Source organism: Fictibacillus nanhaiensis, assembly GCF_042686385.1.
Classification (GTDB): domain Bacteria; phylum Bacillota; class Bacilli; order Bacillales; family Fictibacillaceae; genus Fictibacillus; species Fictibacillus nanhaiensis.
Genome location: NZ_JBHUPF010000006.1, coordinates 865,069 through 922,739, shown reverse-complemented (window position 1 = coordinate 922,739; position 57,671 = coordinate 865,069). Strand labels below are relative to the sequence as shown.

The following is a 57,671-nucleotide window of genomic DNA, read 5'->3' as shown; positions in this document are numbered from 1 at the left end:
GTGGAAACATTAGAAAGATTAAACCTTCTAAAAGAAGTTGAACAGAAAATCGTTTATGCCAAAGACGTTCGTCAAGTGCTTACATATGTAGAAACGGGTAATGTCGATGCAGGTATCATCTATAAAACGGATGCAATGGTTTCTTCTAAAGTGAAAGTCGCCTCCGTTGCTAAAGAAGATACTCATTCACCTATCATCTATCCAGTCGGAATAATAAAAAATACTTCTCATAAGAAAGAAGCAAAGCAGTTCTATAACTATTTGAAAAAGGAAGAAACCTTAAAAACGTTTGAGAAGTTTGGATTTCAAAAGATAAAAAAATAGCTATACCACAAAAAAAGCCTTGGTGTATGTTAACACCAAGGCTTTTCTTTATTAACCGATTGAACCTTCCATCTCAAACTTGATCAGACGGTTCATCTCTACTGCATATTCCATTGGAAGTTCTTTCGTAAATGGCTCGATGAAGCCCATTACGATCATTTCCGTTGCTTCTTGTTCAGAAACACCACGGCTCATGAGGTAGAACAACTGATCTTCAGAAACCTTCGATACAGTCGCTTCATGCTCTAGTGTGATGTTGTTGTTAAGAATCTCATTGTACGGAATTGTATCTGAAGTGGATTGGTTATCCATGATCAGTGTATCACACTTGATGTTGGATTTAGATCCATCAGATTTACGTCCGAAGTGAGCGATACCACGGTATGTTACTTTACCGCCGTGCTTAGAGATCGACTTCGAAACGATTGTAGAAGAACAGTCTGGTGCTAAGTGCAATACTTTTGCTCCTGCATCCTGATGCTGCCCTTTACCTGCGATCGCGATAGAAAGGATCGTACCTTTCGCACCGCGGCCTTTCATGATAACAGCCGGATATTTCATCGTTAGACGAGATCCGATGTTTCCATCTACCCATTCCATCGTTGCGTTCTCTTCAGCAACTGCACGCTTTGTAACTAAGTTATAGATGTTGTTTGCCCAGTTTTGGATCGTTGTATAACGGCAGTAAGCGTTTTTCTTAACGATGATCTCAACAACCGCACTATGAAGTGAGTTTGTAGAATAAACTGGTGCTGTACATCCTTCTACGTAGTGTACAGAGCTATCTTCGTCAGCAATGATCAACGTACGCTCGAACTGACCCATGTTTTCTGAGTTGATTCGGAAGTATGCTTGAAGTGGAGTATCACATTTAACACCTTTTGGTACGTAAATGAAAGATCCACCAGACCATACAGCAGAGTTAAGTGCTGAGAACTTGTTATCAGATGGCGGAATGATCGTTCCAAAATGCTCACGGAAGATCTCTTCGTGCTCTTTTAAAGCTGTGTCTGTATCTGTGAAAAGAATACCTAAGTCAGAAAGGTCTTCTTTCATGTTGTGATAAACAACCTCTGATTCATACTGTGCAGATACACCTGCAAGGTACTTCTGTTCTGCTTCTGGAATTCCTAGCTTGTCAAAAGTCGCTTTGATTTCAGCAGGAACTTCATCCCAAGACTTCTCAGATTTCTCAGATGGCTTAACATAATACGTAATATCATCAAAGTTTAAGTCCTTCATGTCTCCGCCCCATTGTGGCATTGGCATCTTATAGAACTGCTCTAATGACTTCAAACGGAATTCTAACATCCATTCAGGCTCGTTCTTCATGCGTGAGATCTCTTCAACGATCTCTTTTGTTAACCCACGCTTCGATCTGAAAATGGAAACGTCTTTATCTCTAAAACCATATTTATATTCGCCGATATCCGGCATTTTCTTAGCCATTACAGAATCCCTCCTTACTGGATTGGCACTCTATTACTCATTATCAAAAGGAACTTATTCTTCCTCTTCCTCATCTTTTCCTACTCCTTGCTCCATCGCCTTCCACGCAAGAGTGGCACACTTGATGCGAGCAGGGAATTTAGAAACGCCAGAAAGAGCTTCGATGTCACCTAGATCATAGGATTCATCATCATAGTCGTTCCCTAACATCATATCATAAAAAATCTTTGCAAGCTTTACAGCATCTTCGACAGGAAGGCCTTTAACAGCCTGTGTCATCATAGAAGCTGATGCTAAACTGATCGAACACCCTTCACCGTCAAACTTAGCCGATTCGATCTTTCCATCTTCTACTTTTAAGGTAAGCTGGATGCGATCGCCGCATGTTGGGTTATTCATATTGATCGTCAGAGCATTATCCTCAATAACCCCTTTATTGCGTGGGTTTTTGTAATGATCCATGATGACCTGACGATATAGCTGATCTAAATTAGAAGACATGACCGAAATACTCCTTTGCTGTTGTTAAGCCTTTAAGAAAAGCATCGATGTCATCTTCAGTGTTATACAAGTAGAAGCTAGCACGTGCTGTTGCTGTAACATCTAACCATTTCATGAGCGGCTGTGCACAGTGATGGCCTGCACGAACAGCAATTCCCTCAGAATCTAAAACGGTTGCTACATCATGCGGATGAACATCATCTAAGTTGAACGTTACAAGTCCTGCTCGTTCTTTCGGACCAAAGATCGTAACACCCTCTAACTCTGAAAGGCGCTCCATCGCATATTCAGCAAGTACATGTTCATGTTTTAACACATTATCAAGACCGATTTCTTCTAAGAAATCAATCGCAGCACCTAGACCAATCGCTCCAGCGATGATCGGTGTACCACCCTCAAACTTCCAAGGCAGTTCTTTCCACGTTGATTCTTGAAGTCCTACAAAATCAATCATTTCTCCACCGAACTCTACTGGATCCATCTTGTTGAGAAGTGCTTTTTTTCCGTAAAGCACGCCAATACCAGTAGGTCCACACATTTTATGTGCTGAAAAGGCAAAGAAATCACAATCTAGATCTTGAACGTTTACTTTCATGTGAGGGGCACTCTGAGCGCCATCCACAACCATTACAGCTCCGTTCTTGTGCGCGATTGCTGCGATCTCTTTGATCGGATTGATCGTTCCTAACACGTTCGATACCTGCATAACTGAGACGATCTTAGTATGCGCTGTAACTGTATTTTCAACATCCACTAGATCGATCGTGCCATCAGGCTGTAAAGGAATGTACTTAAGTGTTGCACCAGTGGTTTTCGCCACTTGTTGCCATGGAATGATGTTGCTGTGATGCTCCATAGGAGTGATCACAATCTCATCACCTTCAGAAAGGTTAGCCATACCATAGCTTCTTGCTACCGTATTGATCGCTGTTGTTGTACCACGTGTAAAGATAATTTCCTGTGTAGACTTAGCTCCGATGAAGCGGCGTACCTTTTCACGTGCTCCTTCATAACCATCTGTAGCACGAGTTCCAAGTGTATGAACACCTCGGTGAACATTCGAGTTGTACTCTTTGTAATATTTATCTAAAGCTTCGATTACTTGTATTGGTTTTTGTGAAGTCGCTGCACTGTCAAGGTAAACGAGAGGTTTGCCGTTAACTTCCTGATCTAGGATAGGAAACAGCTTTCTCCATTCGTTTGCACTCATTAGCGCACTTTCCTTTCGATAACCTCGACTAAACGATTTTTAACAGATTCTAAAGGCATCTGACTAACGACAGGTGCTAAGAATCCATGAATGATCAAGCGCTCCGCTTCAGCTTTTGGAATACCTCGGCTCATCAGATAAAACATTTGAAGAGGATCGATTCTTCCAACTGATGCAGCATGACCTGCTGTAACATCATCTTCGTCGATCAAGAGGATCGGGTTCGCATCACCACGTGCTTTTTCACTTAACATAAGTACACGTTCCGTTTGCTCACCATGAGACTTTGTAGCACCGTGCTCAATTTTTGTAATACCGTTAAAAATAGAGCTCGCGTTATCTTTCATTACCCCATGAGTAAGGATATAACCTTCAGAATGTTTACCGTGGTTAAAGATTTGCGCTACGAAGTTTTGCTTTTGATCACCGCGACCGATTGTTACCGTCTTTGTATCTGTGAAAGATCCATCACCAATCAAGTGAGTCGTGTTATCAGATACCGTATTTCCGTCATTAAACTGACCCAACGCCCACTCGATGCGAGCATCTTTCTCAGCACGACCTCTGCGGTTCACGTATGTTGTCATTCCTTTTGCAAGGTTATCCACAGCACCGTAAACGACTTTTGCACCGCTGCCTGCGTATACTTCTGACACGATGTTAGCAACAGATTCTGATGATTCATTCGTTGATAAGTAGTTTTCTACATACGTTACAGAGCTGTTGTCTTCTGCAGCAACGATAACATGGTTGAAGATCGCTGCTTCATCATCTTGGTAGTAGACCGCTTGAATCGGAGCAGAAAGTTCAACGTTTTTTGGAACGTATAAAAATGCTCCATTCACGAATAGTGCTGCATGAAGTGCTGGAAGGCGATTTTCATCAACCGCTACAGCTTTCATGAAGTACTTCTTCACTAGCTCTTCATGCTCTTTTGCAGCTGTTAGTAGATCTGTATAAATAACACCTTGATCCTTTACGGACTCTTCAAGTGCAAAATAGACAGGTGTTCCATTATGGATAACAAGAACATTTTTCGCTTCTTCTTCAGAACCGATCAACGCCTTAACATCTTCTGGAAGTTCATTGAACGCAACAGGAGTGCCAGTTGCTTCATGTTTGAATTCTGTAAAGTTCCATTTATCGATCTTAGTTTTGTCCGGTTTAGGCATCGGAAGCTCTTGAGCTAATTCCAATGCTTGCAAACGAAGTTCCTGCAGCCAAGCGGGTTCCTGTCTGCTGCTTGAAAAACCGGTTACGTAGTCCTTATCAAATCTTAGGCTCGTATCAACTGACATGTATAGTCCCCCTTAATGCTTACGCTTCTTGACCAACAGTTTCGTCTTTAATTCCTAGCTCTTCTTTAATCCAGTCGTATCCTTCAGCTTCAAGACGTTGAGCTAATTCAGGTCCACCAGATTTCACAATACGCCCTTGCATCATAACGTGTACTTTATCAGGAGTGATGTAGTTCAATAGGCGTTGGTAGTGAGTGATGATCAAGCAACCGAAATCAGGGCTGCGCATTTCGTTAACACCTTTAGCCACTACTTTAAGAGCATCGATATCAAGTCCTGAATCGATCTCATCAAGGATTGCTAATTTAGGCTCAAGCATCATCATTTGAAGAATCTCGTTACGCTTCTTTTCTCCACCAGAGAATCCTTCGTTTAAGTAACGGTGAGCAAACGCGTTGTCCATCTCAAGGTGATCCATCTTTTTGTCTAGCTCACGGATAAATTTCATTAAAGAAATTTCGTCGCCTTCTTCACGCTTTGCATTGATAGCAGAACGTAGGAAATCAGCGTTCGTAATACCGCTTACTTCTGATGGGTATTGCATAGCTAAGAAAAGACCAGCTTGTGCACGCTCATCAACTTCCATATCTAAAAGGTCTTCTCCGTTGAACGTAACTTTACCAGAAGTCACTTCATATTTAGGGTGTCCCATTAACGCTGCAGAAAGAGTAGACTTTCCTGTTCCGTTAGGTCCCATGATCGCGTGGATTTCTCCACCATTTATTTCGAGATCTAACCCTTTAATAATCTCTTTATCTTCAATAGATACACGAAGATCTTCAATCTTTAAATTAGGTGCTGACATAATACAACCTCCATTAAGAAATCATTCTCAAGATTTTGATAAAAGGCACAAAATAGCCATTCTCAATTTATTCTCATTCTAATCTTATAACAAATGAAATGTATGTTCAAGGGAACGAGCTGTTTACTTTTCCATTGTTGTCATAATATCTGTTCATCAGTCTTCATATTTGAAAAAAGGCTGACCCATGAGGCAGTAAACCACCTGATGAATCAGCCTTTTGAAATTTTAAGTTCATATGTTACGGCGTATGGTATCTATTTGCATCTGCCGCTATTTCTAATCCTTTTTTGTATTCCTTATCTCGGACCTTCTCAACGTCTAACCTTTTTTCCAAATCCCTCTCATACTCTGCAAAACCACAGCCATGTGACTGGTGCATTGCTTTTTCCATCTCGGACGTATGTTTTACTTTAATGGGGTGGATAATGAATCAATCCTTTCAAAGTTAAAGTTATTTACTAATGTTAGCGTATCAGCAACACTCGTTTCACTCAAACTGTTATCCATGTAAAATCACCCCGCATAAGCGTGCATAATGATTCCTATTGAAAACAGATGGGACGTTCTGTGTAATCCTGCTAAATGCGCTACATTACTTCCATTACCTTCTTAGGATGATTTCAAAACATGAAAAGTGTGGAAATTAGACATTCCATTAATGACGAGGTTTATTTAATTCCTTAATGCACTCTTGAACGAGGGTCACACCTTGGCTCATAGCGGCTCCCCCACCAAATGCAGCAGAAACTCCCACAGCTTCAAGGATTTCATTTTCTGAACACCCTTGATCTAAACATCCTTTTGTGTGGTAGATGATACAATACTCATCTTGCGAATAGATACTGATCCCTAAAGCGATCAACTGCTTATACTTCTCTGAAATCTCACCCTCTTTAAAGCAATGGCGTGTAAATTCATTATAAGCATGTGTAAGTTCAGGCATGTTCTCATTATATTTTCCTAAGCCTTCTTTATAGCGGATCAGGTGATATTGTGTTGAATTCGATCCCGGTAGTGGCTGCTCTTCTTGTTTCATTTCATTCACTCCTGTCAAAATAGTAAACAGGTTTAGTATGAGTTATTCATAAGCCGGTTATGTAATAAACATTCGTAAGTTTTTTTCCGAAAAGCCTATAAATGATGTTTGGAGGACTATAAAAGTATTTGAGGGACCATAAATAAAGTTCAATGGCTTATAAAATACTTTAAAGGACTAAGATGTTGTAGGTTCATTTTTACTCACAAAAAAAGAACTGACTTTAACAAATAAGTCAGTTCTTTCTCAATCACTATTCTGTTACTGGCACTACTGCACCTTCATATTTCTTTTTAATGAAGTCTTGGATCTCTTTAGAACGCAGTACTTCCACTAAAGCTTTAACAGACTTCTTATCTTTATCTCCTTCACGAACGGCAATGATATTCACGAACGGAGAATCAGACCCTTCTAAGGCGATCGCATCTTTCTGAGGATTCAATCCTGCATCGATCGCGTAGTTTGTGTTGATTAGAACCGCATCGCCTTCACCGTTCTTATATGCTTTTGGAAGCATTCCTGCATCAACGTCTGCTTTAAATTTAAGCTTCTTAGGATTTTCAACAACATCTTTAATCTGTGCCTCTGCTCCGGCACCTTCTTTCACTTTAATCAAGCCTTCTTTTTCAAGTAAGCCAAGCATACGGCCATGATCAGCTACAGAGTTAGACATGATAATTGTTGCGCCTTCAGGCAGTTCATCCAGTGATTTGTATTTTTTGGAATAGACACCGATCGGCTCAAGGTGGATCCCACCCGCGTTCTCGAATTTGTAACCATGGTCTTTCATTTGAGACTCTAGATAAGGAACGTGCTGAAAGTAGTTCGCACCGATTTCTTTTTCATCTAAAGATTTGTTCGGCAACACATAATCTTGGAACGTTTTGATCTCAAGTTCGATACCCTTTTCTTTTAAAAGAGGCTTTGCTTCTTCTAGAATTTCAGCATGCGGTACGTTTGATGCACCTACTACAATCTTCTCGTCGCTGATTCCACCTTCTGTTTTGTTCCCACAAGCAGCAAGTGCCGCAACAAGAACGGTTAATACAAGAACAGATAATACTTTTTTCATATGAAATTCCTCCTTGTTGTCAAAAAAACAATTATCTCTTATCTAACGCTGTTGTAATTCGATCTCCAATCCACTGGATAACGAAGACAATGACCAAGATCAGTGCTGTTGAAATTAACGTAACATCTGCGTTGTCTCTTTGGTAACCTTCCATGTAAGCCAAGTTTCCTAAGCCGCCAGCACCAACAACTCCAGCCATTGCCGTATAACTTACGAGCGCGATCGCAGTAACAGTGATTCCTGAAACAAGAGCCGGTGTGCTTTCTGGAATAAGAACTTTAAATATGATCTGAGCGTTTGTAGCACCCATCGATTTGGCCGCTTCGATAACCCCTTTATTAATCTCTCTCAAAGCGATCTCAACCATACGTGCATAAAATGGTGCAGCACCTACGATTAGAGCTGGAAGCGCAGCTTCAGCGCCTAACATCGTTCCTACAATCAAGCGTGTGAATGGAATCAATAAGATGATTAAGATAATAAACGGAATCGATCGAAAGACGTTAACGATTATGGCAATGATGCTATTTAAAAACTTATTTCCCCACAAGTTTCCTGGAGAAGTTAAGAATAACGCTAATCCGAGAGCGAGCCCTAAGAAAAATGTAATGACAACTGAGATAGCCGACATATATAACGTTTCTTTTGTAGCTTCTAATAGAACGTCCCATTGAACATTTGGGAACCATGTACTAAGCATTATGAATCACCTCTACTTCAACCTGCACACTATTTAAAAACTCCATTGCACGAGCTAGTGCAGGTTCTGTACCTTTTATCTGAATAAACAACGTCCCATAAGGTCCATTCTGAGTCTGAGTAATCTTCCCTTGAAGAATATTAACATCCACTTCATACTTACGAATCAATTCTGTGATTAAAGGCTGTCCCGCTCGTCCACCGATGAAAGTCAGCTGAACGATTCGACCTTCAGGAAATTCAGAAATGAACTGTTTAATCGTATCTACCGTTTCTTCAGGTTCTGTTACTTGTTTCACAAAATCCTTCGTAATAGGTTCTGTCGGATTTTTAAAGACGTTTAAAACATCGCCTTCTTCTACCACTCTACCTTGCTCCATAACAGCTACACGGTGACAGATTTTTCTGATGACATGCATCTCATGAGTGATAAGAACAATTGTCAGATCTAACTTTTTATTGATCTCAACAAGTAGATCCAGAATGCTGTCTGTTGTTTTAGGATCGAGTGCTGAAGTGGCTTCATCACATAAAAGAACTTTCGGCTCATTAGCAAGAGCACGCGCAATACCTACACGCTGCTTTTGCCCCCCACTTAGTTGTGATGGATAGGAACCACCACGACCTTCTAATCCTACAAGATCGATCAACTCATCAACACGCTGTTTGATTTTAGCTTTTGGATAACCCGCAATTTCAAGAGGAAAAGCGATGTTTTCTCTTACTGTGCGAGACCATAACAAGTTAAAATGCTGAAAGATCATAGAGATTTCTTGTCTGGCTTCTCTAAGTTTTTTCGATGACAACTCAGACATGTTTTTGCCACCGATCGTAACTGTACCGCTAGTCGGACGCTCCAACATGTTAAGGATTCGGATCAATGTACTCTTACCCGCGCCACTGTAACCAATAATTCCGTATATTTCTCCTTGCTTTATGTTTAAATCTACCGTATCAACTGCCTTTACTTCACCATCTTTGGTTTGAAAGACTTTACGGACTGACTGTAAATTAATCAAGATTCTTACCTCATTTCTTATCTAAAATATTGCTATCTTCAGCATACAATGTTGCTTTTGAACGTGGTTGATCTCCATTTCAGGATGCTCGCTTTCCGCGGGGCGACCGGTGAGCCCCTTGCCGCTTTGCGCCCTTAAGGGTCTCACCTGACCGCTCGTCCCACAGGAGTCTCGCACCTTCCACTCCAATCAACTACTCAGTGATGTCTTAACTAAACATCAACTTGTAATCACTTTAGGATAAACAACAAAAAATGCCTCTCTGCTTCAATATGAGCAGAAAGGCATATTATATTCTATGCACGTTCTCCTCATCTCCCAAGACTACTTAAAGCCTTGCAGGAATTGGCACCTTTCTAGTTCACCATTCATAAGAATGCAATGATCTAGCGGTTGCCGGGTTTCATAGGGCCAGTCCCTCCACCTCTCGTGATAAGTAAAAAAGTGTTACTTTATTAAGTTAAAGCGATGCATTTATGAATCACTGTGAAGAATATTATCATCCTTGTCGATTCGTGTCAAATATTTTTAGCAGTTCGAACTAATACCCCAGCAGAGATTTCTTCCCAATGGGAACTCAAGTAAAAAATCGCTTCCCATTTTAAGCGTTGTCTCAGTGTACCTTGGAACTCAATCATCTCTTGTCTCAATAATGTGCTAAGCTTCATTTTCCCTTCAAGTAACAACGATAGATACTTCGGATTTCCTGTAAACGTGACTGTTCTGTTCCGCTCTCCTTCTCTGTATTCAATTTTCAGTGTGGTGTCATCCTTACATTTAAAACTGGGCTTTACCGGAATATTATAAAGAGAAAGATATGGACTTTTTGCGATTTGACTTTCAAAGTAGCGAATATCCAACATTAAAAATCCCCCCGAATTGGTTGTTACTTCACCGATTCTAGAGGAATATTCATATACCTTTATAAACCCTTCGACAGCCAGAAGGAATCGTAATTGGTTTTACGACACGTTATCTCATAATTAGTGTTTATGTTTCTTTTCTTGCTTATCATTTTCATGTCTTTGATCATCTTTTTTAGTTTCGTTTCTATTATTTTGCTTGTTGTAGTTCTTATCCTGCTGTTTGTTTTCTTTTCTTTGTTCTTTTGGTTGTTTAAAGTTCTTACCGTTTTTTTGGGACCTCGCAGGATCCTTCATCATTTTAGGTTCTACTTTTTTCTCTTGTTGCTTAAGACCATTTTTGTTATTAGACTTGATGTTTTTGTTGCGTTCTTCATCATTTCGTTTTTCGTTCGTAACCTTTTGAGGTTTAACAAGGTTTTCTTTAGACTCTTTAACCGAATGTTGTTTAGCTTCTTTTTTCATACGTTCATCAGAAGACTTTCCTTTGACTTCATGTGGTGCAGCCTTAATTTTACGTGGATGGGGAACAGATTTAATATCTTTAGAAGAAGTGGCATTTACCTTAAGTTCTTGAAACTTCACTTCTTTAATCTTTTCTTCTTTAAGTTGTTTGTCGTTCTTCGTTGCTTCTTGAAAAGCTGTGTATTTACCAGAAGATACGCCTAGTTGTTTTGCTTTTTTTCGAACTTCATGGTTCGTTTCAGAAACAGTAATGGCTACAGGATACTGAACGACGGCTTTCTTCACAATAGCGTTCAGCGCCTGATCTAATTCCTGCTTGGTTTTCTTATCACTCGATTTATCAGATACTGTAGTGATCAACATGGATTGATTTTCTTCCATATAGCCTTCTGATTGATAAGCTTTAATGAGTTGATCCGCAAATACTTCAAACGGCAAACGATCGTCAGTAGAAAAATTGTATTTCTTAACGATCTGTTTAGCTTCATCGTTAAAAGCATCCATTTCAACAACTCTCATTTCGTCGTCAACGCCAACCTCGAGGCTTGGATTGATATCAAAGCTAACATATGCAGCCGCAGCGGAATGGCTGCTATTCGGCATGAGACCCGAAAGAAAAAGAAAGGCGATCAAAGCTGCGACTGAAAACGAAATGGACGGCAACACAAAAAGACTTCTTTTTTTGTTTGAAAAATAAGAAGCCTGGTATTCATTACCTACAAGAGGTCTTTTTCCTGCTGGTACTCTTACTGTCACGAAGGTTCCGTCCTTCATAAGAAGAGTTGCTTTTTTATTCTGAACTTCAATAACGATGCCGCTGCCGTTCTTCAATGATATCCCTCCCGCATGTAGCAGGATCAGTATAAATTTACAGGCAAGAGAACATCGCATTCCCTTGCCGGTAACCTTATTTACCTCACCTTATGGCTGAATGTATGATTTCAGCGCTTGAAAATCGCCTAAATATATAAGTGAAACTGCTATTATATACTTTCGATTTCTCTCTATGGTTTTACGACTACAGGATACCATATTTAATAAATCTTTTATTGGTAATTGCTTTTTTTCTTTTAAAAACGCGGCAAGTTCTTCGTTCTCAGCTAAAAGACGTGCGATTTCTTTTGCATTTTCACGTGCATCCACATGTTTCGGACAATGCTTACTTAGTACTTTAAAGTTCAGTCCGAACGTTTTTAATAGCTTTTGGTACTCTTCAATTTCATAAACCCGATTCTCTACTTGAATCTGGTCTTCGAAATGATCCATCGCAGCTTTTTGTTCAGCATAACTTTCTTCTAAACGACCTTCTTCGTCTTCCTCATCGGGTTGCAAAAAGATCAATCGGTTCTGGCGGACTTCTTTACGGATATAATCAATGACTCTGCGACGAATAACCATATCAGCAAAAGACAAGAAACGGCTTCCTTGACCTTCTTGGTATTGATCTATCGCTTCGTTGAAGGCAAAAAGACCTACACTAAACTCGTCCATCGTACGATCTATATATTGACTGCATACTTTTGATGTTACTTTTTTAATGAATGGTTGGTAATCACCAATCAGTTCATTTCTAAGTTTTTCATCGTCTCTTGCTTGGATCGTTAGAACTTTATCTTCTATGCTCGTTAATTTATTACTCGATAATTTATTTTTCCCCATCGGGAATACTGCATTTAAATTTAAAGATGCCATGATTATCAATCACCTCAGTTAAAAAATTGCTTTGCCTTTTGTTTCGTTTATTAGTGAATCGTATATTTTTATTTTAAAAATAAAATCATTCTTATTTACCACAATAAGCTAGGGAGCAAACATGCAAACAAGCTCTCCTATTCATTTATACCATGACTTTTGACATTTGTAGGATACAGTTCTATAACAATATTACAACGTCCGTAACATTTGTGACGTTATCGTTAAAGTACTGAATTGACAAAACAAACTGATAATTTCTCTATAACGCTTGAAAACCCCTCTATTAGAGTTATTAACGTTATTTTAAAATAAAAAAACACATCCTTAATTGTTACAAAAGGATGTGTTCACGACATTAAATTCCCATATATTTCTTAAGATTTAACCCCCGAAAAACATAGTTTTTTGTAGAATTAGGCGATGAATTAAAAAATGTGGGGTGTATCCCACATTTTGTCCATCCTTAATCTTCCTTTTCCACTAGTTTTAACATGGATTTATAAATATTCCCCGCAGATTGAAGCGCATAAATTCGATCAATAGCAATTCCTCTAGACAGAATGAGTAAACAGGGCACGCTAGTTACTCCATATTTGGCAGCAAGCTCAGGCATCTCATTAATATTACTAACACCTACGGCTATATTTTCGTCTTTTTGAACACGTATCGTTTCCACAGCAACCTCAAACATCTTCTTCCCCATTTTACAAGTCCCACAAAGCGGAGTCTCCAGATACAAAAAATATGGATGTTGCAGCGATTGTTCAATAACGGTTTCCCAATTTTTTCGAGTGATTTCCTTCATGGTATTACTCCATTACTTTTTCTAGTGATACAGTTAGCAACACATCGTCATCGCTTGATGGCTGCCCTCTTCCATCTTTGTTGTTCGTTACAACAAACATTTTGTTATCTTCAATAAGGATATCACGAATCCGTCCTTCATTGGAAACAATTGAGGTTATCTTTTTAGATGAGATGCTAACCTTCTTTACGCTTTCTCCTCTTAGAGCTGCCACATACAGATACCCGTTTTTATAGTCGATGCCAGAAGGTGCCCATGTATCATTACTAGAGTGAATCCAAGGTGGTTCTAAGCCATCCCTTTTCTCATCCCCTCGAACGAGCGGCCATCCGTAATTTTTACCTGGCTTAATTTTATTGATCTCATCATAATTGGATGATCCATGCTCCGCAGCAAACATGGTACCTTTATCATCCCATGTCATTCCTTGTGGATTACGATGACCATATGAATAGATTGGAGAAGGGTAGAAAGGATTATCTTCTGGAAAAGAACCATCCTTATTTATTCTTAGAATTTTCCCAGCCAGGCTTTCTAAGCTTTGAGAGAGATCTTCTTCTCCGGTATCCCCCGTTGTTATGTACAACTTTTGATCTGGTCCCCATTCCATTCTTCCACCGTTATGTGTGTATCCACCCGGAATATCATCAAGAAGGATTCTGCTTTCTTTCCATTCATCATTCTCAAAGCGCATCTCAACCACTCGATTTACTAAACCACCTGATTTTTCATACGTATAATAGCCATAAGCTATTTTATTGGTTTCGAAATCTCGATCTAAAAGAAAGCCAAGAAAACCTCCTTCCCCGCCATCAGCCAAAGCTTCTGAAAATATAGGGGAATAAGAGGTCTTTTTTTGATTTGGCCCTAATAAAACAAGCCCCCCAGTTCGTTCACTGATCCACATTTGTTTTGGGGTACTGTTTATTTGCCAAGGGATATTTAACTTTGTGCTCACAACATCTTTGGAAGACGGACTTCCTTCATCTTTATTTAAAGGACTACAACCACTAATCAAGCAAAAGGCAGTTAGAAGACTGTACCAATTTTTTTTCATAGCCTAGCCTAAACAATTCTTTTGAATATTAAAATGTGCACCTACCAATACCTTTGCAAGGTACATCAGAGGTGTTTTTGCAACTTCTCTGTACATCTTATTAATATATAAATGCTCCGCATTCGGTAATTCACGTTGCAGTTGCTTTCTTAGTTTATGACCTGCATCATCAGCATCGACCAGAATATAAACATCTCGATCTTCAATGGCTAATGCCAGCTCTTCTAATTTATCCAAACCTAACGTTCCATTCGTACAAATAATTTCAACCGGTTCATCCAGGATTGCGGCTAACTTATCCTTATCTGATTTACCTTCGACAATAATTACTTTGTTTTTGATTTCATTCATTACTCATCTCTCCTATACTTTGAAGACTATAAAATGAATGCATCGCTTAGATTATATATTTGCTTTATTTTATTAAAATCCTGCAAGAGATGTTCTTTATTACTATACCCCTTTTTCCTATTTTCCTACCTATTTGTATTTGATGTATGCGTTTTGTACTAATTCTTCTCAATCGCGTTTGACAACCTGTTACTTAAGGGAATTTAGGTGTCATAAAACGAATATTGGAGGAGTCATCACATGGCAAAAACAGAACCAAAAATGAGCCGAGCTGATGCAGGCAGATTAGGTGGAGAGAAAACATCCAAATCACGCGGAAAAGAATTCTATCAACAGATTGGAAAAAAAGGCGGTACCTCCACATCAAAAAAGCATAGCACGACTTTTTTCCAGGAAATCGGAAGAAAAGGCGGCAGCTCTACCTCTAACACACACAATAAAACGTTTTATCAGGAAATCGGAAAAAAAGGTGGTACCGCTACTTCCCAAAAACAAGATAAAAGTTTCTATCAGAAGATCGGATCAAAAGGCGGTAGTGCTGAACGAAACAAACTAAATTAAATGGAAAAAGAGGATGACTGCCAAGGTAACACGTTGACATCATCCTCTGAGTGCTGAAATTAGCACCAACCTTTATCACATTCATCCACATATTTTGATGGATTTGGTAATTCTACAGGCTTTTCACGTTTATAAATCTTATCAGCATCAAATTCAAAACCCTCAGCCATCTCATACATGTTTCCCTGATTTGTAAAGCGAATCTGACCAATCTCATCCTTATCTAAGTAAAGAGACATCGATCCGCCTTTCATTTTTCCAAAAACTCGTGATGTAACATCTCGTCTATCTTGGTTCATAAAAAAATCCCTCCAAAAAAGAATAGCAGTATGTCTATTCTTTCCTGAAGAGATTGATTTCATTAATCTTCTTTGATTAATTCTTCGTACTGTTCAGCAGTCATTAACTTTTCAACCTCAGAAGCATCTGAAAGTTCTACAACAACCATCCAAGCTTTTTCATATGGAGACTCGTTAACAAGTTCAGGGCTATCATCAAGGTCTGCATTTACTTCTACAACTTTTCCAGAGACAGGCGCATATAATTCAGAAACAGTCTTAACAGATTCTACGCTTCCGAAAGGCTCGTCCGCAGTAAGTTCGTCCCCAACTTCAGGAAGTTCAACGAATACGATATCTCCTAGTTCGTCTTGTGCAAATGCTGTGATACCGATACGAACTTTATTGCCTTCTTCTGTTTTTGTCCACTCGTGCTCTTCTGAATAGCGTAATTCTTTTGGAAATTCCATGTGTAATCCCTCCAGCTTTTCTTGGTTTTATAATAACTACAATAAATGGTTTATCATAGTCAGTAACAATGTTATTTACTCCAAGTGTTTTCGTACTGCTCTTCTTTAAATCCCACTGTAACCTCTTTGCCGTCTGTTGCGATCGGCCTTTTAATTAGCATTCCATCACTTGCTAAGATTTCAAGCAGCTCTTCTTCAGAAGCTGTATTCATCTTCTCTTTCATACCCAACTCACGATACTTCATTCCGCTCGTATTAAAGAATTTCTTGATCTCTAAACCACTCAGGTCGATCAGTTTCTTCAGTTCATCAGCAGAAGGCGGGTTTTCCACGATATGTATAGGTTCAAAGGCTACGTCGTTTTCTTTTAGCCATTTTTTTGCTTTTTGGCAAGTTGAGCATTTTGGATATTCATACACTTTCAGTAGCATTATATCACCCCTTCTCATAGTACCACAAACTAGTGTTACCAATAAAACAAGAAATTCTGCACGTTGTTAATTTGTTTTATTAGATGTTGAAAACGAGATCCCGTTTTCGGTTACTCCCTTTTTATGGACAGAGGGTATAATCAGAGTTGGCAATTGTCGAAGATTGTAGACTCGCGGATAAACTGCCAAAACTTTTGGAGTGGGAGCCGAAATTCGTGGATAAACTGCTTAAATTTGTGGATTGAAGGTGTTTATTTATGGATTCAATTTTCGGAATACCCCTACATACCCCTTTAGGTATCATCCTAAATCCGTTTTCGCACATGAAACTGCACCTTATAAAGGTATTTTTCGATGTCTGCGATCAAAAATCGATGTGTTAGTTTCTTTTTTCACGATTTTTACTTCCGAACCACTTAAAAACCAAACAAAAAAGGCCCTCCTACAAATGCAGGAGGGAAAGATAAGATATTTTGAAGGTTAGCGTAAATTCAAATCAATTAAACGATATAGCGTTCTTCTTCAAGAAGCTGAACCGCTAGTTCACGCTTCTTCTTAATCACGTTAATAGGTGTGTGGCGCGTCAGTTTCTTTAACGCGGACAACATCATGCGGAGCATGTCGCCTTCTTCAACAGCAATGATGGACTCTTTTGCATGAGCTTCAATGCGGTTGAACGCTTCTTGGCAATACACTTCTGTGTATAGCAGTTTTTGTTTTGCCTTTTCAGCTCCAGATCTTTCGATTGCTTTTTCTGTACGTAAGAGAACAGATTCCATGTTGTACACTTCACTAATGATATCGGCTAAGTTTGATAATACTTCTTGCTCTTGCTCTAACTTAGGTCCAAACTTTTGAACGGTTAATCCAGCAGTCATCAAGAAAATCTTCTTTGCCATAGACACAAGATATTTTTCTTGATCTAAACTTTCAGTACCTACTTCAACAGGCATTAACATCATAAGCTCTTGTTGAAGCTGAGTTGCTTTTTGAATAAGTGGCAGTTCGTTTTTCATCGCTTTTTTCACAAGCGTTCCTGGTACTAACAAACGGTTGATCTCGTTCGTTCCCTCAAAGATTCGGTTGATACGAGAATCGCGGTATGCACCTTCGATCTCATATTCAGACATGAAGCCGTATCCACCATGGATCTGAACGCCTTCGTCTACTACATAGTCCAAAACTTCTGAAGCTGACACTTTGTTCAGTGAACATTCGATCGCATACTCTGCGATCGCTTTTGCTAATTCACGACCATCTTTTTGCTTTTCTTCAGATAGCGCGCCTAAACGGTTTTCAAAAAGACCTACTGTTCGATACACAGAACTTTCAGCTGCATACGTTTGAACAGCCATGTTCGCAAGCTTTTCTTGAATGAGGCTAAAAGAACTGATCTTACGCTTGAACTGCTGACGCTCGTTCGCGTATTTTACAGATACTTCAAAAGCACGTTTCGCTGCTCCTACACATCCTAATGCCAGCTTGTAACGGCCGATGTTCAGAATGTTAAAGGCGATCAAATGCCCTTTTCCTGCTTCCCATAATAGGTTTTCCTTAGGAACTTCTACATCTTCTAGGATTAGAGTTCTTGTTGAAGAGCTCTTGATTCCCATCTTCTTCTCTTCTGGTCCTGTGGAAACGCCTTTATAATCTCTTTCAACGATGAACGCTGTAAACTGTTCGCCATCGATTTTTGCATATACTACGAAAACGTCAGCGAATGCAGAGTTTGTGATCCACTGCTTCTCACCGTTTAATACATAGTGAGTACCTTCAGCGTTAAGCTTTGCTGTTGTTCTTGCACCAAGTGCATCAGATCCAGAACCCGGCTCAGTTAAAGCATAAGCTGCGATTTTTTCACCTGTTGCGAGTTCAGGTAAGTATTTTTTCTTTTGTTCTTCGTTTCCAAAAAGAACGATAGGAAGTGAGCCGATTCCTACGTGAGCTCCATAACTGATCGAGAAACCGCGTCCGCGTGCGAACTTTTCAGTAATGAGTGAAGAGGAAATCTTATCAAGACCTAAGCCGCCATATCCTTCAGGTACATCTGCTCCTAAAAGTCCCAGTTCTCCCGCTTTTGTTAATAACTTTCTGGAAACGGTAAAATCGTGATCTTCCATCTTTTCAAGTTGAGGTACAACTTCTTTCACAACAAAATCTTCCGTTGTTTTTGCAATCATTAAATGTTCTTCTGAAAAATCCTCAGGTGTATAAATATCTGCTGCTGGAATGTCTTCTATTAAAAAACTTCCACCAATAATTTGTTTTTCTGCTGTATTCGACATGTTTTCTCCTCCTCGTTATCCTACTAGTTCAAATACGCCTGCTGCTCCCATTCCACCACCGATACACATCGTTACTACTCCGAACTGTTCATTACGACGCTTCATCTCGTGTAAGAGAGTTAATGTTAACTTTGTTCCAGAACATCCTAGCGGGTGGCCCAGTGCAATCGCACCACCATTTACGTTTACCTTATCTTCTGGAAGGTTCAGTTCACGAATGACTTGAACGCTTTGGGAAGCAAATGCCTCATTCAACTCGAACAAGCCGATGTCCGAAATTTCTAATCCTGCCATTTTTAATGCTTTCGGAATAGCTGCTACAGGACCTACTCCCATAATGTCTGGAGCTACCCCAGCTACTGCAAAAGAACGGAATTTCAACAATGGTGTTAAACCTTCTGCTTCTGCTTTTTCCCTGTTCATAACAAGAACCGTTGCAGCGCCATCACTTGTTTGTGAGGAGTTCCCTGCTGTTACAGAACCCGTTGGTGTGAATGCCGGACGAAGCTTACCCAGTACATCAACGGTTGTTCCCGGACGAACTCCTTCATCGATGGATACAGCAATCTCTTTTTCCACTAGCTTCGACTGTTCATCTAACCACCGTTTCATCACATGTACAGGAACGATTTCGTCGTTAAACTTGCCTTCTTTAATCGCTGCTGCTGCTTTTTGATGACTTCTTACAGCAAATTCGTCTTGATCTTGTCTTGAGATGCCGAAGCGTCTCGCTACTTCTTCTGCTGTATGACCCATACCCATGTAATATTGCGGCACCGTTTCAACTAAGTAAGGGTTAGGCTTTACAACATGACCTACTACAGGAACAAGACTCATAGATTCAGCTCCACCTGCAAGAATGGCTTCCGCTGCACCAAGCATGATTTTTTCTGCACCATACGCGATACTTTGCAACCCAGATGAACAAAAACGGTTGATCGTAATGGCTGGTACAGTTTCAGGCAATCCAGCTCTAGCACCGATCAGACGAGCCATATTCATCCCTTGTTCTGCTTCAGGAACAGCACATCCGATGATCAAATCATCAATCTCTCCGTTATAATCACCTGCACGTTTCAACGTTTCTTTAATGGTTACCGCTGCTAGTTCGTCTGGTCTCATATGTGCAAAAGATCCTTTTTTCGCTTTACCAACCGCTGTTCTAGCACCTGCTACTATTACTGCCTCTTTTAACATTGAGTTCTTCCCCCCTTAGTTTCTTAGCGGCTTGCCTTTAACAAGCATGTGCTGCATTCTTGCCTGGCTCTTCGGTTCTCCAGCTAGACTTAGGAATGCTTCTCTCTCCAAATCTAGTAAGTATTGTTCGTCTACCAATGTTCCCTCTGGCACTCTTCCTCCAGCTAAAACAAAGGCTAGTTTCTTTGCGATCTTTAGATCGTGCTCTGAAATGTATTGGCTGAAGTGCATCGTCTGTGCTCCTAAAGCAAGCGTTGCATATCCTGCTTCACCAACCACTGGAATCTTCTTTCTAACAGGCGGTGTATAGCCAAGGCTTTCTAACGCAAGCACTTGTGTCTTCGCATCATGTAAGAGATGATCGCCGTTTACAGAGATACTATCTTCTTTTCGTAAGAATCCTAACTTACGTGCTTCTTGAGCAGAAGTAGACACTTTCGCCATCGCAATCGTTTCAAATGCTTGGTTCGCTACTTTTTGCAGATCTCCCTTCGCCCCTTCTGGCAGTTGCTCTAATAAGCGAAGATAAAGTTCTTTGTTTCCGCCTCCACCAGGAATCAAGCCGACTCCCGTTTCAACAAGTCCCATATACGTTTCAGATGACATTTGAAGTCTTGCTGCAGGAAGCGATACTTCAACTCCCCCGCCGAGTGTCATACCGAAGTTAGCTGCTACTACAGGTTTTGCACTATAGCGAACTCTTGCCATCGCTTGTTGGAATTGACGAACCATCATATCGAGTTCAAAGAAATTGTCGTCTTGTGCTTCCATAAGGATAAGCATCAAGTTGGCACCAACGCAGAAGTTCTTGCCCTGGTTTCCGATGACTAACCCTTTGTAGTTCTTTTCTACTTCGTCGATCGCCTGATGAAGCATCATAATGATTTCAGGTCCGATCGCATTATTCGGAGAATTGAACTCAAGGCCCGCAACATCATCACCAAGATCAATTAATGTTGCTCCACCATTCTTTGTGATCACATTGCCTTTTTCTTTTAAACGGCTTAAATGAACAACTTTTTTATTCTCTTCCACAGGAAGATAGCTTCCGTGGTGGTAGTAAGAGCGATCACCATTCGTTTTTGTATAGAACGAATTCTTTTCAGAGTGAAGAAGTTCTTCTACCCAGCCAGGAACTGTCTCTCCTTCAGCTTTCATTCGTTCTACTGATTGTGGTAAGCCGATCGCATCCCAAATTTCAAACGGACCATGCTCCCATCCGAATCCCCATTTCATCGCTTGGTCGATCGCTACAAGATCATCAGCGATTTCATAACACTTTTCTGCAGAATATAATAGAACCGGTTTAATGATGTCCCATAGAAGTTTACCTGCACGATCATCACTATATAAAAGCGCTTTCACTTTTTGGTTAGTTGTTTTCATTTGTTTTGCAGCTTCTAGTGTTGCTGTCTTCATTTTGGAACGTGGTTTATATTCTAACGTAGCAGGATCTAGCTCCAAGATTTCACTACCTGCTTTGCTTTTTTGTTTCAGATAGAAGCCTTGACCTGTCTTGCTTCCCGTCCAGCCCTTGTCTACCATCTCATTCAAGAAGTCAGGAATCTCAAACACTTCTTTTTCTTTCCCGTCAACTTGCTCATACACATTTTTCGCAACATGAAGGAACGTATCTAACCCAACAACATCAAGCGTTCTAAACGTTGCAGATTTAGGACGACCAATCAAAGGTCCTGTAACCGAATCAACTTCACCTACACTATATCCTTGTTTCATCATCTCTTGCATCGTGATCATCAATCCATATGTTCCGATACGGTTCGCGATAAAGTTAGGTGTATCTTTCGCTTCAACTACTCCTTTTCCAAGTACGTTCTCACCAAAGCTACGCATGAATTGAACAACTTCTGGTTGCGTATCTTCTGTCGGAATGATTTCAAGAAGCTTTAAGTATCGTGGCGGATTGAAAAAATGTGTTCCTAAGAAATTGGCTTTAAAATCTTCAGACCGTCCTTCAGCCATAGCCGAAATCGAGATTCCTGATGTATTTGAAGTGATGATACTTCCAGGTTTTCTATATTGATCTACTTTTTCAAAAAGTTTTTGTTTCACATCTAGGCGTTCAACAACTACCTCAATGATCCAGTCTACATCTTTTAATTTCTCAAGATCATCGGTAAGGTTACCGATCGAAATTAATTCGAGATTTTCTTTAACCGCAAGTGGAGCAGGTTTTTGTTTTAATAATTTTTGCGTGGCAGATAGAGTGAATTTGTTGCGGAATGCAGGGTGATCTTCCGTAATCCCTTTTGCTTTTTCCTCTTCACTTAAAGAAGGCGGTACAATATCCAATAGTAATGTTGGTATTCCGACGTTTGCTAGGTGAGCGGCTATGCCTGATCCCATTACACCAGAACCCAGTACGGCAGCTTTTCGGATTTCACGAGACAAGATGGTCTTCCTCCTTTATTGAATGAATGCTCATTCATTTTTTATCCATAAAAAAATTAATTACCCTACATCCAATATAAAATATATTCTGAATTTTAGCAATAGTTGAGGGTTTTTTCTTTTGTAAACTTTCCTTTCCATCTTATGCAGGTGTGATGCCTATGGTTTATTTAAAGGATTATCGATAAAGTTCTTCGTTTTAAAAGGCTGTTTTCGTATTCATTGTTGCTATTGAAAGTAGTTGATTTTCGATCTTTAAATAAAAGAGGAGTCTGTGTTTAACACAGACTCCTCTTGCATACTATTTATTTTCCGAATACACCTTTTAGTACGAACACAACGTTTGCCGGCCGTTCAGCAAGACGTCTCATGAAATACCCGTACCAGTCGTTTCCGTACGGTACATAAATTCGCATTTTGTAGCCTTCTTGCATCAGTTGATCCTGACGCTCTACACGAATGCCATACAACATCTGGAACTCGAATTGATCATAAGGAATTTTGTGTTTTTCAACTAGATCTTTTGTATATTGAATGATCTCATCATCGTGTGTTGCAATCGCTGTATAGTTCCCGTTCAAAAGATGAGTTTCGATCAGCTTTTTAAAGTTATTATCTACATCGCTCTTTTCCGGATATGCGACAGTTTGCGGTTCTTTATAAGCACCTTTCACTAATCGCAGGTTCGGATGATATTCATCTAATGTTTGAACATCTTCTAATGAGCGGTACAAATAAGCTTGGATAACCGTTGAAATGTTATCGTATTCACTTTTTAGCATCTTAAAGATTTCTAGCGTTTTTTCACAACGTGAATAGTCTTCCATATCGATCGTGATGAAAACATTATGTTTGGTTGCTGCATCCATAATCTTTCTCATGTTGCTCAAAACAAGTTCATCACTAATGTCTAGTCCCATGGAAGTCATTTTTAAAGATAGCTGCGAATCCAACTTCTCTTTACTGATGGCTTTAATCGCATCTATACAATGCTGCGTCATTTCGGCGGCTTCGCGTTCATTATCGACAAACTCACCAAGATGATCAATCGTAACTGGCATTCCCTTTTCATTTAAACGTTTGATAGCCGTAATGGAACTTTCAAGTGTTGCACCTGCCACAAAACGACCTGCCCCGAAACGTAGACCGTATCTTTTAGCAAGGTTGGTTAACGATTTATTTTTAGCAAGAAATAAGAAAAAATTGCGCATAAGTTGTTCCAATCCAATTACCCCCTAATACCCTCAAAATATAAAATAAGATTGGTTAAATTCTCTCTATGATGTAACCGCTTTAAATATATCATTTTTTTTGCGAATATTGTCGATTTTGCAATATTAAAAATATTTTTCATGAGAAAAAGTTTTAAATCATGTTTTACTGAGACAGTTAAACTGATTTTTACGGTACGTGTTATTATATTTCTTACACGTTCACCGGTAAATGACCTAGTTTCACCTATACTAGAGCTAGTTTCACGGCTAACACGTCCTGTTTCACCTGAATACGTCTTCTCACCACCTTTAATCACCTTCCTATCACCGAAAGTAGCAGAAAAGGAGGTGATTACGATAAAAAAGACAGTCTTTATGACTGCCTCATGGTTATATCTTATTTATTTCTGTTCGTTTCGGTGCTTTTCATTCAATTCTTTTATCTCATGAACAAGGTTTTTCATTGCTTCCTTAGCATCTGGATACTCTTCGTTCCAATGCTTTACTAATGGCGGCATACTCTTAGCGATGAACGAATAAAGAGCGTACGTTTTTACCATCTCTACATGCTTTGGATCTGAGTTTCCTAGAAGAAGTTCAGCAAATTTTTCTATTAAACCATCTAGCTGAAGTTTTAATTGATCATCCACGGTTAACTACCCCCTAGATTATTTAGATTTTAAAGTGATACAGAAGATATGATGGCTAGATAAGTAGCGCTCGCTGCTAGGATAGAAGCGACTATTGCAAGTACTATACTTTTGTTTTGCTTAACCGTGGCAACAACAGATAAGACAAGTACGACAGCACCCGCTAGCCAAACAAGACTCATCACTGAGAAGTCAAAGGAAAGCATAGGATTATCCCCAGGAACGATTCCCGAGAATAGAGTAAACAGTCTAGAAGGTTCTTCCATCTTTAATGTATCCGCTACATCATGTGGTGGTGTTTGCTGTGTCATCACCGCTGTTGTTACAAAAGCTAAAAACAAGAAGATTCCTTCGGCTTTTATCCATTTGTTAAGTGCTAATCCAGTCGTACCCTCTTTTAACCTCTTTTTAAGCCATATTCCGTTGATCAGGCTATAGAGCACGATAATCAACAAAAGAATGTGTTTGATCAACAGTGCTTGTCCATAGTCTAACAAATAACTGTTCACATATTGAGGGACGATATAGTTCATTAACCACAAGCCCGCACCAATTACAGTGACTAAGCAGCCCACAGCTAAAGGTGTGAACCATTTATAGAATGACAGACTTGGCCCTTCGCCTTTGCTAAAATACCCACTTACGAGAAGTACCCCCGACCACGTGATCACAGCTATAAAATGCAACGAGTGAGCTAAGAATCCTAACGATTCTAGGCTTGCTGCATGACTCGCATAACCGACGGAGATTCCCATGCCCGTTGTCAAAAAGACGGCTAATCCGGCAAAGAATCGATCTTCTTTTATATCATTAAATAAAACCATAAAGAACAAAAGAACAGAAATTCCGGTTAAGAAAAGCCAACCCTTTCCTACTTCAAAACTAAAAACGATATTCTGGAACGTCATCCAATATCCGAAATCTTCTCCAAGATGCATGGTAAGTCTAATAAGCTCCCCAATTCCAAACAATGGGGTGAAAGCTATTAAAAGTAAGATAAACTTTTTCGAAATAAAAATACTCGGACGGCTTTCTCGTGGAACTGAATATAAGATAAACGCACCCATTAACAAGGTAAAACAAACATATAACATGGCTTTAGCGACAATAAACATGAAATAAGCTCCTTCATAACGATCTAAGCTTTATTGTATCAGTGATTTGGAAAGTAATAAAAGTTTAAGAATGACAATAAAATGAAATCTTAAATAAAAAAAACTAACAGAACAGCGTCTTTCTCGCCTCTGTTAGCTTTCTCATATTATTATCGGTTTCCTCTTTGCACGACTTTGGATAAGAATTTTACTCCATCACCATAGCTAAATTTCCTTGCGGCACGTCTAAACTCTTTCAACCCTTTACGAGTAACGTTAAAATACGGATCAATGAGTCCTTCTTCTTTTAATTGATTCGCTGTTTCAATCGTGATAGAGTGCTGAATTTCTCTCATCTTGTGATTAAATTGCTCTAAACTCGCATTTAATACAAACTCTTTGCCTAACAACTGGACGATATCTTTCGCGTTTCCAGTTTGAGCCGTTTCTTCATCTATGTATTCTTCTTCAACATATTCTTGTTCGAACTCTTCTATATCTTCTTGTACTTGTCCTTCTAAAGGTTCTAATAATGTTGTAATTCGGATAATCTCTTGTTTTGCTAACATGATCTCTTTTTCTTTTTGCAGCAAATAATCTATGTAATCTTTCTTATCTTCTTCATGAAGGTCTTCCGTTACTAAGCGGTTTTTCACTTCATTCTGAACTTGTTTCATACGTTTAATCTGCTCTTCTTGAGATAACAATTCTCGTACAAGCTCTTCTTCTTCAGATTCTGTTAATGTAACTTCATCGTTTTCATCTTGTATGTAAACTTCTTCTACTCTTTGTTCTTGTGTTTCTGGCTCTAACTTACTTTTATTAGCCATTGGCATAACAGACTTTCCAGCCGAAACAAAAGCCATGAGTGCTTCATTTACTTTCACATAAAACATACTGCAAATCCCGATGGCAAAAATAGCTACAAGAAATGCGAGCAAGTCTGAAAAATGAAACGTAAATTCTGTAATCACTAATTTGTACAAGAATACTAGCGATATTAGACTGATTAGAATAATTTTGAACCAATGATTACGAATTTTAATTTTCTCATCTGTTGTTTTCAAATCAATTGCCCCCTTTAAATCGTTATCCCTATAAAGGAATAACCATATAAACATTCGCGATGGTTTTCTTTTTTTGTCCGCAGAAATACAAAAAAACAGCGACCCAAACTACGGAACGCTGTTTATTTACACTATTCAATAACTCCTGTTTCAACTACATCTACTTCAGTTGTTAAATGTATTTTTATTGAAGGATATTGTTTTTGAAATACTTTATAATCCCAACCTTTTTCTCTCCTTCTCACTTGATCACCTAGTCCAAGAGGATCTACTTGTAATTCTTGAAACTTCTTCACGATCCCCTGTGCTTCATCTTGTAATTGTTTTCTTAGCGTTTTTTTAATAAGAGCGATGTTTTCCGGCTGCTCTAGGTTCAACCAATGCGGATACTCATGAATCTCTCCGAGTATCTTCATTTTCACATTAAACTGAGGAACTCCGTTCACCTTTTTTATATCGTAGGTTGTCGTTCCTTTAATATTTCGAATTACAGCATGGCCCTTTCTCTTATCTTTCTTGATTTCTACCTCATAGTTACCTGATTTAGAGCCGTCAAGAAGCACTTTAAAAGCAAAAGATTGTCTATGATTTAGCTTACCAACATACTTATCTCTTTTAAACAAAGCGACTCCCTCAAGCTGAATCGATTTTTTATGTGTTTTTACGATCGGTAAGAAAGGGTCCATCCCTTCTCCATAATAGCTGTATAGAAACACGTGCAGATTTGTTTTTGGCAGATTCTCACTCTTAATATTCTGATCGAGTAGATCGGCCAAATACATGGATGGGAGAGCAGATGCGGTATATTTCTTTGTTAACAGTTCCTTCGTATTCCCATCTACAACAGTCAGAAAAAGACGATTTCCTACGTTAGGATCTCGGTATAGGGAATTTACGATCTCTAGAATCCCTTTTTCAGCAAATCGATCATTGAACAATACCACACGAAGCTGACCTGTCGTCAGGGTCTTAGGAGACTGTGTATTCAGTTTGGACCGGATAAATCGACTCGTGTGAGATACGGCTGATAAAGTTTCAACCCTAACATTTCCATCCATATTAAACACCGGATACGTAATCGTACCTTGAGTATTTTCATCCGGCTTTTTATCAAAACCGATGGCATGTATGAGCTGGACTTCATCAATGATCTCTTTTGGTACACATCCTGCGAGAATAAAGATTAGAAAAAGAATACAAACCCTATAATTATTTTTCATTCGTCAATGTCCTTTTTCTTTCTCATTTCTTTCACTTTATCTTTAGATGGCAGCGTAGTTCCTAATGAGATCGGACGCTTCAATAGTCTGTTATAGGGCAGTCGAAAAATCGTATCCGTCATATCTAACAAACGAGGCGGATAGATTGGCTGTAAATATGGTCTGCCTAATGATTCTAGACGGAGAAGATGGACTAGGATAAATGACATTGCGATTACAATCCCCACCCCGCCCCAAAGTGCTGCAAAAAAGATGAATGGGAAACGGAGGATCCGAATCGTATTCGCCATTTTATAGATGGGTGTCGTAAACGATGCTAGAGCAGATAAAGAAACAATGATCAAAAGAATATTACTCGTTAATCCCGCTTCAACAGAAGCCTGTCCGATTACGATACCTCCTACAATCCCGAGTGTTTGACCAACTTTCGTAGGAAGACGTGCACCTGCTTCCCGCAACAGCTCAATCGTCAATTCTAAAAACAGAACTTCTAATATAGGCGGAAATGGAATGTTCACGCGTGACGAGATTAAAGGTGCTAATAGATCTTTAGGGATCATCTGATAGTGGTAAGTTAGTACGGCTACATAAAGCGGTGTTGCAAAAGTTGAAAAAATAACAGAAATAAATCGGATGAATCGGAACAATGATCCCAAGAGCCATGATAAATAATAATCTTCTGGTGATGCAAAATATTCCGAGATGCCCGTTGGCCCCAGTAGAGCCTGAGGTGAACCTTCTGAGAGAATCGCAATTTGACCATAATTCAACATGGCTACAACCCTGTCTGGTCGTTCGGTTGTGACGAGCTGAGGAAACACCGATTTCGTATTATCCGATATAATCTGCTCTAAGTAGGAACTATCCGGAATGACTTCTAGCTCAATATCCTTTATTCGTTGCATGACGGTGTTTAAGTTCTCTTTTTCAGCAACACCTTCTAAATAAGCGATAATAACACGTGTTTTAGAAAATTTTCCGATTACTACTTCTTTAAATCGAAGTTCAGGAACTGGCAATCGTCTTCGAATTAAATATAGATTGCTGTCTAAATTCTCAATGAAGGCTTCTTTCGGTCCAATAACAGAAAACTCAATTTCAGAAACAGATACGGGTCGGTTTGTAGCAAAGTTTTCTGCCCGAATCACGGCACATTCTTCGTCGTATTCACCGAGTTGAACCACGATAAAGCCTCGTAACAGCTTATTTTGAATCTCTTTTATATCATTAGTAATCGTAACGCTCTCAATCGGTAAGATATCTTTTAAATCTTTGATGTGTCTAAAATCTTTGCTATGGATTAAATACGGAAGCAGGTCTCGGTGGAGCAGTTCTCCATCAATCATCGCTTTATAATAAGAAATATAAATATGATGATGTACCGTCTTTTGAGGATAATGGATAAAATCAGCAGACTCCTTCGCATTATCTACTAGCTCTCTAATATCGCTATACGTATTATCCGATAGATCGATCGTATGACTCTGCTCTTTCGGCTTCTTTTTTAACCATTTCATCATGACGTCTCACACCTCTTTTCTACTTCTTAATATGAGATGAGGTGTATAGAAATATACAAAAAAGCATCCCAATCCATGACCGGAATACTTTTTAATAATCATGTATGAAATTTGATTAAAGTACCTACCACACTAGAAGCTTTTTTGCAATCATACAACAGAAATTTTATAACGTTACTTTTAGACGAAGCAGGAAGGTACTCTAGTAGAATCAGGCCAGTGAACATTTGTCTTGGGCATAGAACTACTAGTTGTGGTGGTTTTTATTTTAAACTTCTTGATAAGTTGATTCGAGTGAAAGATGCAAGACTCCTACGGGACGAGCGGTCAGTCTGAAAAGTGAAAGTGGCTCGTTCAGCCCCGTCTAGCAAAAGTTGAATGGGTATGAAGGCGTACTTTGCCTTCTTGACCGTTTAACTTTTGACCTCGAGGGGCTAGCCACTGCATCTAGACAGGTGGAGACTCCTAACGGCGCGTAGCGTGCCAGCCACTCTGCAAATTCTTCTCGTAAGGCATGCGACGAGGAAGCTCGCTTCGGTAGGATTTTCTTGTAGACGCAGGAGCACACATACTTCTTCGAACACCGTGCGCCCCGTGGAAAGCGAGCATCTGAAACGGAAATCAACTACTTTCAAGCACCAGTGAATACTCTAAAAACAGCCTTTAAAAACGTATTTATACGAGAGCTGTTTCTATATTGTGACTGATGAACGTCCCTACATCTTCACCATTACAGATCTTAAGAAACGATCCTTCTTGGTTAAAATCAAAGAGGTGAATCGGCAATCCATGATCACGAGCTAAAATAAGAGCAGATTGATCCATCACTTTTAAATTATTTCTGATCGCTTCGTCATAATGCAAAGTTGCATATTTTCTTGCTTGTTTGAAACGATTAGGATCACTATCATACACACCATCCACACCTTGCTTTGCGCATAGAATCGCATCACAGTTCATCTCTAGCGCTCTTTGAACCGCTGGATAGTCAGTAGTAACATAGGGTTGACCATTACCTCCAGCAAAAATGACGACATATCCTTTGTTCAAATGATGTACCGCTCTTAAGCGAATATATGGTTCCGCTACGGCACTGATGGGAACAGAACTCATCACTCTTACTTCTTGGTCTATTTTACTCTTCAAAACCCCTCTAAGCATCAAGCTATTGATGACCGTTCCAAGCGTTCCGATCTGATCAGCTTCTACTCTTTCAATGCCCCAATACTCTGCTAAATTTCCTCTGAAAATATTCCCTCCACCCACAACGATGGCCACTTCAATCCCTTTTTCAAGAACAGATAATACTTCTTTTGCAATATGGTTTAAAGAAAGATGATCAAAACCTGATCCTTGTTGCCCTGCAAGTGCCCCACCACTTAATTTAATCAGTACTCTTTTGTAACGCATCTGCTTTTCCTCCTTCTTCATACACATAGAGAAAACGGGATACAAAAAAAGAACAAACGACAATAAATATGTCATCTGTCCTTTCGAATAAGATGGATTGTAAGGAAATGAGTACTTTTATATCGAGTTCCCTTCATTACAATCCCTCCTCTTTTCTTCTTTCCAATCATTATATACAAAAATTTGAATTTGGGTGAAATTTTACTGATTTTTTTTAAAAAACCCTTCCTATAATCACCAAAACTCGTAAAACGAAAAAAATAAGTTTTAAAACTTCTATATATAGACAAGTGTCATATGCACTTTCGAAACTTGTTACATATAATGCATGGACAAGAAATAGTCAATACCATTACCAGGAGGCAATATTTTGAATTGTAAAAACAAACTCTCACCTCGAGAGCTTGCCAATTTATTATGTAAGCATGTAACAGTCAGAGCAGGGGAAGATGTAGAAGAATCCGGCAAATTAGTCTGTGTTGGAAGAGACTTTATAGCAATCAAGACAGATGACAGAGAGGTTCTTTACTTTCCTTTAAATAATGTAAGATCCGTTTCAGTAGCAACAGACAGAAACTGTTGCAACAAGGACCGTAAGAAAGTTTGTAATGATACGTTCCAAAGCATCTTACGAAAACTAATCAATTGTAAAGTAAGAGTGAATGACGGAAGTGACGATGATGGCGAAGTTGAAGGCGTTCTAACTCGTGTTAACCGTACATCCATTCAAGTCGTAGAAGACGACGAACTCGTAATCATCGCGATCGGCTCTATCAACTTTATTACGCAAGCAGGCGAAATTGGTGACGACGAAAGCAGCAATTGTAGAATCTTATGCTGTAGAAAAGAAAAGCCTTGCTGCAAGAAAAAAGAAGAATGTAAGCCAGAATCTTCTTCAAGTTCAAGTTCAAGTTCAAGCTCAAGTTCGAGCTCTAGTTCATCTGTAGTATGGTGCAAACCTGAATCATCATCATCATCTTCATCTTCTTCATCTTCTTCCAGTTCTTCTGTACTGGTGTGCAAAAAAGAATCATCATCTTCATCATCATCTTCATCTTCATCTTCTAGCTGGTGTAAAGAGTCTTCCTCAACACACGATCATTGGAAGAAAAAGAAACACAAGAAGAGAAACTCTGACGATTTAGAATCTAGAGGCTGGTTCAAGCTTTAATCATAAATGAAGCTGTTCAAAAGTTTTTACTTTTGGCAGCTTTTTTCAATTTTGTCCTTCCATTCATGATAAATGAGTTAGAAGCATCGAACATAAAAGTCCTAGGGAAGTTATAAAACCTACCGCTACTCCCGCATCTTCATGTGCTTCTGGAAGCATGGTTGACGCTACCATCGCCATGATGGCACCTCCTGCAAAAGCACCGATCAACGATAGTGAAGCTACAGAAGCATTCTCTAACAAGAGATACCCAAGAAAAGCGGCTAGTGCAGATATAGCAAAAACAGAAAGCCACATCCCAAGAATTTTTCGACGAGAAAAACCTTCTCTTAACAATCCTATTGAACTTGAAAGCCCTTCAGGAAAGTTACTTAAGAAAATAGCCACGACAAGGAGCCAGCTTACTTTGCTATGATCGATCAAGCTTGCACCAATCAAAACAGATTCTGGAATGGCATCTAACAATGTTCCAAGGAAAATAGCCATGCCTACGCCTTTGGTTTTCTTATCGCCTGACTTCTTCCTTTCATGACCACCCTTTTTGGCAAGAAGACTATTAATGCCCGTAAAGATCGCTGCTCCCAAAATAAAGCCGGCAGAAGTTACGATTAAATCACTCTGCTCTACTGCCTCGATCAAAAGTTCAAAAGAAACGGCACCTATTAATATTCCTGTTCCAAAAGCCATGATCCAAGCTGTCCATTTTTTAGGAATACGAAAAGCTAGCGCTGAAAAACATCCTAAAAGTACAGCAGAACCCGCTATTCCTCCCCAAAAGGCGGCAAGTAGCATCGTGTTTAACTCCTTTCCTCATTTATAATCCTATCTAATAAGCAATGTCTTAAAAGTACAACTGCAAAACAGATTAAAAACGACTCATAAAGGGATAGTTTCACCTCTATGAGCCGATTTCATTCTAGTTTATTTACTCATTTCGTTTTGGTTTATTGTTTATACCAAATTCATCACTTGGTGTGTTTAAGTGATCAAATTGACGATCTTTCGCGATTGTATGGGGTTTATTTATATCCACATCGATAAGATTGCTTTCCGGCTTAGATGAGTCTGTACGGAAATCTTTTAAACTCGTCTTGTCTTTCCATTGTGCTGGGTCTGGACTTTGAATCGTTGTCTCTTCCATCTTTCTGCTCCACTTATTAAGAGTACGTCCAGCCGCTTCGCGACCACCAAGTCCAAAGGCTAGACCAAACGCAATCGTAAATCCACCTAAAATGAGGATGAATGCAGCGTTTACGATTGTTTTCGCTACTCCGAGCTGATCAAGAGCCATAAAGAAAGCAAGTGTGATAATCGTATACTTCGCGATATTGCCAAGCAGCTTCCCTTCTGTTTGCTGTTTGATCATACTCTGAACAACACGTTTCACAAGGTCTCCTGCATAGAAACCGATTCCTAGTATTAACACAGCTGTTAACACCATCGGGATATACGCTAGTACAACTGATAAAATATTGACTAAGCTCTCTAGTTTAACTAGCTGAAGCGCCTCAATCGTAAACAGCAGCACCACAACGACTTGAGCCGCATATCCAATCATTTCAGAAATCGTAAATGTCTGATTGGTTTTTTGAAGTGATCCAAGCCCCATCTTATGAAAGATGCCATTGAATCCCACTCGTTCTAATAAAGAGGTAACAGCTTGTTTCACCCATTTTCCAAGCCATAATCCAACTGCTACTAAAAGGATAGCAACAATGATATTTGGAATCATGTCCATGATCTGACCTAACATACCGATTGCTGGTCCAGAAATACCATTGATATCCAGTGTTTCTAAAGCTGAAATAACAACTGGAATTAAGATAAATACATATACGATGGTTCCGATGATTTGAGAAAGAGAAGTCTTTTCCAGTGCACGTTCGGCACCTAGTTTTGAAGCTAAACGATCTGTACCAATGCTCTGTAAGAAGTTCACAATGATTTCTTTAACGATTTTAGCAACCAACCACCCTACAAAAAGAATGATTGCCGCTCCGAGCAGTTTTGGTAAGAATGCGAAGAGACCTGTTAGCATGCCTTCCAATGGTTCTGAAATGGCATCAATGCCTAATGCAGATAATACTGCTGGCAGGAACAATAACAATGTGAGGTAAAATACAGCTTTTGATGCTGAGAAAACAGCCTTGTCAGATTGACGAGGATCACGAGTCAGCTTCCAACGGTGTAATAACCTTTCAAATCGGGTATTCTGGCCTAACTTTCTGACTAGTATTGATAAACCAGAGGCGATCAACCAAGCTACTGCCGCGATTAGTGCAGCTTTTAGTAAATTAGGAATCGCTGCCGCAATCACACCTAATGCATTGGAGATCGGTTGTGCGACATACGGAAGACTAAGCATGTTCAAGAACATGACAATGGCTACTGCCATAAGGATCCAAAATACAACCTTACTGATCACTTCTTCAGAAGAATATTTGCTGGTGCGCGTTTGTTGCACTTGATCTTCATGGGTATCAGGCTTCATCCACCTCGCAACTTTGTTGTCAAAATCCGTTTTGTGTAATGCTTTTTTAACTGCTTTTGCAACCAATGAGGCAATTAGCCAACCAATTAATAAAACTAAAATAGCAAGAAGCAAATCTGGCAATCTACCTAAATAAGCCATCCAAGAATCTGTAACTCCATTGTAATCGTACATGTTTGTCCTCCTTTTTCTCATTTAATAAGGCTGTTTTTCTATTCACTGATGCTCTTCGATAGTGGTTGATTTCCGTTCCAGGTGCTCGCTTTCCGGGGGGCGTGCGGTGAGCCACCTTGACGCTTTGCGCCTGAAGGTGTCTCACCTGTCACACTAATCCCCCAGGAGTCTCCCACCTTACACTACAATCAACTTGTCAATGATGATCTTTAATAGAAAATCAAAAGCAACAATAGTATAAAAAAGAGCCTTTCATAAAAACGTCTACATTAGCTCTACTTTCCCAAAGCTTGATTTCGTTAAACTAGAGCTTTCTATCCGAAAACAAGGATATATTTTACATTTGACTTACTTTTAGGTATACTTAGTGCAACCGTTTTCAAAAAGGAGAAGGATAACATGTGGATTTCTATCATTCAATCAAACTAACTTCATATCCCTTCATAACCTGACGCGTTTTTTTGGTGAGCAAAAATTACATATGCACACATATCCGCAGGTATTGGTCTGTGGTTTTTTTGTGTCCATTTTTAAGGAGAACGAACATGATTGTTGTAAAAAATTTAGAAAAACATTATAAGATCGCAAAGCGAGATCCTGGATTAAGAGGAGCTATAAAATCATTGTTTCATAGAAAATTTGAAACAAAAAAAGCTGTTAAGAAGATTAACATGCATATTAAAGCAGGAGAGATGGTTGGATATATTGGAGCGAACGGTGCTGGCAAATCGACAACGATTAAGATGTTAACCGGCATACTCACCCCAACTTCAGGTGAAGTTAAGGTAAACGGCATCATTCCTTATGAGAACAGGCAACAAAATGCGAGTCATATCGGAGCCGTTTTCGGTCAGCGTACACAACTATTTTGGGATATTCCTGTAAGAGAAAGCTATGAACTTCTTAAACACATATACGAGATTCCTCAAGCGCAGTATGAAGAGACTTTAAAAGAGTTCGTTGATGTACTTCATTTAGAGCCGTTGCTCGGTATTCCTGTAAGACAGCTTTCATTAGGACAAAAGATGCGCTGTGAACTTGCTGCTGCATTTTTACACCGACCAAAAGTAGTCTATTTGGATGAACCTACAATCGGATTGGATGTAGCGGTTAAGGTTCGAATTCGTGCTTTCATCAAGCAGATGAACGCTAGATACGGCACAACTGTGCTTCTCACCACTCATGACATGCAGGACATCGAAGAGATCTGTCAGCGAATCATCATCATCGATGATGGAAGTGTGATCTATGATGGGTCTATCCAAGATATCAAATCGCAGTTCGGTGATAAGCGCGTAATTCATTTTGAACTAGAAGATGCTGCTGATTCTTTTGTGTTGCCAGAGACAATCAGTGAGGTAACAGAGGTTCTTCCAAGAAGCGATGAAGATCCTCATCTTGTATCTCTTTCGTTCAGCAATAAAAATATCTCTGGTGCAGAAGTCATCCATACGATGATGAATCATTATTCTGTTGCTGATCTAACCATCGCCGATGCAAAGATTGAAACAATTGTAGAAGAGATTTACGGAAGAGGCATGAAGAAGGAGGTTCAGCATGAGGAAATACATTGAGTTTGCTAGAGTGCAGATGCAAGTACATGCTGCCTATTCAGCATGGTTCTGGGCTAATACTTTTTCTATTCTGCTACGGATGCTTGTCATCTATTTCTTTTGGAAAGCCGTATACAGCAGCCGAACGGAAATAGAAGGACTTCCTTTTGAAGGCATGATTACGTATATTATCATTGCAATGTTTCTACAGATGTTTGTATCAGGCGTAGGACAGGAACTGGCACATACGATCAAAGACGGAAATGTTGCCATTGAACTGATGAGGCCATACAACTTGATTACTCGCTTGGTTGCTATGGATCTAGGTGATAAAGTGATTCATTTCGTACGCGGTGCTCTGCCACTTAGCATTCTTGCATTTATTTTTATGGATATCACATTGCCAAGTACTTGGCAGAGCGGTCTTTTATTCTTATTTAGTGCATTCATGGGTATTTGGATTGGTACTTTTTTTGATCTATTGATTGCGATCCTCGCCTTTTGGACCATAAATCTTTGGGGTCTTCAAGTTATGAAAGAAGCCGTTATCTCCTTTTTTTCCGGCGCGCTCGTTCCACTCATCTTATTTCCCGAGTGGTTTCAAACGATCAGCCTTTTCCTGCCGTTCCAAGCGATGGTCTATGTACCAGTTGCCATCTACACCGGCATACTGACAGGTACAGAAGCTTGGCTTGCGCTCGGATCACAAATTTTTTGGGTAGTTTCACTTTTTGTCCTATTAAGGATATTATGGTCGATCGCGATAAAAAAAGTTACTATTTTTGGAGGTTAGGAGGTGGCACGCATGCTATCAAGGTATACAAAGTTATATTATTTATTTTGCAAACAAAACTTAAAAGTTATGTTGGAGTACCGAATGGATTTTTTACTCGGCGTCCTTTCTGTCATGCTTCAGCAGTTTGCAGGAATCTTCTTCGTAAAAATTGTTTTCGATCATATCCATGCTTTGAACGGTTGGACCTTTTATGAAATTTTATTTATTTACGGAATTGCTGCTACTGGCCGCTCCATTCATCATATTTTCTTTGATAATCTGTGGACACTTGGTTGGCAGTATATTCGACCCGGTAAGTTTGATCGTCTCTTGATCAGACCGATCAATCCGCTTTTTCATTTTATTGCCGACCGTTTGCAGCAAGATGGTTTTGGCCAGTTGTTCATCGGGATTATCGTCATCGGTACAGCTATGCCACACTTAGGCATCTCATGGGGAATCCTTGAATTTTTTATACTGGTTGTTATGATTATCGCATCAGGTTTCATTTTTGTGGCGATCAATCTCTTCTTTGCGACGTTATCGTTTTGGATGGTCGACAGTCTACCAATTGTTTGGACGATCTTTAATTTAAGTGATTTTGCTCGGTATCCTTTAACAATCTATCATAAAGGGATTCGTCACTTCCTAACGTGGATTGTTCCGTATGGGTTTACTGCATTTTATCCTGCAGCCTATTTTATCAAAGGTTCAGGATTTGAAAGATTGGCTCTCTTAACACCAGTTGTAGCCATCTTCTCTTGCATCATTGCATACTGGTTTTGGAATAGAGGGCTCAAGGCATTTACGAGTACAGGAAGTTAAATGAAAAGGTGGTCCCTTATCCTAACTGATAAGGGACCACCTTTGTTTTTAATAGCCTTACTTTTTAATAACTCCACACAATACACGATCTCCTGAATTTCCTGAAGGATCTGTTTTATAGTCATCCGCCTTGTCATGAATAACAAGTGATGTTCCACCGTTAGCAAAAAGCGAGTTGTCACTGCCTTCAGAAAGTGTCACGAGATTAGATACTACTTCGTCTTTTACGACTCCACTTTTATCCGCCTTCACATTTTGTATGTCTCCCACGTGTGGTCCTTTCGGATTCAGAAATCCATGCTTCTTTTCGGTAGGATTAAAGTGTGATCCTGCTGACTTGAAGTCCGGTGGTGTACACTTTGCTGTTTCATGAAAATGGATGCCGTGTTCACCAGGTTTTACCCCAGTCGCGTTCACTTCCACCTTAACGCCATCTCCCGTTTGAGTTAACGTTGCTTCTCCCGCTTTATCTCCCTTTGCATTAACAAGGTTAACGATATAAGATCCGCCTTTTACCTTACTAGATGCAGCTTGAGATGGCGCTTCTGCTTTGGACTCTTCCATATCATGATTTTTATGTTCGTCTTCTTTATTTTTGTTTCCACATGATGCGAGTAGGAGTAAGAGCACCATGTAAAACAAAACCATTCCTAATTTCTTCAAAGCATTTACCTCCTGATGATTAACGAATAGTACATTTTCCGCCCAATCATCAGAACTTTAAACCTTCATTTTAAAAAAAGTGTTTCAAGCTCCTGTTCGTTCACGTTCTCTCCATCATATTCTACAAAATAAGCTTTCGCATGTTCTCTTGAACTTACAACGTTATGTAATTCCCCATTCACAAAGTGAAGTGCTGCACCATCGTCTGCAGCATACCCCGTTTTGAGTCCATTTGTAATTAATTTGTGATAAGCAGGTCTTCGCTCTTTTTCTCCATCATAATGTGGACAATGACTTCCTTTGATGAAACCTAAACAATCAAGTTTAGCTAATGGGCCGAACGAATCGGTTACGCCTTCTTCAAACCAGCAGAGAGATCCCGCGCTAAGTCCCGCTAAAATCTTTCCATCTTCATAGGCTTTCTTTAAAAGAACATCTAGTTTCCATTCCCTCCATAACGCTAGAAGGTTTTTTGTATTGCCCCCACCCACGTAAAAAATATCTTGTTGCTCTACAAATGTCTGCAAATGTTCGGGTGGTGAAAATAAAGAAAGATGTGTAGGTTCACACTCTTCGGATTGAAACGCTGTATAGTATCGTTCGATATAACCATCTGAATCTCCACTTGCTGTAGGAATAAAACAAATGCGAGGTCGATCAGCTTTACTTTGCTTCAGAATGTAGCGATCTAATCTCTTATTTTCTGGCTCCATGGAAAAGCCACCGCCACCCATAGCAATAATCTGTTTCCTGTTGTTTTGTTTCATATGTTCATTCACTCCTCTGTTATATTCTTTTCGATCTCGAGCAGAACTTATCCTTTAAAGCAGTGGCTTAAACAAAAAGAATACACCAGCCGAATTGTCATATCGGCTGGTGCTCTTTTCTAAACATCTCTTCTTAACGCTTTTAATACATCAACTGTGGTAGCTTTGGCTGCTGGACGCCAACCAGAAAGTAAAGTTACACTCATACAGATCGTTACGGCGATTGCAGTCAGACTCCACGGAATGTAAGATAAAATAAAATCTTCAGGTGGCTTTTCGTTCATAAACTGTTCAACGATGATAGGAAGCGCAAAATTGACTCCATAGCTGATGAGATAGGCTAATAGTGTGCCTAAACCAACTCCCCATAATCCGATGTATCCACTCTCTAAAAGGAAGATGCGTTTGATGGTTTTTGGCGTAGCGCCTATCGCTTTCATGATACCGATATCTTGAGAACGTTCCGTAACAGCCATCGTCATCGTATTAAATATTCCGATAGAAGCAATGAGCACAGCAATACCACCGATAAAAATAAGACCTGCTTTAAACAGTGTGAAATAGATATTTAGCTCTTTTAGTTCACTTACAACAGAATAAGTGAGGTACCCTTTATCTTTAATCTTTTCAGATACAGCTTTAACATCTTCAGCTGAAGATGTGTATACTTTGACAGAACTATAAGAATCGTCGTTGTTCTTAAGTTCAGGATCCATCTCACTCAATAGAGGCATAATTTCATCACGAAGATCATCCGTAATCAACACCGAACTGTCGATCATCCATTCTTTTTTTGGTTTCTCCTTGATCCCCACCACTTTTACTTGTACCGTTTTTATTTCTGCATCTGTTTTACTCTCTGGCTGATCTACCTTCATATGATAAGTTAATGTTTGATTTAACAAATCTCTATCATAAGCTAATTCCTTCATCTTCTTTTGTGCCTCTTCCTCACTCATTCCTTCTGTAAAGTTTTCAGGCATCTCTTTTCTTAATTCTTGAGCAAAATGGTGTCCGATAATAACCTCATTTTTACTCTTGGGCATTCTTCCTTTTTCAAGCTGCAAACCCGCTTTTCTCTCAGAAGGTATATTTGCGCTGTTTACTTCAGCATATACGGTGTATTCTCCTAGTGACATTTCGCTCGCAGGTACATATTTCTTTCGACTAACCGCTTTAACATTTTTAATCTTCTCAAGATTTTTCACGTCTTTCTCAACTAAAGGACCGTTTTCTTTCTGAATTTCGATCTCGTTCATCAACCGATAGCTCATCACATCATCTATGGCTGTCTTATGTATCGCAAAACCTACAGAAGCGAGCATGATCAAAAAAGCACATCCCATCGTAGATGCGAGGATCGTCATCCATACACGAGTCTTGTTTCTTTTCATATTACTTTTTACAAATCGATGTTTATCTTTGAACTTCATAAAGCATGCTCCCTTCTCTTAAGTAACCGTCTCTGATCTCCACTTTTCGATGAGCGATCGAAGCTACTTCATGATCATGCGTGATGATTAAAAACGTAATTCCATCTTTTTCATTCAATTCTTTAATAAAGTTTAATAGTTCTCTCTCATTCTCAGAATCAAGACTTCCGGTTGGTTCATCTGCCAAGATAAGAGGAGGATTCAGGATTAGTGCACGAGCAATACTTACGCGTTGCTGCTGACCTCCTGAAAGTTCACCAGGATAATGACTCTGATACTGGTCAAGTCCGACCCTCTTTAACATTCTTAAAGTTTGGTCTTTTCTATCTTTTTCGCTAACGCCTTTAAGTACCAATGGAAGCTCTACATTTTCGTAGGCAGTCATGCTAGGAATCAGCTGAAAGCTTTGAAAAATAAAACCTAGATGCTCTAATCGAAATTCAGCCCATTTTGATTCAGATAGTTTGCTTACCTGTTTCCCATTAATCACGATATCTCCTGTTTGCGATTTAATATAACCAGAGATTAAGTTTAATAGAGTCGACTTTCCTGATCCACTTCTTCCTATGATTGCTACAATTTCACCTTCTGCTACATGTAGATCGACATGATGCAAAACCGGTATGACATTCTCTTTTTCTTTCTTACCAATTTTAAACGCATATGATAAATCCCTTACAGAAATCATGTTGAACCCCTCCATGAACTAAGTGTACTATTTGATATAATACACATATACCATTTCTTTTATCTAACTGTCAATACATTCCAAAAAACTTTTTAAAGAAGGATTTACAGGGAAAGAAGAGTATAGGTAACAAATACATACATCTAGGAGGTACACATATGTTAAAGTGGCAAACTAAAGAAGGATACAAGAGGTTATTAAAAGATTTAGTTTCAATCCCTAGCATTACCCATCACGATGGAGAATTGTTTATGGCTGAACACCTCCACCATACACTTTCATCATTGGATTATTTCACGAAACATCCTGATTACGTTCGCCATCATCCTCTTCCAGATGGTAGAAAATTAATCACTGCATTTGTACAGAATGATCCTTCGATCAAAGAAACTATTATTCTGCTGAGCCATTTTGATGTTGTTTCAGTTGAAGATTTCGGTGAATGGAAACATCTTGCTTTTCGGCCAGAAGAACTGACTGCAAAGATCATCGAAAATAAAGAACTGCTTCATACTTTTGTTCAGGATGATCTGAATAGGGGAGAATGGCTATTCGGTCGGGGCATCATGGATATGAAAGCTGGCGTTGCCCTTCATATGTCCATGATTGAAAAAGCGACAACCGGTCATTTTAAAGGAAACGTACTCATGATTTCTGTTCCGGATGAAGAAGTTCATTCTGAAGGGATGCTTGCGGGTGTCAGTGTCTTACGGCAGCTTCAAGAGGAGTATGATATCAAATACATCACATGTTTTAACGGAGAACCAAGCTTCACAAAATACCCCGGAGATACATCTTCTTACATGTATACTGGGTCAACAGGAAAGATTCTGCCTGGTTTTCTATGTTATGGCAAAGAGACTCACGTAGGTGAGCCACTTGCAGGTATGAACGGTAATGTGATGGCTGCTGAGATTACAAGAGAACTAGAATGGAACGTCGATTATGTAGAGAAGTTTCGTGAGGAGGCTACTCCTGTACCAACCAACTTGATCCAAAAAGATTTAAAGGATCACTATTCTGTGCAAATACCACACGCAGCTGTAACGCTGTTTAATCTTATGTTGTTTAATCGATCGCTATCCGATATTACAGATATGTTAATAAGTAGTGCAAAAAGCGCAGCACTTCGATTAGAAGACCGTCTCTTTGAAAGAAGCAAAAATGTCTCTAAGATCGTACCTTTCACTCCGAAAAAAGAAAAAATTAAAGTACTGACTTTTAATGAACTCTATGAACATGCCGTAACGAAATATGGACAAGAAGAGCTTGATCGCAGAGAGAACATGCTTCAGACAAACAATCCGAACGCAGATGAGAGAGAGCTGACGATACAATATGTATTTGAGTTAGCAAGTCTTTGCAGAGACATCTCTCCGATGATCGTCTTGTTCTACACACCGCCTTTTTATCCAGCTGTATGTTCAAGCGATCACCCGCTCATTAAAGCCACTTCTGATGAGGTAGTCAATCATGCGAAAAATACGTTCAACAGCGAACTCGTTAATGTCCACTATTTTAGTGGCTTATCGGACTTGAGTTATATTGGATTTCATGGAGATTCTCGTGATTTGTCATCTTTCACAAGCAACTTCCCATTGCTTGGATCTCGCTATCATATTCCGTTTGATGATATGAGAGAACTCGATATTCCGGTCATTAACATTGGTCCACTCGGTAAGGATGCACATCAATGGACAGAGCGGCTCGAGATCAACAAAGTTATGGATGAAACGCACCCATTAATCATATTTGCGATGGAAACGTTATTTGATCAAGCAAAAAACCAGATCTGAGGAGATCTGGTTTTCTTATGCTTTAAAGTATATATCTTTAATGCTTTTGGCAATACCCTCTATATTGTTCGCTACTTGCTGTACACCATACCCCATATAAAGTGGTGAAGTCACAAAACGAGGCATGATCTTGCAAAATGTTCTGTCGTTATGCCTATAAAAGAAAAGATTATAACTTGTACAACTTCTATGGAAATGATTCAGCAAAAAATGAGTTCCAGCTTGAATACAGTCCGCGTATAAAGAAAGTTCTGCGTCTTTATCCCATATGACATTCAGTTCATAGAATCCAACTCTTGGTTCAGTCGATACGGTAAAACGGACCCCTTCTTTATCTAGGATCGTCAGTCCTTTGAACTGATTTTCGGAAAAGTCATGAAGACAATCTACTTCATCTAATCCAATGATCTGCATATGAGGATGACGGATCGTTCCACCTGATAAAGGACCGTGGTTCTTAAAGAACATCACCGACGTGTATTTACCGCTGTTTAACATGTTCCCCCAATGTTTAAGACCAAAACGAAGGACTTTATAAAGATGCTCTTTTGAATAGTTTGAGAGTTCACCTTCACATTCATCTGTTTCAATCAAGACAGTTTGGAAGGCCCCGTCAAGAACGGTATATTTATTTTTCACTAGAATGATTGAATCTTGTTTATCCAAGACTTCCTCTAACTCATCGATACGACAAAACGGACAAGGTGTTTCTTTATTTCTTATACTATTAGGCTTTTGAGCTCCTACTTCTGTAAAAAAATTAATATGTGTTTTTTTCATTCTTTTCACCGCTTTTGCTTGTTTCCTATCTATTTTCTAGCTGTTCTCATGAAAACCTTTAACTTATTGTTTAATTATATCCAGATATACGTTCCCATTTCAATATTCCGTCATGCTTATTAATAGAACCCAACCACTCGAAGTTCTGTTCAATGTGCATCAGTTGTCTTAACATGTCGTCTTCAGATTCTAGCGTTGTGTAGACTTTTACATTAACATAGTTCCATAACTCCCCCAAATTCTTTTGCACTTCGTATGGCTCGTTCAACGTGAGGTGTGATACTTCTTTTAAATAGGATTCAGCAAGGAATATCTGTTTCTCTTGTGTTAGATCTTTGGGAAACGTAATAAAAACAGTAAGGGTATCTTTTTTTTGTGAGGCTACTACACCTGAAATGTTGTGATGGTTTCGCATATCATGTCGAGCTTTTGTTAAGATCGCTTGATTAGCATAAGGAATTTTACCTATAGATTGAGCTTCTTTTTTCTCTTGAAGCGAAAAAGGCATGCTCTCTGCAAATTGAATAAAAATAAAGATGAACGCTATGCCAAGAGCTAGACTTAAACTTTGATGAAACCAGTGATACCACATGCTTTTTGGTGCAGGAGGCTTGTGGAGATCCCTTGTTCTCTGAAGGACTTTCTGTCTTTGTTCCTCTTTAAACGTTAGTGTTCTCATACGGCCGTTGTTCAATATTTCAGGCAGCTGCTTGAACGGATCTTCCATGGTCTCACCTACTCTTCTCCATTTTTCTTCGCAACATTTCTCTTCCTCGTTGAAGCAGTGTTCTGATCGTCGTTTCTTTCTTGTTTAAGATTTCACTGATCTCGCATACGGTTAATTCTTTATAATAGAAAAGAAGAATCACTTCCCGATATTTAAGAGGAAGCTTTAATACATGTTCTGCTAACGCTTCATGTTCACTTTTTTGAACGATCGAAAGTTCTGGTGTTAAAACAGAGGATGCTTTCGATTTCCCAAATCGGTCTATCACGTGAATGTATTTCTTCCATCCGCTTCTTAAATAATCTTTACACAAGTTTACTGTGATGGCATATACCCAGGTTTTAACAGAGGAATCATTTCTAAAATTGTCTTTATGTATGTAACATTTCACAAATACTTCTTGTGCTAAGTCTTCAGCCAATTTTCGATCTTTAACGTATGTATAAGCTAGTCTTATCACTTTGTCTTGGTAAACATCCATGATCTGTACGACCCATTCTTCCTGACTCAGAGAGTGTGAATCTATGCCTTCATTATGAAATTCCCGATTGATCTTCAAGTCCTTCCCCCTCCTTTAACAGTTTCCTATGCTTTTGACGAATGATCGTGATAGTTTTACTCACTTTTTATCTCTTGCGTTACAAAATCTATTCGTCTATTAACCTTAAGTTGTCTTCATTTTTGTAATGAAATCCCATTCTATGTACCTACTCTTTCATTCGTTAAACGCGCTGATATTACCTTTTTATTTCCTAATACAGACAAATCTCTACAGCCTAAGAGTCGAATTATGTTTCAAAGTGTAATATTTTGAAATATAAATGTAATATTATTTCGCGATAACTGATGATTAATCAATGGTATAATCACTTCAGAAAAGAAATTGGCAACATTTGCACTTACAAGGAGGAGTACCCATCTTGAAACGTAAGCTAGTTATGGCTACACTGTCTCTCAGTCTAGTATTCAGTACATATACGGTATCGGCAGAAACTCTGTCTTCGATAAAAGAGAAAAAAGAAAAGAATCGCTCTGAACAAACGGAAAAGCAGGGTGAACTAAAGAAAAATCAAAATCAACAAGACCACACATTGGATCAGATTCAAAAATTAGAGAGTTCAATTAACAAGACTCTTAACGATATTGGAAACAAAAAAGAAACCATTCAAGAAACAAAAGCTTCTATTGAAAAACTAAAAAAAGAAATTGATGTTCTTAAAAAGAGAATCAAAGAACGTGATGCACTTCTAAAAGAACGCGTAACTTCCATGTACGAAAGCGGAGGTGCGGTAAATTATTTAGATGTGGTATTAGGTTCTAAAGATTTCGGTGATTTCCTTGATCGCGTGTTTGCACTAAACGTGATTGCTGAACAAGATAAAGCCATCTTAGAAGAGCACAAACAAGATAAAGAGTCTGTTGAAAAGAAAAAGGGACAAGTTGAAAGTGAACTCTTGTCTCTAAATACAGATTTGACTGAACTTGAAGGATTAAACCAAAAGCTAACGGACCAGAAAAAACAAAAGGATGCGCTTCTCGCTCAACTAGAGACGGAAGAAGAACATCTTCATGATCACATTATGCAGTTAGATGAAACAAACGAACTTCTTTCCGCACAAGAAGCAGCCATTAAAGCTGAAATGGAACGTGCGAAGCGTGAAGAAGAAGAGCGTAAGAAGAGAGAAGCAGAAGCTAGAGCAGCTGCTGCTGCCGCTGCAGAAAAAGCTCGTGCAGAAGCAGCAGCTAGAGAAAAGAACAAATCCAACTCTGGAAGTGGCTCTAGTTCTTCACCTTCACCAACACCACCGCCGGCACCAACACCTGCTCCAGCGCCAGTAAGTCGTGACTTTATCATGCCGTCACAAGGAATCATCACTTCTGGTTTTGGTAACAGAAGCGCGGGCATGCATTATGGAATGGATATCGCTCAAGGTGGAAGCACTGTTCCAATCGTAGCAGCAGCTTCTGGAACGGTTACAAGAGCGTACTATTCTAGTTCTTATGGTAACGTTGTTTATATAACGCATTTTATTAACGGGCAATTGTACACAACGCTATATGCACACATGAGATCTACACCTGCTGTTAGCCAAGGTCAGTCTGTCTCTCAAGGGACATTCTTAGGCTACCAAGGTAACACAGGGGCTTCTAGAGGACAGCATTTGCACTTTGAATTACACAAAGGCCCATGGAACGGCTCAAAATCAAATGCAGTCGATCCAAGACCATACCTTCAATAATTTATAAATACAATACAAAAGACGCAGAGATTTTAGCTCTCTGCGTCTTTTTGTATGTCTCAATACTAAAAGGTGTTGCTTAGGTGTACTATTTTAAAGCCATCATTGCTAAGTTCATTGTAGTGTAAGGTGGGAGACTTCTGGGGGATTAGCGTGCCTTCTGCTTGAATAAGCATCTCGCAAGGCATGCGACGAGGAAGCTTACTTCGGTAGCATTGCTAGTAGACGCAGGAGCAAAAATGCATTCTAAGAAGGCATGAGGTGGCTCACCGCACGCCCCCCGGACAGCGAGCGCGTGAAACGGAGATCAACCTCTTACACCCTCTCAATAGAATTAACGAACTTTATATGACTCCACCAAGCAGTCTTCGAATTGGATGACGTGTGTATTCCGACATAAGTCGATAGTTCGGCCTTATGATCTCCGCTGTTAAAAAGGCGGAAACCGTTGCGCCAGGCATTCTTTTTTGATTAAGCACATCGATAACCTCTCCAATTGTTCCTGTTCCGATGCCATGACCAAAAAATTGTCCGTTTCCAAGATCGATTAAGTTTTCACCTTGCCATTGAGGCGTATTCGGGTGATGTTCTGGATTTTTAACATATCTTACATCTCCAGGCAACGAATCCCCAGATGGTACAGCGATAATCTGTAGATCCTCATCATGTTCCGTACTGTAGAGAAGCAACCCGTTAAACAATTGATCAAACATACCCGCTCCAATTGTTTCAAGAATCGCTTTGTACATCATGATCATTATAGCTGTTGTACATTCGAACCCGTACCTTTTTCCATTGATAAAAATATCTGAGATGGCGTCAGAAGGACGGACATCTGATCGAAGCAAAAAACCGCCATAAGCTGTTCTTCTCCAATATTGTGGATTGCAGCGTGAATTCACGAACGTTGCAAATCCTGCTCCGCTATCTCGCATACCGTTTGCAGCAGCTACAATATTTGTACGCATGACCACTTCAAATAAAAACTGATGTGGACTTGTGTAATAAAACGATTCTCTGGATTTTTGAAGCTTTTCGCCTACTTGTTTCTGTGTAGGTGTAAGCGATTTGAAACCAGAGATTTGAGCCGTTTCTACCGGATATCCATTAACAAAAATCATTTCTCTCCCCCCTGTCTGCACAGGATATTACATAGTATGGCGAGAAGAGAAAAGTGGTGTTTTTTTAAGCACCTCTTTTATGCACGAAATCAAAGGACATTCTCTGTTCATTCACGGGATTCTGTGTTCCTGACATGCGATCACGTTTCTCTTTTTTATAATGTCTGGTTTGTAGGTGATCCTGAAAACCTTCTCCTATAAGCTGAAAAGCATATATAGCGATACCGAACATAATGATTGGACCGAGTGCGATATAAGGATTGGCATGAATCTGAATATAATAATTCCCAACAAGACCTGACCACTCGTTTGACAATGATTTAGGTGGATCGGCCATCATCGGATTAAAATCAATATCTGTTCCTCCAAAGAACAACTTAAAGTAACCGAGGTGAGTAAAAATAATCAGTACTTGAACGCATTGCTGACACCATACAATGACAAGCTTGGGCAACATATGAGGAATAACATGTTTAGTGAAAACACGCCACCTACTAGCCCCTAATAGTCGTGCTCCTTCTATAAACTCTTCTTTTAATACAGATGCCATCATGTTCCCGATCATCGAACCGAGTAATGGCACTACGAGCAACGTTAAAATAATAACTTCCAGACCAATCCGTTCCGTAAACGTATAGAGAAAGAACTCTTCTCCTTCAGCACTCAACTGCTCACGTATTATGGGGCTTAAAATGAACACAGCGATAATCGTGAGTGGAATAAAATAAAAAGAACTAAGTAGCTGATCTAACCCTTTACGGATCTTCTCTGGTAAATAGAAAGCAAATGGAATCGCCACGATAAAACTAAACAGGACACGAAACACACCGATCGCAATAACTGCGAGTAGAGTGAATTTTGCTCCTTGCAATACTTTTTGGCTGATATCATAACCTAAGGGGTCTGTACCTAGTGGAAACATGAGAGATGGCTCAAAAGGTGCGCCTCCTATCAAGTTTTTGTCATCATCATAAAGCAGCTGAACTTGACGAACGTCACTATCATAAAACAATGCGAATCCAAAGCTAGAAAAGATGAATACGCTCAAGATGGTTAGACCGACCCAAAACTTACTGCTGCGAATCAAATCAGCTCACCTCTTCTCGATAACCGGATGATGGTCCATTCGAAAAGAGCATATAAAAGGAAAAAAGGAATAACGAGCAAAATTAAGCAAGCTGCTAACATCTCTGGTCTAAAATCACTGTACATATAATGGGTAATTCCATGGATATTAAAGATCACCTCCACAAGGAGAAGGTTTGAGATCATAAACCAAAGAACAGACTTTGAAAAGTGAAAGATTCCTTCACTTGTATTCCTCGTCACGTGGACGATAAGTACATATATTCTTCTCATGCCCTTCGCTAAACTCATTTCGACATATGATTTTCCAAGCTCCTCTTCTGAAAGAAGAATCATCATCTTATAAAAATAAACAAAAGGCAAAATCATTAAGCACACGATCGGTACTATATAAATTCTGTCCTCAGCCCCTAATGAAGCCACATTTGAGACGAGAATTCCTGTTTTTTTAAAAATAAGAACAATTGCCATCTGTACGAGTGCAAAAACAAGAAGATCTGGTAATGATTCTAAAAAAGTAAGAATGTTCTTCACTGCTCTTCTTATGAACATCGGCATTATTAACGTGCACCAAGTAAGGAGCTGTGCCATACAAAAGGCAATAGCTAATGCTCCAAAAAGAATGGTTAATGAATACAGATATGGCGACCAGATATCATCTAAAAACAATCTCTGCTTACCCTGGTTCATATAAGTCATCTCATTTAAATGAATCACATCAAATAGAACAACTTTGATTTTTTGAAAATACATGGATACGTTCTTGTTCATGATTAACTCTGGTAGTCCGCTGATCAATATGATTGAAATAATCGTTAAAAACAGCTGCATGAACAATTTTTTTATAATCCTCATAAAGCTCCCCCTTTTCTTTTTAGACGAAGCATTCATTGCTTTTTATTCACTTCCTTATTTTTGAAGGATAAAACGGCTAAAACAATCCATATTAAGGAAGAGAAAAACATATGGAATTGAGGACAGACTATGTGGAATAAGATCAGGATTGGAGTTCTATTAACGGCTTGTTTAAGCTTCTTCTTTCCCCTCACCACTGAAGCAAAAGAACCCCTAACCTATTTCCCAATCGTAAAAAAGGGGGAGGTTTTGGAGTGGGAGAAAGTAAACAAACTCCTTCCTAAAGGTGCTACTTTTAAAGTTGTGGATTTAGAGACAGGCTTTTATTTTCAAGTACAAAGAAGAGCGGGTAATAAGCATGCCGATGTACAGCCGTTGACTAGAGACGATACTGCTGTTCTAAAGCACCTCTATAACGACAAATGGAGCTGGAACCGCCGCGCTATACTAATTCCCGTAAATGGCAGGATGCTTGCTGGCAGCATGCACGGAATGCCTCACGGAGCAGGAGCATTAGAGAACGGATTTCCTGGCCATTTTTGCATACACTTTTTAGGTAGTTCAACACACCGTTCTCGCAATATAGATCCTTCCCATCAATTTATGATCTTAAAAGCTGGAGGACAACTTACGAAATACGCAGCTGGAGCAAGCGCAAAACAAGCCGTGTCTATGTTTTTAGTCGGTATGAAACAGCAAGACATCAAAATAGCCATGCCTGTCCTTAACAAGGCGCTGTTAAAAGATCCAACCATTACAAAGCTGTTCAAAGGGATCACGAGTATGCAGTATGATATTAGATCTCCAAGCACCAGGTATCCACCTGTTGTTCGAACGGAAATAAGAGCACGAGTAAAAAAATACGATGATAGCGGTTTACAAACGGATACCCTAACCTTTTTAATGGAACGAAAATCAATGACAGACAGCTGGAAAATCATAAAAATCAGATTCTAGAACCTAAAGAAGCTTTTTCTTTAGGTTTTTTTGTTTAGAGAGTTGTGAGGATCAAAGGGGTATAGCGCGATTAGACATTGTCGATACATGTCGACTCGCGGTTATATGATCAATCTCGCGGAATTAACGTAAAGACTCGCGGTAATAACACTAAAATTTCAGGGATTATAGGTGGGAAAAGAATCTTTAATACCCCACACCGTAAAAATAGCATTCACTTATCCCCTTCACGTTGATAAAACACGAATAAAAATATATTTTTTAAATAAATTGTTCGTATTTCAGTTGAAATCCACTTTAATAATTGTTATATTTACCAAGGGAAAAAACAATTCAAGAAAAACTACCAAGTATTTCAAGGGGGATTATTATGAATACCCATTATGATGTAATTGTTGTTGGCGCAGGTCCTGCAGGGATCTTTACGAGCTACGAACTAACGAGACAGCTTCCAGATGCAAAAATATTGTTAATAGATAAAGGACATGACATCTATGCACGTTCGTGTCCAATTTTAGAGAAGAAAGTTCAAAAATGTCCACCTGCAGCAGGTAGAAAAGAATTTGCGGGTTGTTTACCTGCTTGCTCGATCACAAACGGCTTTGGTGGAGCAGGAGCTTATTCGGATGGAAAGTTCAATATTACGAGCGAATTCGGAGGATGGATGACTGATTATCTTTCTGAAGAACAAGTGGTCGAACTTATTAAATATGTAGATGATATCAACTTAGAGCATGGTGCTACAGATTCGATCACGGATCCTCTCACCCCTGAAGTTAAAGATATTGAAAAGCGCGGTTATGCCGCTGGTTTAAAGCTGTTACGAGCTCAAGTTCGCCATCTTGGTACAGAACAAAACCTTGAAATACTAAAAAGCATATACGAATATTTAAAAACGCGCATCGAGATGAAATATAAAGCGGAGGTTGAAGATCTCATTACAGAACGAACGACTGAAGGATATGTAGCAAAAGGGATTCTTTTAAAAGACGGAACCTCTCTTACATCCGAGAAAGTTGTTATTGTTCCTGGGCGGGATGGGTCAACATGGCTAACTAAGATCCTTAAGAAACGCCGTATTAAAATGACAGCTAACCAAGTCGATATTGGCGTTCGCGTGGAAACGTCCAACTTGGTGATGGAAGAGATCAATAAGCACCTTTATGAAGGGAAATTTGTCTTTAATACATCTGTGGGCACAAAAGTAAGAACGTTCTGTTCTAACCCTTCTGGACATGTAGTCGTGGAGAACCACTCTGGCATCATGCTTGCGAACGGACACGCTTATAAAGATCCAAAGCTAGGCAGTGAGAACACAAACTTTGCACTGCTCGTATCACATCAGTTTGCTGAACCATTCGATCAGCCAACTGAGTACGCTCATGAAGTCTCTAAACTTGCCAACCAGCTGTCTATGGGTGGGCTAGTCGTTCAGAAATATGGAGATATCTTAAAAGGGCGTCGCTCTACAGATAAGCGTATAAAAGAAGGCTTCCTTCGTCCAACGTTAAAAGAAGCGGTTCCAGGTGACCTTGGGCTTGTGCTTCCATATAACACGATGAAAAGTTTGATTGAGATGACTGAGGCTTTGGATAAAGTAACACCAGGGATCGCATCTGAACACACATTGTTCTATGGTGTAGAAGCTAAGTTTTATTCTGCTCGTCCAAAACTCGATGACAAGTTTGAGTCAGAGATCAACGGACTCTATGTGGGTGGAGATGGTGCTGGGATTACGCGTGGTCTAGCCCAAGCAAGTGCATGTGGCGTTTGGATCGCTCAAAACGTTGCAGCGAAAATAAAAGAAAAAACACCAGCGTTGGTATAATTTAAATAAAAAATGCCTTAGGATTCTGATCCTAAGGCATTCGTTTTTGCTTAATTTGTAGAGAAGATAACGATTCTACCTCTTATTACAGCAATGATAAAACCTACAACTGATCCAATGATCGCTGGGATCAGCCACCCGATTCCATCTGCAAATAGAGGAATATATGAATAAATCTGTTCGATTGCACCAAGTTTAATTCCAAAAGCTTTCAATCCATCTGCTATTGAGACCAGAGCAGTTGCAACGATTCCACCGATATATACTTCTTTTCTTCCAGAGAACAAATCATGTAAGAAGGAAAGCAGAATCAAAACGATCGCAATCGGATAGATCGCTGTTAAAACAGGTACAGAAACAGAGATGAGTTGTGTTAATCCTAAGTTTGCAACACCTGCACTGAACACACTCATAATAAGTACAACCGTTTTATACGAAACATTTGGAAACATTTTTTTTGCAAACTCACCACATGCGGTGACAAGACCTACAGAAGTTGTTAAACAAGCTAGCGCGACAGCTAGTCCAAGTAGTACGTTTCCAAACGGACCAAATAGTTCTGCTACAACATTTGTAAGAATCTGACCGCCGTTATCCGTCTGCCCAAGTGCCTGACTTGTTGCTCCTAAATAGGCTAAGATCCCATAAACAGCGGCTAAACAAGTAGCTGCGATCAACCCCGCTTTAATAACCATCTTAGTCACTTGTTCTTTTTTCATTTCTGGCCGTTTCACTGCTGTGATGACTACGATACCAAACGCAAGTGCGCCAAGTGTATCCATCGTCAAATAACCATCCATAAATCCTTTAATTAGTGGATTACTAGCATAATCAGGAGATGCTGTTCCTAATTTTCCAACCGGTGTTATGACCGCTTTAACTAAAAGGGATACGATAATCAGCAATAATAATGGCGTTAAGATATTTCCGATTCGGTCTACCAGTTTTGATGGATTTAACGACAGCCAGTAGGTTACGGTAAAGAATACAACCGTAAACAAGAAAAGAGTTAAACCATTGTTCATGCTTTCTGGTAAGAAAGGAACAACAGCCATCTCATAAGAAACGGTTCCTGTTCTCGGAATTCCGAAGAATGGCCCGATAGCTAAATAAAGGATGGTCGCGAAAACAGAACCGAACAATGGATTCACTCGCTCTGTTAACGTCTGTAGTCCACCACCTGTTCGTGCTAGCGCGATTACCCCTAATAAAGGTAATCCAACACCTGTTATAAAAAAGCCAACCATGGATTGCCAGACCATCTCACCTGCTGACTGACCCAATGCTGGCGGAAAGATTAAATTTCCAGCTCCAAAAAACAAAGCAAATAACATCAAGCCCACCGAGAGCGTTCGCTTCTGCATATTTAATTTCCTCCTCCGTGGTCATCTATACAAATTAATTTTATTTTAGGTTTTATCGAATTTTGTCGAAATATTTTTTATCCATATGTATTTGTAACATGATATGAGATTGGAGTCAATATTCAGATATAATGAATTTTCTAACAAATGTTTTCGTAAAGAAAGGACTGAGACAACTCAGTCCTTATACAACATGATTTAACGGTTTGTTGGAAACACACGCTTAATCGTATCGTTAAACTCTTTTACGAAACCTGATACAGGATTTCCTTTGTTGATCTCGTCTGCATATCCGTTCATACGATCGATGAAATCAGGATTTGTTGATACAAATACATCATTGATGTCAGGATCTGTTTTTCGAACCGTATCCCCGATCTTCTTTTCTGTTTCTCTTGAAAGCTTCATGCTTTCTCCACCCTTAAGCTTTGCCGCTACATATGCGTTGTTCTCTGTAACGATAACAGTCGCATCTTCTACCTCTTTAAGGTCTGTTACTTTGTTAGCCGCTTTATCTGCTACGTCCATACGTGTGTTTTCATCGTATTGATTATTCATACCCATATCCATGTTGTTGTTCATGTTATTCATATTGCGATCAGCACGATTGTCGTAATTCACTTCCGTCATGTTGTTACGCGCTTCTTTTCCCATGTCCTTATCGTTGTTGTTCATTCCGCAAGCACCTAGGAAAGATGATAGCATTACGGCCATTGAAGTAACGAGAATAGTCTTTTTCATTAAATGACACTCCTTTAAAAATTTTTGACTGTCATCTAATAAAATTTGTTTGTTGAAGAGAAAATATACATAGCAATGATTTTTATTAAAAGCTGTTTTCGTAAGCTTTGTTGCTTTTGGAAGTGTTGATTTCCGTTCCAGGCTGCTCGCTTTCCACGGGGCAGACGCTGAGCCACATTCGTACGTTTCACTCTTAAGTGTCTCAGCTGCCCGCCTGTCCCGTAGGAGTCTCGCATCTTCCACTCCAATCAATATTCAAAGGTGACAAGGAGTTCAAAGCAACAATCTTTTAGAAAAGAACGTTGTTAAAAGACATAAAAAAAGCCTTCCAGTATTGGAAGACATTATTATTTAAACCATCCATTCGAATAGGATCCTTTGTTTTTTGGCTTAAAGATAAGCCACGCAACAATACAAAGGATAACGATTGTAAAGGCAAAAAGACCAACTTTATGAATCACTTCCATGACTAAAGCCCATCGACCTGCCAGCTGATAACCAATCACGATAAAAAACGAACACCAGAATAGAGCGCCACTATAAGCGTAAAGCGCAAATTGTCTCCAATTCAAAGAGTACATTCCAGCAAAGTAAGCAGTCAGATGTCTGATTCCTGGCATAAAATATCCAAAGAACAACGCTGATTTTCCATACTTTAAAAAGAAATTCTGTGTTTTATCTATTTTCTCTTCAGAAATTCCAAATTTCGGACCTAACTTTTTTAATAGAGGTTTACCACAGATGTTACCGAAATAATAGCTACCGGTTATACCTGTAATTGCTCCTAAAAATGCACTCAATACAGCTGGTAAAGCGGGAAGATCTCCAGCAAAAATGAAGTATCCTACCGTCGCTAAAAGGATCTCATCCGGAATAGGCAACCCGATAATCCCTAGTGCCAATAATAAAAAAATACCAAAGTAGCTATATTGATGAATGATATTAAATAGGTCAAATTCCATGACGTCACCAACTTCTTTTTTTACACCTTCTACCATTGTAACGATAAATGGGGTGATTTGGAAAGAGAAAAATACATTTAAGTATATAGCATGGTGATTTTTACTATGTATTTAGGTCGTGTGATTCTTACTCGTAGTAAGTATAAACGTTATATCATTCCATGCTAAGCATTCTTCAATCAATTGCTGCTTTCCTACCGTGATCTTTTCTTCCTCTATCTTTTTCCCACCTAATGAAATATATGCTTGTTTAGATGGATTATCTTTTAACACCCACACGATCATACTTTTCTTACCTATAGATAGGAGTTCTTCAGCGAATCTTTTTAGCATTCTTGTTCCATGCCCTTTTTGTTGCACGGCTTTTAACAAGTAAAAAGCATAGATCTCACTATCAAATGGATGGTGTGATCTGATTGAACCTCCAGATATAAATCCACAAAGTTGCTTTTGTTGATCTTCCAAAACGAGCACAATATGTGATTCTTGCATCAACCATTCTTTCCATCTCTGTTCTCTTTCCTTAACCGACATCTGTGATAGATAGTCATCCTCTACTATGCCTTTATAAGATTGCTGCCAGCTTTCCACGTGAACTTTCGCAATTTCTGCTGCATCTGTTAGGTTGGCCCGTCGGATGTTCATATCTTCTTCCTCCTCTCTTTAATTCGTTATCATACCCACCATTTACTTTGAGGTAATAGCGTTACCGGCAATTGAAAATTTACCTCGAACCAATTTTTCAACTGTGTGGCATGTACTAAATATTCGGAAGCAGCATGTGATACACCGATTAAACTCATTGAAGTCTGTGCAATATAGCATTTCATGTGTTCATACTTCTTTTTGCCGTATTCATTATCGATGTGACAGTGCACCTCACCAGTCAAATAGGCTTCTGCCCCCATCTTCTCCGCTTCTATCATCGTCTCTACTTTATCACCACATCCTGCTACAATCGCAATCTTCGTTATGTTTTTATGGATTACACCTTGCACATCTGCATAGGGAATATCAAATAATTCAGTTGATCCAACAATTAATTCTTCTGTAGAAGTAGGAGCTATCTGACAAAGAATCCCGCAAGCTCCGTTATCATCCTTCAATAGTTCTCCAACCACTTTTGCGCCCAATGCTTTTCCCCAAGCATCACTCGTGCTGATCTTGCGTGAATAATCGAGTGGTACATGAAGTGTAAACACCGATAAACGCTTTTTCTTCATCTGCTTTATAAAAAGAGGAGGTATCGGCATAAACCCTCTACCCCAATTGCCTTTTGGATCTCCGCATTCCATGACAATGGGGTGATGCATAAATAGTAGATCTCCAGGATTACTTTCAGAAATAAATCTTTCAAGTACTTCGTCTGTAGGAAAAACAGCTAGAAATATACGTTTGACCTCTTCATCACCTCTAAGCATGAGTCCGTTAAACAACTTCGTAAATTCAGGTTCAAACTCATGCCGCCAATTAAAATGTATGGGATCGTACACCATCGGAATAAATCTACTGAACGCTGGGTCTGTTCCAATTTTTCTATATGTAAAAAGTTCATCGATCGCGTGATCTATCCTCTTCAGTTCCACCATCTTGTTTTCGTCCTTTCTTGCGCGAGGTTTTTTCGATAGCCCATTTTCGTAAAGCATTTATTAAGCATTCAACAATTTTTTAAAATAAATTATCTCTGGATCTCCTTCGTCTAAGTTATTAACGAAACCACTCTTCTTAAAATGGTTCTTAATGAATACCTTTTTCATAGATTCATTAGATTCATTTGTCGAAGAGAATAGTTTGTTTGTGGGTGAGATCTTACTCATGTGCGTTAACAAACTACTCGCCAATCCCTTTCTTTGATGAGCCGGGTCAACCATGATGAGGGATATAAAACAGCAATCAAAGAAATGAGTGTGGTAGATAAGAAATGCAGCGACTTCTTCTTCTTCATACAGAATCAAACATCTTTCCTCTTTTATCGCCTGATGGATCTCTTCTTTTCTATGATCACTTCCTATCATTTTTTTATCTAGTTCTATAATTTTATGAAGATGGTGTTTCTTCGCATTCTGAATTTCCATATGTACCGTCCTTTTGTTTGTCATTATGTTTGGTTTTGCTACAATAAAGAAAAAAGTTGAGGTGTTCTATTTATGGCAATTGTAGATATTACGATCATTCCAATCGGTACTGAAACTCCAAGCGTTAGCGAATATGTA

General features: G+C 39.3%; 60 protein-coding genes and 1 riboswitch (2 of these 61 only partly in view). Of the genes, 11 read left to right on the top strand and 49 right to left on the bottom strand.

The annotated features are described in order from the left end of the window. A protein-coding gene (gene modA, locus ACFS5O_RS08190; protein ID WP_205725448.1) for a molybdate ABC transporter substrate-binding protein crosses the window boundary here: on the top strand, positions 1 to 324 show its 3' portion. The gene continues 480 nt to the left of window position 1, outside the view; only the last 324 of its 804 coding nucleotides appear in the window; its start codon lies off the left edge, out of view; its stop codon occupies positions 322 to 324. Positions 325 to 375: 51 nt separating this feature from the next. Here modA and sufB read toward each other — a convergent pair whose 3' ends face one another. The 16 genes from sufB to ACFS5O_RS08115 all read right to left on the bottom strand — a co-directional run bounded on the left by sufB (position 376) and on the right by ACFS5O_RS08115 (position 14,652). Beyond that, a complete protein-coding gene (gene sufB / locus ACFS5O_RS08185) occupies positions 376 to 1,773 on the bottom strand; it encodes a Fe-S cluster assembly protein SufB (RefSeq protein ID WP_066397332.1) in 1,398 nt (465 codons plus the stop codon). Positions 1,774 to 1,827: 54 nt separating this feature from the next. Beyond that, on the bottom strand, positions 1,828 to 2,274 hold the full coding sequence (gene sufU, locus ACFS5O_RS08180; RefSeq protein WP_066397334.1) for a Fe-S cluster assembly sulfur transfer protein SufU: 447 nt from the start codon (positions 2,272 to 2,274) through the stop codon (positions 1,828 to 1,830). Next, positions 2,264 to 3,484, bottom strand: a complete 1,221-nt coding sequence (locus ACFS5O_RS08175; protein ID WP_205725447.1) for a cysteine desulfurase — start codon at positions 3,482 to 3,484, stop codon at positions 2,264 to 2,266. Before ACFS5O_RS08175 ends, sufU begins: the two co-directional genes overlap by 11 nt. Further along, positions 3,484 to 4,782: a Fe-S cluster assembly protein SufD gene (gene sufD, locus ACFS5O_RS08170; RefSeq protein WP_205725446.1), complete on the bottom strand. Its 1,299-nt coding sequence runs from the start codon at positions 4,780 to 4,782 to the stop codon at positions 3,484 to 3,486. Before sufD ends, ACFS5O_RS08175 begins: the two co-directional genes overlap by 1 nt. Before the next feature lie 19 nt (positions 4,783 to 4,801). Next, a complete protein-coding gene (gene sufC, locus ACFS5O_RS08165) occupies positions 4,802 to 5,587 on the bottom strand; it encodes a Fe-S cluster assembly ATPase SufC (protein ID WP_066239016.1) in 786 nt (261 codons plus the stop codon). Between the two features lie 241 nt (positions 5,588 to 5,828). Then, positions 5,829 to 5,969 (bottom strand): YuzK family famiily protein, encoded by a 141-nt coding sequence (locus ACFS5O_RS20335; protein ID WP_205725508.1) that lies wholly within the window; start codon positions 5,967 to 5,969, stop codon positions 5,829 to 5,831. Between the two features lie 276 nt (positions 5,970 to 6,245). Next, positions 6,246 to 6,626 (bottom strand): carboxymuconolactone decarboxylase family protein, encoded by a 381-nt coding sequence (locus ACFS5O_RS08160; RefSeq protein WP_066397348.1) that lies wholly within the window; start codon positions 6,624 to 6,626, stop codon positions 6,246 to 6,248. A gap of 253 nt (positions 6,627 to 6,879) precedes the next feature. Continuing rightward, positions 6,880 to 7,698: a MetQ/NlpA family ABC transporter substrate-binding protein gene (locus ACFS5O_RS08155; RefSeq protein WP_205725445.1), complete on the bottom strand. Its 819-nt coding sequence runs from the start codon at positions 7,696 to 7,698 to the stop codon at positions 6,880 to 6,882. Positions 7,699 to 7,729: 31 nt separating this feature from the next. After that, positions 7,730 to 8,398: a methionine ABC transporter permease gene (locus ACFS5O_RS08150; protein WP_205725444.1), complete on the bottom strand. Its 669-nt coding sequence runs from the start codon at positions 8,396 to 8,398 to the stop codon at positions 7,730 to 7,732. Then, positions 8,391 to 9,416, bottom strand: coding sequence for a methionine ABC transporter ATP-binding protein (locus tag ACFS5O_RS08145; RefSeq protein ID WP_205725443.1), 1,026 nt, complete (start codon positions 9,414 to 9,416; stop codon positions 8,391 to 8,393). Before ACFS5O_RS08145 ends, ACFS5O_RS08150 begins: the two co-directional genes overlap by 8 nt. 308 nt (positions 9,417 to 9,724) lie before the next feature. Continuing rightward, positions 9,725 to 9,855, bottom strand: a riboswitch (SAM riboswitch). Positions 9,856 to 9,934: 79 nt separating this feature from the next. After that, entirely contained in the window at positions 9,935 to 10,279 is a 345-nt protein-coding gene (locus ACFS5O_RS08140; protein ID WP_205725442.1) for a hypothetical protein, read from the bottom strand. Positions 10,280 to 10,399: 120 nt separating this feature from the next. After that, positions 10,400 to 11,575 (bottom strand): anti-sigma-I factor RsgI family protein, encoded by a 1,176-nt coding sequence (locus tag ACFS5O_RS08135; protein WP_205725441.1) that lies wholly within the window; start codon positions 11,573 to 11,575, stop codon positions 10,400 to 10,402. A 90-nt stretch (positions 11,576 to 11,665) separates the two neighbouring features. Further along, positions 11,666 to 12,436, bottom strand: a complete 771-nt coding sequence (gene sigI / locus ACFS5O_RS08130; RefSeq protein WP_379838946.1) for an RNA polymerase sigma-I factor — start codon at positions 12,434 to 12,436, stop codon at positions 11,666 to 11,668. 466 nt (positions 12,437 to 12,902) lie between these two features. Further along, positions 12,903 to 13,244, bottom strand: a complete 342-nt coding sequence (locus ACFS5O_RS08125; RefSeq protein WP_205725440.1) for a thioredoxin family protein — start codon at positions 13,242 to 13,244, stop codon at positions 12,903 to 12,905. A 4-nt stretch (positions 13,245 to 13,248) separates the two neighbouring features. Further along, a complete protein-coding gene (locus tag ACFS5O_RS08120) occupies positions 13,249 to 14,301 on the bottom strand; it encodes a PQQ-dependent sugar dehydrogenase (RefSeq protein WP_205725439.1) in 1,053 nt (350 codons plus the stop codon). A 3-nt stretch (positions 14,302 to 14,304) separates the two neighbouring features. Next, positions 14,305 to 14,652, bottom strand: coding sequence for a toprim domain-containing protein (locus ACFS5O_RS08115; protein ID WP_066397377.1), 348 nt, complete (start codon positions 14,650 to 14,652; stop codon positions 14,305 to 14,307). Positions 14,653 to 14,892: 240 nt separating this feature from the next. Here ACFS5O_RS08115 and ACFS5O_RS08110 point away from each other — a divergent pair, with 240 nt between their 5' ends. Beyond that, positions 14,893 to 15,213, top strand: coding sequence for a general stress protein (locus ACFS5O_RS08110; RefSeq protein WP_066397380.1), 321 nt, complete (start codon positions 14,893 to 14,895; stop codon positions 15,211 to 15,213). A gap of 59 nt (positions 15,214 to 15,272) precedes the next feature. Here ACFS5O_RS08110 and ACFS5O_RS08105 read toward each other — a convergent pair whose 3' ends face one another. From ACFS5O_RS08105 to pyrH, 14 genes are all read right to left on the bottom strand, one after another. After that, positions 15,273 to 15,512 carry a YusG family protein gene (locus tag ACFS5O_RS08105; RefSeq protein ID WP_066397384.1) on the bottom strand — a complete coding sequence of 80 codons (240 nt, stop codon included), beginning with the start codon at positions 15,510 to 15,512 and terminating at the stop codon, positions 15,273 to 15,275. 62 nt (positions 15,513 to 15,574) lie between these two features. Next, entirely contained in the window at positions 15,575 to 15,961 is a 387-nt protein-coding gene (gcvH, locus tag ACFS5O_RS08100) for a glycine cleavage system protein GcvH (protein ID WP_066397386.1), read from the bottom strand. Positions 15,962 to 16,032: 71 nt separating this feature from the next. Beyond that, positions 16,033 to 16,392, bottom strand: coding sequence for an arsenate reductase family protein (locus ACFS5O_RS08095; protein ID WP_205725438.1), 360 nt, complete (start codon positions 16,390 to 16,392; stop codon positions 16,033 to 16,035). A gap of 500 nt (positions 16,393 to 16,892) precedes the next feature. Next, entirely contained in the window at positions 16,893 to 18,677 is a 1,785-nt protein-coding gene (locus tag ACFS5O_RS08090) for an acyl-CoA dehydrogenase family protein (protein WP_205725437.1), read from the bottom strand. Between the two features lie 15 nt (positions 18,678 to 18,692). Then, positions 18,693 to 19,874, bottom strand: coding sequence for an acetyl-CoA C-acetyltransferase (locus tag ACFS5O_RS08085; protein ID WP_205725436.1), 1,182 nt, complete (start codon positions 19,872 to 19,874; stop codon positions 18,693 to 18,695). A 15-nt stretch (positions 19,875 to 19,889) separates the two neighbouring features. Then, positions 19,890 to 22,286, bottom strand: coding sequence for a 3-hydroxyacyl-CoA dehydrogenase/enoyl-CoA hydratase family protein (locus ACFS5O_RS08080; protein WP_205725435.1), 2,397 nt, complete (start codon positions 22,284 to 22,286; stop codon positions 19,890 to 19,892). Positions 22,287 to 22,591: 305 nt separating this feature from the next. Then, the gene (locus ACFS5O_RS08075) at positions 22,592 to 23,509 is read right to left on the bottom strand and encodes a proline dehydrogenase family protein (protein ID WP_205725434.1); all 918 of its coding nucleotides are present in this window, start codon (positions 23,507 to 23,509) and stop codon (positions 22,592 to 22,594) included. A 5-nt stretch (positions 23,510 to 23,514) separates the two neighbouring features. Next, the gene (locus ACFS5O_RS08070; protein ID WP_205725433.1) at positions 23,515 to 23,817 is read right to left on the bottom strand and encodes a hypothetical protein; all 303 of its coding nucleotides are present in this window, start codon (positions 23,815 to 23,817) and stop codon (positions 23,515 to 23,517) included. Between the two features lie 84 nt (positions 23,818 to 23,901). Then, a complete protein-coding gene (locus ACFS5O_RS08065; protein WP_205725432.1) occupies positions 23,902 to 24,150 on the bottom strand; it encodes a DUF2573 family protein in 249 nt (82 codons plus the stop codon). Between the two features lie 29 nt (positions 24,151 to 24,179). Continuing rightward, the gene (locus ACFS5O_RS08060) at positions 24,180 to 25,265 is read right to left on the bottom strand and encodes a copper resistance D family protein (protein WP_205725431.1); all 1,086 of its coding nucleotides are present in this window, start codon (positions 25,263 to 25,265) and stop codon (positions 24,180 to 24,182) included. Between the two features lie 149 nt (positions 25,266 to 25,414). Continuing rightward, a complete protein-coding gene (locus tag ACFS5O_RS08055) occupies positions 25,415 to 26,311 on the bottom strand; it encodes a hypothetical protein (RefSeq protein ID WP_205725430.1) in 897 nt (298 codons plus the stop codon). A gap of 131 nt (positions 26,312 to 26,442) precedes the next feature. Next, positions 26,443 to 27,531 (bottom strand): Ger(x)C family spore germination protein, encoded by a 1,089-nt coding sequence (locus ACFS5O_RS08050; RefSeq protein ID WP_205725429.1) that lies wholly within the window; start codon positions 27,529 to 27,531, stop codon positions 26,443 to 26,445. Next, positions 27,528 to 29,051, bottom strand: a complete 1,524-nt coding sequence (locus tag ACFS5O_RS08045) for a spore germination protein (RefSeq protein ID WP_205725428.1) — start codon at positions 29,049 to 29,051, stop codon at positions 27,528 to 27,530. The genes ACFS5O_RS08050 and ACFS5O_RS08045 overlap by 4 nt, the downstream gene beginning before the upstream one ends. A gap of 675 nt (positions 29,052 to 29,726) precedes the next feature. Continuing rightward, positions 29,727 to 30,461 carry a UMP kinase gene (pyrH, locus tag ACFS5O_RS08040; protein ID WP_137791752.1) on the bottom strand — a complete coding sequence of 245 codons (735 nt, stop codon included), beginning with the start codon at positions 30,459 to 30,461 and terminating at the stop codon, positions 29,727 to 29,729. Positions 30,462 to 30,831: 370 nt separating this feature from the next. Between pyrH and ACFS5O_RS08035 the strand changes: the two genes are divergently transcribed. Next, on the top strand, positions 30,832 to 31,632 hold the full coding sequence (locus ACFS5O_RS08035; protein ID WP_205725427.1) for a hypothetical protein: 801 nt from the start codon (positions 30,832 to 30,834) through the stop codon (positions 31,630 to 31,632). A 63-nt stretch (positions 31,633 to 31,695) separates the two neighbouring features. Here the strand turns inward: ACFS5O_RS08035 and ACFS5O_RS08030 are convergent, their stop codons facing one another. Together ACFS5O_RS08030 and ACFS5O_RS08025 are read right to left on the bottom strand one after the other, a co-directional pair. Beyond that, on the bottom strand, positions 31,696 to 32,424 hold the full coding sequence (locus ACFS5O_RS08030) for a ZIP family metal transporter (protein WP_205725426.1): 729 nt from the start codon (positions 32,422 to 32,424) through the stop codon (positions 31,696 to 31,698). Positions 32,425 to 32,557: 133 nt separating this feature from the next. Then, complete coding sequence (locus ACFS5O_RS08025; protein ID WP_205725425.1) at positions 32,558 to 34,297, bottom strand: mechanosensitive ion channel; 1,740 nt, start codon at positions 34,295 to 34,297, stop codon at positions 32,558 to 32,560. 545 nt (positions 34,298 to 34,842) lie between these two features. On the opposite strand from ACFS5O_RS08025, the gene ACFS5O_RS08020 reads away from it, so the two are divergent. From ACFS5O_RS08020 to ACFS5O_RS08010, 3 genes are read left to right on the top strand one after another with little or no spacing between them, the layout of a single operon-like run. Next, a complete protein-coding gene (locus tag ACFS5O_RS08020) occupies positions 34,843 to 35,871 on the top strand; it encodes an ABC transporter ATP-binding protein (RefSeq protein WP_205725424.1) in 1,029 nt (342 codons plus the stop codon). Further along, positions 35,855 to 36,643: an ABC transporter permease gene (locus tag ACFS5O_RS08015; protein ID WP_205725423.1), complete on the top strand. Its 789-nt coding sequence runs from the start codon at positions 35,855 to 35,857 to the stop codon at positions 36,641 to 36,643. The genes ACFS5O_RS08020 and ACFS5O_RS08015 overlap by 17 nt, the downstream gene beginning before the upstream one ends. 12 nt (positions 36,644 to 36,655) lie before the next feature. Then, on the top strand, positions 36,656 to 37,450 hold the full coding sequence (locus ACFS5O_RS08010) for an ABC transporter permease (protein ID WP_318300143.1): 795 nt from the start codon (positions 36,656 to 36,658) through the stop codon (positions 37,448 to 37,450). Positions 37,451 to 37,507: 57 nt separating this feature from the next. On the opposite strand, the gene ACFS5O_RS08005 is transcribed toward ACFS5O_RS08010, so the two are convergent. The 4 genes from ACFS5O_RS08005 to ACFS5O_RS07990 all read right to left on the bottom strand — a co-directional run bounded on the left by ACFS5O_RS08005 (position 37,508) and on the right by ACFS5O_RS07990 (position 41,001). Next, positions 37,508 to 38,113, bottom strand: coding sequence for a superoxide dismutase family protein (locus ACFS5O_RS08005; RefSeq protein ID WP_205725421.1), 606 nt, complete (start codon positions 38,111 to 38,113; stop codon positions 37,508 to 37,510). A 65-nt stretch (positions 38,114 to 38,178) separates the two neighbouring features. Further along, complete coding sequence (locus ACFS5O_RS08000) at positions 38,179 to 38,880, bottom strand: Type 1 glutamine amidotransferase-like domain-containing protein (RefSeq protein ID WP_205725420.1); 702 nt, start codon at positions 38,878 to 38,880, stop codon at positions 38,179 to 38,181. Between the two features lie 119 nt (positions 38,881 to 38,999). Further along, the gene (locus tag ACFS5O_RS07995) at positions 39,000 to 40,313 is read right to left on the bottom strand and encodes an ABC transporter permease (protein ID WP_205725419.1); all 1,314 of its coding nucleotides are present in this window, start codon (positions 40,311 to 40,313) and stop codon (positions 39,000 to 39,002) included. Then, positions 40,297 to 41,001 carry an ABC transporter ATP-binding protein gene (locus ACFS5O_RS07990; protein ID WP_205725418.1) on the bottom strand — a complete coding sequence of 235 codons (705 nt, stop codon included), beginning with the start codon at positions 40,999 to 41,001 and terminating at the stop codon, positions 40,297 to 40,299. The genes ACFS5O_RS07995 and ACFS5O_RS07990 overlap by 17 nt, the downstream gene beginning before the upstream one ends. Before the next feature lie 158 nt (positions 41,002 to 41,159). Here ACFS5O_RS07990 and ACFS5O_RS07985 point away from each other — a divergent pair, with 158 nt between their 5' ends. After that, complete coding sequence (locus ACFS5O_RS07985; RefSeq protein WP_205725417.1) at positions 41,160 to 42,797, top strand: M20/M25/M40 family metallo-hydrolase; 1,638 nt, start codon at positions 41,160 to 41,162, stop codon at positions 42,795 to 42,797. A 15-nt stretch (positions 42,798 to 42,812) separates the two neighbouring features. On the opposite strand, the gene ACFS5O_RS07980 is transcribed toward ACFS5O_RS07985, so the two are convergent. The 3 genes from ACFS5O_RS07980 to ACFS5O_RS07970 all read right to left on the bottom strand — a co-directional run bounded on the left by ACFS5O_RS07980 (position 42,813) and on the right by ACFS5O_RS07970 (position 44,863). Beyond that, a complete protein-coding gene (locus ACFS5O_RS07980) occupies positions 42,813 to 43,577 on the bottom strand; it encodes a DUF4931 domain-containing protein (protein ID WP_205725416.1) in 765 nt (254 codons plus the stop codon). 70 nt (positions 43,578 to 43,647) lie between these two features. Then, a complete protein-coding gene (locus ACFS5O_RS07975; RefSeq protein WP_205725415.1) occupies positions 43,648 to 44,304 on the bottom strand; it encodes a hypothetical protein in 657 nt (218 codons plus the stop codon). 4 nt (positions 44,305 to 44,308) lie between these two features. Beyond that, positions 44,309 to 44,863, bottom strand: coding sequence for a sigma-70 family RNA polymerase sigma factor (locus ACFS5O_RS07970; RefSeq protein ID WP_082861478.1), 555 nt, complete (start codon positions 44,861 to 44,863; stop codon positions 44,309 to 44,311). Positions 44,864 to 45,224: 361 nt separating this feature from the next. Between ACFS5O_RS07970 and ACFS5O_RS07965 the strand changes: the two genes are divergently transcribed. Next, positions 45,225 to 46,544, top strand: coding sequence for a murein hydrolase activator EnvC family protein (locus ACFS5O_RS07965; protein ID WP_318300142.1), 1,320 nt, complete (start codon positions 45,225 to 45,227; stop codon positions 46,542 to 46,544). A 344-nt stretch (positions 46,545 to 46,888) separates the two neighbouring features. Here ACFS5O_RS07965 and ACFS5O_RS07960 read toward each other — a convergent pair whose 3' ends face one another. The 3 genes from ACFS5O_RS07960 to ACFS5O_RS07950 all read right to left on the bottom strand — a co-directional run bounded on the left by ACFS5O_RS07960 (position 46,889) and on the right by ACFS5O_RS07950 (position 49,606). After that, entirely contained in the window at positions 46,889 to 47,665 is a 777-nt protein-coding gene (locus tag ACFS5O_RS07960; protein ID WP_144698200.1) for a protein-glutamine gamma-glutamyltransferase, read from the bottom strand. A 64-nt stretch (positions 47,666 to 47,729) separates the two neighbouring features. Then, positions 47,730 to 48,752, bottom strand: a complete 1,023-nt coding sequence (locus ACFS5O_RS07955) for an ABC transporter permease (protein ID WP_205725414.1) — start codon at positions 48,750 to 48,752, stop codon at positions 47,730 to 47,732. Then, positions 48,749 to 49,606 carry an ABC transporter permease subunit gene (locus tag ACFS5O_RS07950; RefSeq protein ID WP_205725413.1) on the bottom strand — a complete coding sequence of 286 codons (858 nt, stop codon included), beginning with the start codon at positions 49,604 to 49,606 and terminating at the stop codon, positions 48,749 to 48,751. Before ACFS5O_RS07950 ends, ACFS5O_RS07955 begins: the two co-directional genes overlap by 4 nt. Before the next feature lie 249 nt (positions 49,607 to 49,855). On the opposite strand from ACFS5O_RS07950, the gene ACFS5O_RS07945 reads away from it, so the two are divergent. Together ACFS5O_RS07945 and ACFS5O_RS07940 are read left to right on the top strand one after the other, a co-directional pair. Beyond that, the gene (locus ACFS5O_RS07945; RefSeq protein WP_318300141.1) at positions 49,856 to 50,563 is read left to right on the top strand and encodes a hypothetical protein; all 708 of its coding nucleotides are present in this window, start codon (positions 49,856 to 49,858) and stop codon (positions 50,561 to 50,563) included. A 370-nt stretch (positions 50,564 to 50,933) separates the two neighbouring features. Continuing rightward, positions 50,934 to 52,391, top strand: a complete 1,458-nt coding sequence (locus ACFS5O_RS07940) for an NAD(P)/FAD-dependent oxidoreductase (RefSeq protein ID WP_205725411.1) — start codon at positions 50,934 to 50,936, stop codon at positions 52,389 to 52,391. A gap of 50 nt (positions 52,392 to 52,441) precedes the next feature. Here ACFS5O_RS07940 and brnQ read toward each other — a convergent pair whose 3' ends face one another. From brnQ to ACFS5O_RS07905, 7 genes are all read right to left on the bottom strand, one after another. Continuing rightward, complete coding sequence (gene brnQ / locus ACFS5O_RS07935) at positions 52,442 to 53,755, bottom strand: branched-chain amino acid transport system II carrier protein (protein WP_205725410.1); 1,314 nt, start codon at positions 53,753 to 53,755, stop codon at positions 52,442 to 52,444. A gap of 198 nt (positions 53,756 to 53,953) precedes the next feature. After that, on the bottom strand, positions 53,954 to 54,496 hold the full coding sequence (locus ACFS5O_RS07930) for a YhcN/YlaJ family sporulation lipoprotein (protein ID WP_205725409.1): 543 nt from the start codon (positions 54,494 to 54,496) through the stop codon (positions 53,954 to 53,956). A gap of 35 nt (positions 54,497 to 54,531) precedes the next feature. Next, the gene (locus tag ACFS5O_RS07925; protein ID WP_205725408.1) at positions 54,532 to 54,732 is read right to left on the bottom strand and encodes a hypothetical protein; all 201 of its coding nucleotides are present in this window, start codon (positions 54,730 to 54,732) and stop codon (positions 54,532 to 54,534) included. A 111-nt stretch (positions 54,733 to 54,843) separates the two neighbouring features. Then, positions 54,844 to 55,458, bottom strand: a complete 615-nt coding sequence (locus tag ACFS5O_RS07920) for a DedA family protein (RefSeq protein WP_066397481.1) — start codon at positions 55,456 to 55,458, stop codon at positions 54,844 to 54,846. Positions 55,459 to 55,569: 111 nt separating this feature from the next. Next, on the bottom strand, positions 55,570 to 56,103 hold the full coding sequence (locus ACFS5O_RS07915; protein ID WP_205725407.1) for a GNAT family N-acetyltransferase: 534 nt from the start codon (positions 56,101 to 56,103) through the stop codon (positions 55,570 to 55,572). Between the two features lie 29 nt (positions 56,104 to 56,132). After that, on the bottom strand, positions 56,133 to 57,047 hold the full coding sequence (locus tag ACFS5O_RS07910) for a Nif3-like dinuclear metal center hexameric protein (protein ID WP_205725406.1): 915 nt from the start codon (positions 57,045 to 57,047) through the stop codon (positions 56,133 to 56,135). Positions 57,048 to 57,107: 60 nt separating this feature from the next. Continuing rightward, positions 57,108 to 57,533, bottom strand: coding sequence for a GNAT family N-acetyltransferase (locus ACFS5O_RS07905; RefSeq protein ID WP_205725405.1), 426 nt, complete (start codon positions 57,531 to 57,533; stop codon positions 57,108 to 57,110). Positions 57,534 to 57,605: 72 nt separating this feature from the next. On the opposite strand from ACFS5O_RS07905, the gene ACFS5O_RS07900 reads away from it, so the two are divergent. Further along, positions 57,606 to 57,671: the 5' end (the start) of an MTH1187 family thiamine-binding protein gene (locus tag ACFS5O_RS07900; RefSeq protein ID WP_066397496.1), read on the top strand. It continues 246 nt past the right edge of the window; the window shows 66 of its 312 coding nt (coding positions 1-66); its start codon is at positions 57,606 to 57,608; its stop codon lies off the right edge, out of view.

Excerpts from the sequence above, each read along its gene's own strand:
- sufB (WP_066397332.1), bottom strand. The coding sequence starts at position 1,773 with ATGGCTAAGAAAATGCCGGATATCGGCGAATATAAATATGGTTTTAGA.
- sufU (WP_066397334.1), bottom strand. The coding sequence starts at position 2,274 with ATGTCTTCTAATTTAGATCAGCTATATCGTCAGGTCATCATGGATCAT.
- ACFS5O_RS08175 (WP_205725447.1), bottom strand. The coding sequence starts at position 3,484 with ATGAGTGCAAACGAATGGAGAAAGCTGTTTCCTATCCTAGATCAGGAA.
- sufD (WP_205725446.1), bottom strand. The coding sequence starts at position 4,782 with ATGTCAGTTGATACGAGCCTAAGATTTGATAAGGACTACGTAACCGGT.
- sufC (WP_066239016.1), bottom strand. The coding sequence starts at position 5,587 with ATGTCAGCACCTAATTTAAAGATTGAAGATCTTCGTGTATCTATTGAA.
- ACFS5O_RS20335 (WP_205725508.1), bottom strand. The coding sequence starts at position 5,969 with ATGCACCAGTCACATGGCTGTGGTTTTGCAGAGTATGAGAGGGATTTG.
- ACFS5O_RS08160 (WP_066397348.1), bottom strand. The coding sequence starts at position 6,626 with ATGAAACAAGAAGAGCAGCCACTACCGGGATCGAATTCAACACAATAT.
- ACFS5O_RS08155 (WP_205725445.1), bottom strand. The coding sequence starts at position 7,698 with ATGAAAAAAGTATTATCTGTTCTTGTATTAACCGTTCTTGTTGCGGCA.
- ACFS5O_RS08150 (WP_205725444.1), bottom strand. The coding sequence starts at position 8,398 with ATGCTTAGTACATGGTTCCCAAATGTTCAATGGGACGTTCTATTAGAA.
- ACFS5O_RS08140 (WP_205725442.1), bottom strand. The coding sequence starts at position 10,279 with ATGTTGGATATTCGCTACTTTGAAAGTCAAATCGCAAAAAGTCCATAT.
- sigI (WP_379838946.1), bottom strand. The coding sequence starts at position 12,436 with ATGGCATCTTTAAATTTAAATGCAGTATTCCCGATGGGGAAAAATAAA.
- ACFS5O_RS08125 (WP_205725440.1), bottom strand. The coding sequence starts at position 13,244 with ATGAAGGAAATCACTCGAAAAAATTGGGAAACCGTTATTGAACAATCG.
- ACFS5O_RS08120 (WP_205725439.1), bottom strand. The coding sequence starts at position 14,301 with ATGAAAAAAAATTGGTACAGTCTTCTAACTGCCTTTTGCTTGATTAGT.
- ACFS5O_RS08115 (WP_066397377.1), bottom strand. The coding sequence starts at position 14,652 with ATGAATGAAATCAAAAACAAAGTAATTATTGTCGAAGGTAAATCAGAT.
- ACFS5O_RS08110 (WP_066397380.1), top strand. The coding sequence starts at position 14,893 with ATGGCAAAAACAGAACCAAAAATGAGCCGAGCTGATGCAGGCAGATTA.
- ACFS5O_RS08105 (WP_066397384.1), bottom strand. The coding sequence starts at position 15,512 with ATGAACCAAGATAGACGAGATGTTACATCACGAGTTTTTGGAAAAATG.
- gcvH (WP_066397386.1), bottom strand. The coding sequence starts at position 15,961 with ATGGAATTTCCAAAAGAATTACGCTATTCAGAAGAGCACGAGTGGACA.
- ACFS5O_RS08095 (WP_205725438.1), bottom strand. The coding sequence starts at position 16,392 with ATGCTACTGAAAGTGTATGAATATCCAAAATGCTCAACTTGCCAAAAA.
- ACFS5O_RS08090 (WP_205725437.1), bottom strand. The coding sequence starts at position 18,677 with ATGTCGAATACAGCAGAAAAACAAATTATTGGTGGAAGTTTTTTAATA.
- ACFS5O_RS08085 (WP_205725436.1), bottom strand. The coding sequence starts at position 19,874 with ATGTTAAAAGAGGCAGTAATAGTAGCAGGTGCTAGAACAGCGGTTGGT.
- ACFS5O_RS08060 (WP_205725431.1), bottom strand. The coding sequence starts at position 25,265 with ATGTTTATTGTCGCTAAAGCCATGTTATATGTTTGTTTTACCTTGTTA.
- ACFS5O_RS08050 (WP_205725429.1), bottom strand. The coding sequence starts at position 27,531 with ATGAAAAATAATTATAGGGTTTGTATTCTTTTTCTAATCTTTATTCTC.
- ACFS5O_RS08045 (WP_205725428.1), bottom strand. The coding sequence starts at position 29,051 with ATGATGAAATGGTTAAAAAAGAAGCCGAAAGAGCAGAGTCATACGATC.
- pyrH (WP_137791752.1), bottom strand. The coding sequence starts at position 30,461 with ATGCGTTACAAAAGAGTACTGATTAAATTAAGTGGTGGGGCACTTGCA.
- ACFS5O_RS08030 (WP_205725426.1), bottom strand. The coding sequence starts at position 32,424 with ATGCTACTTGCCGCCTTTTGGGGAGGAATAGCGGGTTCTGCTGTACTT.
- ACFS5O_RS08025 (WP_205725425.1), bottom strand. The coding sequence starts at position 34,297 with ATGTACGATTACAATGGAGTTACAGATTCTTGGATGGCTTATTTAGGT.
- ACFS5O_RS08020 (WP_205725424.1), top strand. The coding sequence starts at position 34,843 with ATGATTGTTGTAAAAAATTTAGAAAAACATTATAAGATCGCAAAGCGA.
- ACFS5O_RS08015 (WP_205725423.1), top strand. The coding sequence starts at position 35,855 with ATGAGGAAATACATTGAGTTTGCTAGAGTGCAGATGCAAGTACATGCT.
- ACFS5O_RS08010 (WP_318300143.1), top strand. The coding sequence starts at position 36,656 with ATGCTATCAAGGTATACAAAGTTATATTATTTATTTTGCAAACAAAAC.
- ACFS5O_RS08000 (WP_205725420.1), bottom strand. The coding sequence starts at position 38,880 with ATGAAACAAAACAACAGGAAACAGATTATTGCTATGGGTGGCGGTGGC.
- ACFS5O_RS07995 (WP_205725419.1), bottom strand. The coding sequence starts at position 40,313 with ATGAAGTTCAAAGATAAACATCGATTTGTAAAAAGTAATATGAAAAGA.
- ACFS5O_RS07990 (WP_205725418.1), bottom strand. The coding sequence starts at position 41,001 with ATGATTTCTGTAAGGGATTTATCATATGCGTTTAAAATTGGTAAGAAA.
- ACFS5O_RS07985 (WP_205725417.1), top strand. The coding sequence starts at position 41,160 with ATGTTAAAGTGGCAAACTAAAGAAGGATACAAGAGGTTATTAAAAGAT.
- ACFS5O_RS07980 (WP_205725416.1), bottom strand. The coding sequence starts at position 43,577 with ATGAAAAAAACACATATTAATTTTTTTACAGAAGTAGGAGCTCAAAAG.
- ACFS5O_RS07975 (WP_205725415.1), bottom strand. The coding sequence starts at position 44,304 with ATGGAAGATCCGTTCAAGCAGCTGCCTGAAATATTGAACAACGGCCGT.
- ACFS5O_RS07960 (WP_144698200.1), bottom strand. The coding sequence starts at position 47,665 with ATGATTTTTGTTAATGGATATCCGGTAGAAACGGCTCAAATCTCTGGT.
- ACFS5O_RS07950 (WP_205725413.1), bottom strand. The coding sequence starts at position 49,606 with ATGAGGATTATAAAAAAATTGTTCATGCAGCTGTTTTTAACGATTATT.
- ACFS5O_RS07940 (WP_205725411.1), top strand. The coding sequence starts at position 50,934 with ATGAATACCCATTATGATGTAATTGTTGTTGGCGCAGGTCCTGCAGGG.
- brnQ (WP_205725410.1), bottom strand. The coding sequence starts at position 53,755 with ATGCAGAAGCGAACGCTCTCGGTGGGCTTGATGTTATTTGCTTTGTTT.
- ACFS5O_RS07930 (WP_205725409.1), bottom strand. The coding sequence starts at position 54,496 with ATGAAAAAGACTATTCTCGTTACTTCAATGGCCGTAATGCTATCATCT.
- ACFS5O_RS07925 (WP_205725408.1), bottom strand. The coding sequence starts at position 54,732 with ATGCGAGACTCCTACGGGACAGGCGGGCAGCTGAGACACTTAAGAGTG.
- ACFS5O_RS07920 (WP_066397481.1), bottom strand. The coding sequence starts at position 55,458 with ATGGAATTTGACCTATTTAATATCATTCATCAATATAGCTACTTTGGT.
- ACFS5O_RS07915 (WP_205725407.1), bottom strand. The coding sequence starts at position 56,103 with ATGAACATCCGACGGGCCAACCTAACAGATGCAGCAGAAATTGCGAAA.
- ACFS5O_RS07910 (WP_205725406.1), bottom strand. The coding sequence starts at position 57,047 with ATGGTGGAACTGAAGAGGATAGATCACGCGATCGATGAACTTTTTACA.
- ACFS5O_RS07905 (WP_205725405.1), bottom strand. The coding sequence starts at position 57,533 with ATGGAAATTCAGAATGCGAAGAAACACCATCTTCATAAAATTATAGAA.